This is a genomic window from Roseibium sp. R5 (assembly GCF_055755305.1).
In genome coordinates this window covers 1938358-1995142 of record NZ_CM146910.1, presented here as the reverse complement: position 1 = coordinate 1995142, position 56785 = coordinate 1938358, and the positions used below count along the sequence as shown (strand labels likewise).

Sequence of the window (56785 nt, the reverse complement as noted above, 5' to 3'; positions counted from 1 at the left end):
CTTCGGTCAATGAAGACACCGAGGGCCCGGCGATCTGGGACGTCGTTGAAAACCACATCACCAAAAATCCGACCGTGAAGCTTCCGGACAATGAGTCCGTGAAGGTGATCGGTGTCTAAATTTGTTTAAGACCTGAGGACAGAAACATGACTGAGACAAAGGACAAGGGCACTCCCTCCCTCTCTCGGCGGTCCCTTCTCAAGGCCGGCCTCGCGAGCGGTGTTGCCGCAGGTGCCGCCGGAGCTGCAGGTGCAGCACGCGCAGCAGGTGACCCATTGATCACGGAGATTCAGGACTGGAACCGGTATCTCGGCGATGGCGTCGATGCAGCACCGTACGGTCTGCCATCAGAATTTGAATCGGAAGTGGTCCGGCGCAACGTGCCCTGGCTGACCGCTGATGCCGTCGCCTCAATCAATTTTACACCACTCCATGAACTGGACGGGATCATCACTCCGAACGGGCTGTGTTTTGAGCGCCACCATGGTGGTGTCGCGCAGATTCGGCCGCAGGATCACCGCCTGATGATCAACGGCCTGGTCGACACACCTCTGGTCTTCACTATGGAAGACCTGAAGCGCTTCCCCCGCGAAAACCACGTCTACTTCCTAGAATGCGCGGCCAATGGCGGTATGGAGTGGCGCGGATCTCAGCTGAACGGCTGCCAGTTCACCCATGGCATGGTGCACAACGTGATGTACACCGGCGTGAAACTGAAAACCCTTCTGGAAGAAGCCGGCGTCAAGACCAACGGCAAATGGGTGCTTCCCGAAGGCGCAGACGCTGCCCACATGACGCGCTCCATCCCGATGGAAAAGGCGCTGGATGACTGCCTGGTTGCCTGGAAAATGAACGGCGAAGCGCTGCGCGCTGAACAGGGATATCCGTTGCGTCTCGTCGTTCCGGGATGGGAAGGCAACATGTGGGTCAAATGGCTGCGCCGGCTAGAAGTTGGCGATCAGCCGTGGCACCACCGTGAGGAGACATCCAAATACACCGACCTTCTGGATACAGGAAAAGCTCGACGCTTTACCTGGGTGATGGATCCGAAATCCGTCATCACCAGCCCAAGCCCGCAAATGCCGGTTTCTCACGGCAAGGGACCAATGGTGATTTCAGGGCTAGCCTGGTCGGGCAACGGCCGCATCACCCGTGTAGACGTATCTCTGGACGGCGGCCGGAATTGGAAGACGGCGCGGATTGACGGGCCAAGCCTGTCGAAATCTCTGCACCGCTTCTACCTCGACATTGATTGGGACGGGTCGGAAATGCTGATCCAGTCCCGCGCAATGGATGAACACGGGTTCTACCAGCCAACCAAAAACGAGCTGCGGGCCGCCCGAGGCGAAAACTCCATCTACCACAACAACGGCATTCAGACCTGGTATGTCCAAAAGAACGGGGCGGTTGAAAATGTTGAAGTCTCTTAAAGCGCTTTCGCTCGGCACCGTACTCGTCGCGCTTGCCTCCACCGCCACTGCGGGTGATGCGGCCAAGGGCGAGAAAGTCTTCAAGAAATGCCAAGCTTGCCATGCCGTCGGTGATGGGGCCAAGAACAAGGTTGGTCCGCATCTCAACGACCTGTTTGGGCGCACAGCTGGTGAGATCGATGGCTACAAGTACTCCAACGCCATGGTCAAGGCGGGAGAGGATGGATTGGTGTGGGACATGGAAACGACCCGCACCTATCTCGCCAAACCGAAAGCCATGATCAAAGGCACCAAGATGGCCTTTGCGGGGCTCCGCAAGGATGCGGATCTCGACAACATTTTGGCATATCTTGCGACTTACTCGGAAGATGCAGACAACGGTTCAGAACAAACCGAAGCACCTTCACAAGATAGCGGAACTGAAGTCGCCGCCGCTTCTGCCTCAACAGAACCCGTTACCGCCGCGACCTCAAACACACGAGACGGTGGAGTCTTCGGCCTTGGCCGTGTTGCCTTGGCTGAAGAAGTGGCTGCCTGGGACATCGACATCCGTCCAGATGGGCAGGGACTTCCTGAAGGATCGGGAACTGTTGCCGACGGAGAAGTTCTTTACACAGACAACTGCGCCATGTGTCACGGTGATTTTGGCGAGGCAGTAGACCGCTGGCCGGTTCTCGCAGGTGGCCATGACACCCTGACCGACGATCGCCCGGAAAAAACAATCGGTTCCTACTGGCCCTACTTGTCGACAGTCTATGACTATGTCCGCCGGGCAATGCCTTTTGGCAATGCCAGGTCTTTGTCCGACGATGAGGTCTACGCCATCACCGCGTATCTCCTTTACCTGAACGATCTGGTGGACGATGAGGAGTTTGAACTCTCCAAGGACAACTTCCTTGATATCCGCCTGCCCAATGAGGAGAACTTCATTGCAGACGACCGGGCCGAAGAAGCGCATTACGCTGAAAAGAGCGAACCATGCATGACCGACTGCAAGCCCGGTCCCGTGGAGATTACCATGCGCGCGCGCATCCTGGATGTGACGCCCGACGACGGCGGCGATGACAACGCCGGTGTCGGCGCGGTAGACTGATCCATACCGGGTCACGGGAGGAACCGGTATGGACCAGAAGCAGGACAAGGCTGAACGGCCTTATGCCGACTTTCCGAGATGGAGACATGCGGCATGGGCCCGAGCGAGGCTATGGATCGCAGGCGCAACGTTATTACTGGCGGCGCCGGCCATGGCATCGGACGGCGATCCAATTAAAGGCGAAAAGCTCTTTAAAGCCTGCAAAGCATGCCACCAGGTTGGAGCCAACGCGCGAAATGGCGTTGGCCCACATCTCGATGGCCTTTTTGAACGCCCGGCCGGGACCCTGGAAGGGTTCAAGTATTCCAGTGCGATGAAAAAACTCGGCAGTGAAGGCATGGTCTGGAACGAGTTTTCATTGGACCTTTATCTCGAAAAGCCGCGGGAATATGTGCCTGGAACCCGAATGTCCTATCGCGGCATGCCAGACCGTCAGGATCGCACCCACATCATCGCCTACTTGAGAGAACTTTCCAAATCCGAACCGGCGTCAGAACCGGAGGCGGAAACTGTGACGCCGGAAATGGGTGCCGTTGCCATGCAGATCGACGGCGACATGGCCTATGGCGAGTATCTTTCGAGTGAATGTGTCACCTGTCATCAGGTCTCCGGCCGGGCCGATGGCATCCCATCCATTATCGGCTGGCCAAAGAAACCGTTCATCCGGGCGCTCTTTGAGTACAAGACAAATGTCCGCAGTCATCAGGTCATGCAGAACATGACAGTCAACCTCGGCAACGAGGAAATCGCAGCCTTGGCCGCCTATTTCGGGTCCATCGATCCGCAATGAGGTTTTGTCAATTGCAGAGGCCAAACTGCATACTTGGGAGGAAATGACATGCCAAATCTCACACGCCGTAGTTTTGGGCTTCTGGTTGGCGCCGGGGCGACATCCCTGGCCCTGCCGTACTACGCCCGGGCGCAGGGGAAACCAAAAGTCGTCGTCATCGGCGGCGGCGCTGGAGGCGCGACAGCCGCCCGGTATATGGCCAAGGATGCTGGTGAGGATCTTGACGTCACTCTGATCGAAGCCAACCCTGCCTACACTACCTGCTTCTTTTCCAACCTATACCTCGGCGGGTTCCGCGATTTCGATTCCATCACACACGGCTACGATACGCTGTCTTCGAACTACGGCATCACCGTTGTAAACGGCATGGCAGATGCCGTTGATCGGGACGCCAAAATGGTTGTCATGGCGGACGGTTCCAAAGTGCCTTACGACCGTCTGGTCGTGTCCCCGGGCATTGATCTCATCTACGATAGTGTGCCCGGCTACTCAGAAGAAGCGGCTGAAATCATGCCGCATTCCTGGAAGGCGGGTCCTCAGACCCAGCTTCTGAAAGCCAAACTGAATGCTGTCGAAAACGGCCAGCAAATCGTTATGGTGGCACCGCCGAACCCATATCGGTGCCCTCCGGGACCGTACGAGCGTGTGTCAATGATGGCGCATATTCTCAAATCCAAGGGACTGAACGACAGCAAGATCGTCATCATTGATCCCAAGCCGAAGTTCTCCAAACAGGCCCTGTTCCAGGAAGGCTGGGACAAGCACTATCCGGGCATGATCGAGTGGTATGGACCGGATGTGCATGGCGGTATCGTCAAGGTCGATGCGTCGACCGGGGAGGTCGAAACGGACCTGGATACCTTCCAGGGCGACTTGGTGAACGTCATCCCAGCGCAGAAGGCGGGCATGATCGCCTCCAAAGCCGCACTTACCAATGACAGCGGGTTCTGCGCCATTGATCCGGCTTCAATGCGCTCCAAGGAAGACAACTCCATCTTTGTCATCGGAGATGCCTGCATCGCCGGCGACATGCCGAAGTCCGGCTTCTCGGCGAACAGCCAGGCCAAGGTGGCAGCGATGACCATTCGCGGAGACCTCACCGGATCCCGTGTTTTCCCGGCAAAATACTCCAACACCTGCTGGAGCCTGATCGAGACCAACGATGGCGTAAAAGTCGGCGCACAATACGCCCCGACAGATGAAAAAATCGCGTCCACGTCGAAATTCATCAGCCAGACCGGTGAAGACGCAGGTCTCCGTCAGGCCACCTATGAAGAGTCGATCGGCTGGTACAAAGGCATCACCACCGACATGTTCGGCGCCTAACTCCTCCCCCACCTTGCTTGCGGTAGCACCGCCTACCGCAAGCCTCTTTTTCACCAGAACTTCTGTCCATACTTCACATCACTCTCCTTTAGTGCGAAGACAGCGTCCCCCTCCATCGACATTCTGAAACAGTGTTGCTTGGAAAAACGCAGTCAAATGGAGACGCAATGACCTGGACCGCATCGCCCGACCGTTACACCAGCATGGACTACCGCCGCTGTGGCAGGTCCGGATTGAAACTGCCGCTCATTTCTCTGGGTCTTTGGCACAATTTCGGCGATGACACCCCGCACCAGCGTAAGCAGGAAATTGCGCGGACCGCTTTTGATCTCGGCATCACCCACTTCGATCTTGCCAACAATTATGGTCCGGCAAAGGGCTCCGCAGAGAGCGCATTCGGCGAACTCCTGCGCACCGACTTTGCACCGTATCGGGACGAGATGATCATTTCGTCCAAGGCCGGTTACGATATGTGGCCCGGCCCTTATGGCGAGTGGGGTAGCCGCAAATACCTTATCGCGTCCTGCGACCAATCGCTGAAGCGTATGGGTCTCGACTATGTCGACATCTTCTATTCACACAGGTTCGACCCGGACACGCCGTTGGAAGAAACCATGATGGCGCTGGACCACATCGTCCGCTCCGGACGGGCCCTATACGTCGGTATTTCCTCTTACAATACAAAGAGAACCCGAGAAGCAGCAGCAATCCTGAAGGAGCTCGGCACTCCCTGTCTGATCCATCAGCCGAGCTATTCCATGATCAACCGTTGGGTGGAAGAAGACGGCCTTCTCGACACCTTGGACGATCTCGGCATTGGTTCCATCGCCTTTTCCCCACTCGCCCAAGGCATGCTGACAAACAAGTATCTGAAAGACATTCCGGAAGGTAGTCGGGCAACACAGGGCAAATCCCTGCAGGACCAATTCCTCAGCGACGAGAACCTTGCAACCATCCGGGCACTCAACGCCATTGCCGAGCGGCGCGGGCAAACACTGGCGCAGATGGCACTTGCCTGGGTCTTGAGAGGCGGCCGCGTGACGACGGCTCTCATTGGGGCAAGCCGATCAGCCCAAGTGATTGACTGTGTCGGCGCGCTCAACAATCTCGAGTTCACTGAAGCCGAGCTTCAGGAAATCGATGCGACAGCTAAGGACGCCAACATCAATCTTTGGGCGGCCTCGTCTGAGCGCGAAGGCCCTGCCCGCAAGAAATAGATCCGGACACCGGGCGGTTTTGGCCGCCCGGCTATTCTTAAGAACTTTAATAAAGCCAGCGCGGAAGCCAAGTTGCAATAATCGGGAACATCCACAGGATCGCGACGGCAGCGATTTGCAGCCCGATGAAGGGAACCACACCACGATAGATCTGTCCGGTGGTGATTTCCTTAGGTGCAGCGCCGCGCAGATAGAACAGCGAAAATCCGAACGGCGGCGTCAGAAACGATGTCTGAAGATTGATTGCGATCAGGACTGTGAGCCAGATCGGATCAATACCCATCAGGATGAGCGGCGGGATCAAAACAGGCAGCAGAATCACCGAGATCTCGACAAAGTCGAGGAAGAAGCCCAACACGAAGACGAACAGCATCGCGAAGATCAGCGCTCCCGTGGCGCCGCCCGGCATTTCCTTCAAAAGCTCATGAACACGGTCTTCCCCACCCAGGCCGACAAACACCAGACTGAAAAAACTCGCCATCAGGATGGTTGCGAAGATCATTGAGGTTACGGTCAGGGTCGACAGCAATGACGACTTCAAAAGCCCATCGGCAAAAGCTGCACGTAAAATTTTGAGGACGACTCCAAGCGCAAAAAGAGCAAGCCCAGCGTAGATTGCAGCAAGCACATAGCCACCAATCGTCACATCTGACCTTTGAAGGCGAACGGGAAAGACCGCAGCCGACACTGCAAGTACAAGCAAGGCTATGGTCGCCAGAATGATGAGTTTGACCGGCACGCCCAACCGTCGGCCAGCCAGCAAGATAGCTCCAACGGCGCCCACAGAAGCCGCTTCATTCGGAGATGCCACACCGCCAAGGATCGAGCCTAAAACGGCGATGATCAGCAGGATCGGCGGAACGATTGCAGACGCAATTTCAACGCCGCTTGGTGGCTCAACACTCTCCTTCATTGCCGGAGCGTCACCAGGAAAAAGTTTCGCGCGGCCGATGATGTAGACGCAATAGACGGCGACCAGGAGAAGTCCCGGCACCATCGCGGCCGCAAAAGTCTGCCCAACCGAGATCGTTTCGATCGTGAATTTGCCTTGCGCATATTGCGCCTGCTGAAACGCATTCGACATGACATCGGCAAGGATGATCAGAAGGGTCGATGGCGGAATGATCTGACCAAGTGTACCGGCTGTACAAACCATGCCGGAGGCCAATTTCGGATCATACCCATTGCGCAACATGGTCGGCAGGGCAATCAGGCCCATCGCAACGACCGTTGCGCCAACAATACCGGTCGAGGCAGCCAAAAGGGCGCCCACCAGAACGACGGAAACACCAAGGCCGCCATTCATCTTGCCGAACAGCCGGCCCATCGTTTCAAGAAGGTCCTCGGCAATTCGGCTTTTTTCCAGAATCACGCCCATCAAAACGAACAATGGAATGGCGGTGAGAACAGGGTTGGTTAGAACTCCAAAGAACCGCTGGCCCATGGCGCCCATAAGCTGAATGTTAAAGTCCCCAAGCATCCAGCCAAGAAGAGCGAAGCCGGTTGCAACGCCTGCAATCGTGAAGGCCACCGGATAGCCCAGAAGAATAAAGGCGATCAGCGCCCCGAACATCATCAAGTCAAGAGGAAGGCTCATGCAGCGGTGGCTTTCAGACGGGAGATATCACGGATCAGGGCAGCTGCGCCTTGAACGAGCAAAAGAATGCAATAGGCCGGGATAAGGGTTTTCAGAAGAAAAGATGCCGGGATCCCGCCAACCGAAATCGGCCCCTCAAGGATTGCCCAGCTGCTGCGCACAGTCGGCCAGGAGAACCACAACAGAATAAGCAACGCTGGCGTCAGCAGGAACAGATGGCCAAAGATGTCGATCCAAGCCTGTGTGCGCTCACTTGCCTTGGCATAGAAAATATCGACGCGTACATGGGCATTGACCAGGAACGTGTACCCTGCCCCCAGCATGAAGATGGCTGCATGGAAATACAAAACGCCTTCATCGAGGAAGATGAAGCTGTAGCCGAAAACATAACGCAGAAGCACAATCACGAACTGCAACATCAGCATGCCCAGCGCTGCCCAGCACAAGGTGTTGCCTATTACCGAATTGACGCGCTCCAGCACACCCGCAAGCTTTTCCATCGCGGTCGGTTCCTGTTTTTGTCTCACAAGGTCACGCCCCCATCGTGAGGAGTTGGACCAGATGGTCAAGTCAAGCAGTGGCGACCGGAGAAGCGTTTCGACTTCTCCGATCGCCAAAGGCAGGCTGTGCCTTATATTACCGACGATCAGTCGTACTTGTAGTCGAGCAGACGCGCGTTCATCTGGCCATTGTCAGCGTAAGGCATGTATTCGCGCATCAGTTTGCGGTAGCCGAGGAAGCTCTCCGTGATCTGCTTGACCAGATCATCGCTGTCTGCACGCAGGTCAGCGATCACTTCACCAGCTGCGTTGCCCATCGCCACGATCACATCGTCCGGGAGCTTACGCACCATCACGCCATGATCGTTTACGAGACCCGTCAAAGCCTGGGCATGCTTGGTGTTGTACTCTGTCAGGACATCGTTGTAGAGACTGGCACATGCTTGCGTGACGACCTCTTTGAGATCATCCGGCAGTTCGTTGTAAGCATCCAGATTAACCGCGCATTCTTCAGCGGAAGACGGTTCACCGACACCCGGCCAATAGTAGTTCTTGGCGATCTGGTAGTAGCCGAGCGCACTGTCCGTCCACGGTCCGATGAACTCACCGGCATCAAGGGCGCCAGACTGAAGTGCCTGGAACATTGCCGGGCCGCTCATGGCCTGGACTGCCATGCCGAGTTTGGAGCACATTTCGGATGCCAAGCCAGTGGAACGGAACTTCAAGCCTTTGAGATCGTCAACACTGTTGATCTCGTTGCGGAACCAGCCAGCCCATTGCGGACCGGAGTTGCCGCACAAGAACGGCTTCAGATTGAAGCGGCCATACATCTCGTCATACAGCGCCTGACCGCCACCGTGGATCAACCAGCCCGCTTGTTCAGGAGCCGTCAGTCCAAACGGCTGGGACCCAAACAACAGGATGCCCTTGGACTTTGAGCCCCAGTAGGCCGGTACTGCATGATAAAGCTCAGCAGTGCCCTGCCCGACGGCATCGAAAACACCATTGCCCGGAACGATTTCCCCGGCTGCAAACAGCTTAACCTCGATGCGCCCGCCCGACAGGGTCGTGATACGATCCGCGAGCATCTGCGCGGCAACACCAGGTCCTGGCAGGTTCTTCGGCCAGGCCGTAACCATGCGCCACTGGCGGACATCTTGAGCAATGGCAGGTGCTGCAAGCGTTGTTGCTGCTGCGCCTGTTGCGCCGATTGCACCGGCTTTCAGAAAATCACGTCTTTTCATCTTGTCCTCTTTGTCAAAGGTGATTGGAGGGCTGTCCGCCGTTGTTTTTATCTCCCAAGGATACCCGGCAGGTTCAATCCCTGTTCTTTTGCGCAATCCAGCGCAATTTCGTAACCCGCATCGGCGTGCCGCATCACACCGGTTGCAGGGTCGTTCCAGAGCACACGCTCAATCCGGCGCGCGGCATCATCTGTTCCGTCACAGCAAATAACCATGCCCGAATGCTGCGAGAACCCCATACCGACGCCGCCACCATGGTGCAAAGACACCCAGGTTGCGCCAGATGCGGTGTTCAACAGTGCGTTCAAAAGCGGCCAATCTGACACTGCGTCCGAGCCATCTTTCATGGATTCCGTTTCCCGGTTCGGAGACGCCACGGACCCGCTGTCCAGATGATCGCGGCCAATGACGACCGGGGCCTTCAGCTCACCGTTGCGGACCATTTCGTTAAAGGCAAGACCCAACCGGTGCCGTTGACCAAGACCAACCCAGCAAATCCGGGCTGGCAGTCCCTGGAACGAAATCCGTTCCTTGGCCATGTCGAGCCAATTGTGCAGATGCTCATCATCCGGAATGAGTTCCTTCACCTTGGCGTCGGTCTTGTAGATATCTTCCGGATCGCCGGAAAGCGCGCACCAACGGAAGGGCCCGATCCCGCGGCAGAAGAGCGGCCGGATATAGGCAGGCACAAAGCCCGGGAACGCGAAAGCGTTTTCAAATCCCTCTTCCAAAGCCACCTGGCGGATGTTGTTGCCGTAATCCAGCGTTGGAACACCGGCATTCCAGAAATCAACCATTGCCTGCACGTGGACTTTCATCGAAGCCCGCGCGGCTTTCTCAACCGCTTTCGGATCTGTCTCAGCCTTTGAACGCCATTCGGCGACGGTCCAGCCTTGCGGCAGATACCCATTCACCGGGTCATGTGCTGACGTCTGATCGGTAACAATATCCGGTTTGACACCGCGTTTGACGAGTTCAGCGAAAACATCGGCAGCGTTGCCGATCAGGGCGACGGATTTCGCGTCCCCTGCCTTCGTCCAGCGATCGATCATCTCAAGCGCTTCGTCGAGAGAATGCGTCTTTTCATCGACGTATTTTGTACGCAGGCGGAAGTCGGCACTCTTTTCATCACACTCGACCGCGAGACAGCAGGCTCCGGCCATGACGGCAGCAAGCGGTTGCGCACCGCCCATACCACCAAGTCCACCGGTCAGAATCCAGCGGCCTTTCAGGTTGCCCTCATAATGCTGGCGGCCGGCTTCCATGAACGTCTCGTAGGTTCCCTGAACGATGCCCTGCGTGCCGATGTAGATCCAGGAGCCCGCAGTCATCTGGCCATACATCGCCAAACCCTTTTTATCGAGTTCGTGGAAATGGTCCCAGTTCGCCCAGTTCGGCACCAAATTGGAATTCGCGATCAGAACCCGCGGCGCATCCTTATGGGTCTTGAACACACCAACCGGTTTGCCCGATTGAACCATCAATGTTTCATCGTCTTCCAGTGACTTCAAACTCGCAACGATTTGGTCGAAATCATCCCAGGTGCGCGCAGCACGGCCGATGCCGCCATAAACAACCAGCTCGTGGGGGTTTTCAGCAACATCTGGATGCAGGTTGTTCATCAGCATCCGCAACGGAGCTTCCGTCAACCAAGACTTGGTATTGAGCTCTGTTCCCGTCGGCGGGAAAACGTCACGTGCATTGTGGCGGCGGTCAACCATGGTTGGCTCCCTCGGAATTTTTGGTGTGTTGGACGAGCGCAGGCGCGAGATCAGCCAATGCGCTGAGAATTTCTTTCAGATGGACCTGCAAACGCGCGGCTTTCACTTCGTCATAAGCAAAAGGCGTGTCTTCGTTCACAAGATGCGTGGACTGAGCCAGCTCCATCTGTATGGCATGGAAGCCGCCTGCTGGCTGGCCGTAGTGGCGGGTGGTCCAGCCGCCCCTGAAGCGGCCGTTCAGGATCGACGTGTAGCCCTCAGCTTTTGCTGTGAGGTCGACAACGGCCTTCTCGATTTCGGGTGCGCATGTAGCGCCGCCATTGGTTCCGGTGTTGAAATCCGGCAGCGTGCCCTCAAACAGGTAGGGCACGACGGAACGGATCGAGTGGCAATCGTAGAGAATTGCGATGCCGTGTTTTGCGTGGACACGCTCCAGTTCGGCCTTGAGCGCAGCGTGATAAGGCGCATGCCAAGCCAGCCGCCGCTTTTCGATCTCTTCTGGATCCGGCTCGCTGCCGTTCAGATAGATCGGGCGTCCGTCAAAGTCCGTTGTTGGACAGAGCGTAGTCGTGTTCTGGCCAGGATAAAGACTGACGCCTTCCGGGTCGCGGTTGGCATCGATGACATAACGGTGAAAATTTGCCTTCACCATCGTCGCGCCCGACAAGAGCTCAGAATAGAGTTGGTCAACGTGCCAATCGGTATCGGCAAGCTTTTGGCCCACTTCATTCAGGCAAGACCAAATCTCAGGCGGCACGTACGTTCCGGCATGCGGCACCCCAAGCACCACCGGCCCGTCTCCGTAAAAGACCTCAACCGGCTGCATGCGCACCTCCAAGGACCAAGGCGGCATTGTCATCAAGAAACGCAACCAAGCTTCGGGACTTGATCAACTCTGCAGCGGTCTCCAGATCCGGTGCCAGGTACCGGTCCTTCTCCAGTGCGGGGACTTGTTGCCGGAGCCGTTCCAAAGCATTTTGAAGCGGCGCACTCGTCTTGAGCGGTGCGCGATGTTCGATCCCTTCGGCAGCACAAAGCAGTTCAACACCCAGGATATGAGCCAAGTTCGCATTCATGCGTGCCAATCGGCGCGCGCCATGCGCGGCCATCGACACATGATCTTCCTGATTGGCGCTGGTCGGCGTGGAATCTGTTGAGCATGGATTTGCGAGATGTTTGTTTTCGCTCATCAATGCAGCAGTGGTCACTTCAGCAATCATAAGCCCGGAATTCAACCCCGGATCGCGCGCAAGAAACGGAGGCAAATCGAAAGACAAGGCCGGATCCACCATCAAGGCGATACGCCGCTGGGCAATCGCCCCGAGCTCGGCAATCGCGAGCGCAATCTGGTCGGCGGCAAAAGCAACAGGTTCCGCGTGAAAGTTACCACCAGAAACAATCCGGTCTTCTTCGATCAGCACCAGAGGGTTGTCGGTTGCCGCATTCGCCTCAATCTCAAGGGTGCTGGCGGCCATGCGTAGAAGGTCAATGCAGGCACCCGTAACTTGCGGTTGGCAGCGGATACAGTAGGGATCCTGAACACGGGTGTCGCCTTCCCGGTGGCTCTCACGGATTTCAGACCCCGCCATGACTGCGCGCATTGCGGCAGCCACTTCGATCTGACCACGATGGCCACGCAGTGCATGGATCTCCGGAAGAAGCGGCGCGGTTGAGCCCATGATGGCGTCGGTCGACATGCTTGCGGTCAATACCGTTGCTTCGGCCAGACGCCAGGCTTCGAAGAGACCAACAAGCGCGCACGCCGTCGAAAACTGTGTCCCGTTGATAAGGCCGAGGCCTTCCTTGGGCCCTAAAACGACGGGCTCCAATCCGGCCCTTTCGAGCGCGGCCCCACCTGACATCCGCTCGCCGCCGAATTCCGCTTCGCCTTCGCCGATGAGGACAGCGGCCATGTGGGCCAAGGGTGCCAAATCACCGGACGCTCCAACAGAACCTTGAGATGGCGTGATCGGCGTAACACCTTTTTCCAGGCAAGCCTCGATCAGCTCCAGCACTTCAAGACGAACTCCGGACGCCCCGCGCCCAAGAGAGAGGAGTTTGAGGACCATCATCAAACGGGTTGTAGCCGTGTCGAGCGGCTCACCAACACCGCAGCAATGCGACAGAATCAGGTTTCGTTGAAGTGTTTCTGTGTCCTCGGCGGCAATCTTTACACTCGCCAGCTTGCCGAACCCTGTGTTGACACCATAAACGGCTTCTTCACCGCGTGCGGCTTTCCCGACCCGCTCCGCAGCCAACCGGATTGCAGCTTCTGCAGCCCGGTCCACCCGAACCGTTAGGTTTTCACGGTAGACGCGCTCCAGATCGGCAAGGCGAACAGCGCCCGGAGACACAACAAGAGCGCTCATTCGGCTCCTCCAAAAATACGTTTTTCTAGGGCGTTAAAGCCGATGCGATAGCTAAGTTCTGCCGGGTGCCGAACGTTCCAGATGGCAAGATCAGCGCGTTTTCCGGCCTCCAGCGTCCCGCGGTCCGTTAAACTAAGTGCCTTGGCCGCCTCGCGGGTCACACCGGCAAGTGCTTCTTCCGGTGTCATGCGGAATAAAGTGCAGCCCATGTTCATTGTGAGAAGGAGAGAAGCGAGCGGCGAAGACCCTGGATTGCAATCTGTCGCAAGCGCCAGGGGCACATTATGTCGGCGCAAAAGGTCGACCGGCGGGGCTTGGGTTTCGCGCAAGGTGTAGAATGCTCCGGGCAGGATGACGGCAACCGTACCACTGGCACTCATGGCCTTGACGCCAGCTTCATCCAGATATTCCAGGTGATCTGCGGACAATGCGCCATAAGAGGCCGCAAGGGCAGTTCCGCCTAGGTTCGACAATTGCTCGGCGTGGAGTTTGACCGGCAAGCCAAGTTCCTTCGCCTTGTCGAACACTGTTGCGATTTGTTTTGGCGAAAAGGCAATGCCTTCACAGAAGCCGTCGACCGCATCGACAAGACCCTCGGCATGGGCAGCTTCCAACGTGGGCAGGCAAACCTCAGAGAGGTAAGCGTCCGCTTGGTCTTTATAGTCTGCCGGAACAGCGTGCGCACCGAGGAATGTCGTGCTTACTGAGATTGAGCGCAGGCTGCCGACCTTGCGGGCAACTCTCAGCATTTTGAGTTCGGTTTCCTTATCGAGGCCATAACCCGACTTGATCTCGATCCCCGTGACACCTTCGGCAATCAGCGCATCCACGCGGGATAGCGCACCTTCAAGCAATTCGTCTTCACTGGCTAACCGCGTTGCCTTGACGGTCGAGACAATGCCCCCACCTGCGCGTGCAACCTCTTCGTAGGACGCGCCTTCGAGCCGCATTTCGAATTCGCGAGCCCGGTCACCGCCAAAGACAACATGGGTGTGGCAATCGATAAGCCCCGGCGTCACCAGCCGCCCGTTCAAGTTCTCATTCGGATAGTCCGAGAATGCTTCCGGCAGATCCGCTGCCGGCCCAGCATAGCCAATCGTCTCGCCATCAATGGCGAGCACACCGTCTTCAATCAAGCCGTACGGATCTCCCGTCTCGGTGAGTGTTACCAATTTGGCATTTGTCAGCAGGCGCTGTGGCACCGGACATCTCCCGCTTGATTAGATTGCGATAAAAGATAATATGCATGCACATATTAACGTGTCAACGAGGGAAAGAGACCGGCATGCCTACGGCGCAAGACAGCACCATTTTCGCAGACAAGGCGCTGCTTCCCACTGGCTGGGCGGAAAACGTCCGCGTTGACTTCTCGGCTAACGGCGAGATTTCTGCGGTCGAAAGGGACGCTCTGTCACCAGCTGGAGAGACACACCGGGTCGGAATCCTTTTGCCTGCGCCGTCCAACCTCCACAGTCATGCCTTTCAGCGCGCGATGGCCGGAATGAGCGAACGCCGGGGTCAGAAAAGCCGCGACAGCTTTTGGACGTGGCGGCAGATCATGTTCCGGTTTCTCGACACACTCACCCCAAATGATGTCGAAGCGATTGCCGCCTTCGTCCAGATGGAAATGCTTGAGGCCGGGTATGCGGCTGTCGGGGAATTCCATTACCTGCATCATCAGCCTGGCGGCGCGCCATATGGCAATCTCGGCGAAATGTCGGAGCGGATTGTGGCAGCTGCGAGCAAGACCGGTATTGGGTTGACCTTGTTGCCGGTGCTTTACACCCACGGCGGCTGCGACAAGCGCCCGCTGGCACCGGGACAAATCCGTTTCGGCAATGATTTCGACCGGTTCCAAAGACTCCATGAACAGGCGGGTCACGCCCTACAGCCCCTCGATAAAGATTGTGTTTTGGGCGTCGCGCCCCACTCGTTGCGCGCAGTCGACTCGGACGCGTTGAACAACGCTGTCGTACTCGCGGGGCCGATGCCTTTGCACATGCACCTGGCAGAACAAGTCGCCGAAGTCGAAGAAGTTCTGGATGCGACGGGTAAGCGGCCAGTCGGCTGGCTTTTGGACAACCATGATGTATCGAAAAACTGGTGCCTGATTCACTGCACACAAATGACGCCCGAAGAGACCGCTGGACTGGCGCGGACCGGCGCGGTTGCCGGGCTTTGTCCGATCACCGAATCGAGCCTCGGAGACGGGATCTTCGACGGCGTCCGATTTCTGGATGCCGGCGGGCGGGTCGGAATTGGCTCCGACTCCAACATCCGGATTTCTTTGTCAGAAGAGTTGCGCACACTGGAATACTCGCAGCGCCTACGCGACAAATGCAGGGCGTCGGTGGCGAATCCGGAAAATTCGACAGGTCGTGTGTTGTTTGATGGAGCGGTTTCCGGAAGCGTACAAGCGTGTGGACGTAGTGCTGGGCAGATCGCTGCCGGTCACCTTGCCGACATGGTCGCCCTGGACGCAAATGCCATCGACCTTGAAGACCGCGAGGGCGACGAGATCCTGGATGCCTACATCTTCGCGGGCGATGACAGAATGGTCCAGGATGTCTGGTCGGCAGGCCGCCATGTTGTTACCGGTGGAATCCATGTAAAAGGCGAGGAAATCCGCGCGCGCTACCGGGCGACAATGAAGGCGTTGCGCGGCCGAATCTGAACAAGGAACTGATCACCTGTGGCCCTGACCGATACGAACTCCTGGACTGGCATTCGCGAAGAGCTTCTTCGCCGGATCCATGACCGCGTCTGGGAACCGGGCGCGCAGATCCCGCACGAAGCGGATCTGGCAGAAGAATTCGGTTGCGCGCGCACGACAGTCAATAGAGCGCTAAGGGACCTGGCCGAAAGCGGGCTGGTAATCCGCAAACGCCGTGCGGGCACGCGTGTTGCACTTAATCCGCCGCAGCGTGCCACGCTCACGATTCCGATCATCCGGGAAGAGGTGGAAGCGCTCGGCAAGACCTATCGGCACAGTCTACTGGAACGAGCCTACCAACCGGTTCCACCAATGCTGCACGGGGTATTTTACGCATCTCTCGGTGATGACGTGCTCTATCTGAAAACGCTCCACTTTGCGGACGACCGTCCTTATGCGTTTGAAGAGCGTTACATCAATCTTGATACCGTGCCCGAAGCGCGCCAGCGTAAGTTCGAGGTCTCCAGCGCCAACGAATGGCTGGTCCACAATGCCCCCTACAGCCGGGGGCATCTGTCGTTTTCTGCGCTCAACGCCAACGAAGACACCGCCCGGATCCTTGATTGCACACTGGGAACAGCACTGTTTGCAATGGAGCGCATCACTTGGACCGGCGATGCGCCCATCACACATGTGAAACTCATCTTTGCTCCAGGTTACCGAATGCGCAGCCGCATCTAAGTTGCTGGATGTATTATCCGGGACAACGGGCGCTTCTTTCTGACGGGAAAAGTCTGTGCAAGAAGCAAGTCACGGTTTATTGACTGAACCCTCCAGAACCACTTTTGAAAGACGCAAATTCAAGATGGTGACCTCCTTCGACATCGGTGGCAGCTTCATTCGATATACGTATCCCGATGCGCATGGTCCGGTGCAAGAGGCTGGGCGGGTTCCAACACCGTTGCACTCGTGGTCTGAGTTTGTCGAAGCACTCCGCAAGTGTCTTCCGGAGACATGCGGTCCGGCTGCTATCTCGCTCGCAGGGGCCTTCGATGCACAAACCGGCATCGCAGACGTCGCCAACATTCCCTGCCTGAACGACCGCCCGATCGCTTCGGATCTGACGACGGAACTCGGCACCCCGGTCGCGATCATCAATGATGCAGATGCCTTTGCACTGGCAGAAGCTGTCGAGGGTGCCGGTGCTGGCAAAGAGACTGTCTTTGCCATCATTCTTGGCTCGGGAGTCGGCGGTGGCTTGGTTCACAACGGCAGTCTTGTCTCAGGACGTGGTGGGATCGCCGGAGAGTGGGGGCACGGTCCGGTTGTCGATCCAACCGCGGGTGGGACGGTTTCAGGCATTCCGCATTTTCTATGCGGGTGCGGTCAAATCGGTTGCCTGGATGCTTACGGTTCGGCGCGAGGTCTGGAAAAAATACACGCCGCTCTTCACAACACATCATACTCAAGCATTGAAGTAACGACCGCTTGGCGCACCGGAGAGCCGCAAGCGTCAAGAACCATCGACGCCTTTACAACCATTCTGGCTCGATCGCTCAGTATGGTGATCAATCTGCTTGGTCCGGATGTAATCCCGGTGAGTGGTGGCTTGAGCGCCGACGACCGGCTTCTGGCAGAAATTGATCGCAAGACCCGCGCAATAACACTTGCGAATTACACCGAACCACTTGTGGTGCGTGGCGTGTTCTCCAAGACCGGCGGCTTGCAAGGGGCGAGTATTCACGCCCGACGCGCGTTTCCAAAAGAATTTACGAATTGATTTTCTGCATTCACGGCCCAGGAAATGTCACGCGCCAGCGTTTCAAGAAAGTTTCCCGGGTCAGCTGATCCCGCGCAACCATGAGCGCCGGAGACAAACCGATCGGGCGAAGTGCTGTCGAACTTAAAGTCTCTCCTTCGGCCCCCTCTTCCGTCTCAAGCAGCGGGCTGATTAGCAATGCTTGACGCAAGACCCTGCGCCCCTCGGGCGACAACAAAAAGTCCAGAAAATCAGTGGCTGCAGCACCGTTGTCTGCCCCATTCGGGATCATCAGCGCACGGGACAGCACCAATGTGTAATCGGTTGGCAAAACGATCCCGATCCGGTCATCTTGCTGCTGATATCCTTGGGCGTAAGATCCCAGCACATTGTAGGCGATCAGGTAGCGGCCATCGGCCACGCTCCGGATGATATCGGAGGAGCAGCACGACCGGACGGCTTGGGTGCGCACAAAGGCTTCCTGCAATGCGCCAAAGGTCGATGCCTCTTGTGCGTCGACAAAAGCAAAAAGATACCCGAGGCCGGAGCCCTCGATGTCATAGGTGGCAACGCGTCCGGCGTAAGGGGTGTTGCCAGGCCGGAGCAAATCCAGAAGATCAAACCGCGACTTTGGCACCTCAGCTGGCGGCACCAAGTCCTGATTATAGATTACGACAGCAGGCTCCCTGGAAATGCCCCACAATTCATCGCGCCATCGCAGCGCAGCTGGCAACTGCTCAGTCTCCCGCGACACATGGCTTTGGGCACAGGCTTCGTTGACCAGCTTGACCATTTGGTGGACGCCGGAACTGATCACGACATCGGCAACCGGTGCCCCTTCCCTGCATTCCGTGCGGGATTGGGTGTAGAGATCGTTCGATCCCCACTGCTCATAGATGAGTGTCAGATCGGACCGTGTTTCCAAAAAAGCCTCGACAACGGGCGCAAAAACCGAGATGTCGGCAGTCGAGCGCACTATGAGGGTCTGCTCGGCAGCAGCAGCCCCATATTGTTCGACCAACTCAGGTTCGGCCGCCATTGCAGGGACACTGAAGGTTGCCAACATCCAGAGACCAAAAGCAATTGACTTGCACAGAATACCCTTCATGCAGCCTCCGCCTTGATTTCCGGAAAACACAGAGCTGCGCGAAAAGTCCTGTCGCCGTGTGTTTCCAAAACCAATTGTCCTTCAAAAGACCGGGCAACAGCATGCGCAATGGCAAGTCCTAAACCGGAACTATTCTGACGGGACAAACCAGATTGATTGAAGCGTGTTCCCAAGGCGGAAAGGATTTCCGGATCGGGCCCACCGCCATCATCTTCCACCCAGATAGAGGCAACACCGTTTTCCGTGGTTGCACCGATGCGCACCGGTGCCCGTCCATATTTCAAGGCATTGCTCAGAAGATTCTTGACAGCTTCTTGAAGGGACGTCGTATCCGCAAGCACGTGAACCGGTTGGTCTGCCAATTGCGGAACGACTGAAATATCCGGCCGCAGAATAGCATGATCACCCTCCTCGAAAACGTCCAGCACAACATCCCGGAGATCGATTTTTGCCCGTCGAACGCTGTCACCGCGATGAATCACCAACGCCTGGCTCAACATTTGATCAAGTAGCCGGCCGAGACTTGCGGACCGGGTCTGAATACGCTCAACAATGCGATCCTTGCGCTCAGGGTCCTCCTCATCGGAAAAGAGATCTGCTTGTGCTCTGAGCGCGGCGACGGGTGTCCTCAATTGGTGAGCCGTATCCGAGATCAGATGCCGCATGGAATCCATCTGCCGATCCAGCCGCCCCATAAAGGCATTCAACGCCTGAATCATCATGGCGGTTTCCCGCGGCACATCTGTATCGAGGGGTGTCAGATCATGAGGATCACGTTCAGCCAATCCACCGGCAATCCGCTTCAGTGGATTGAAAACAGCACGCACCACCAGAACCGCCAACAGCATCATCGCCAATCCGGATGCTGCCAACACATAAAGCGCCTTGCGCGTAATATCCACGGCCATGGCGTTTCGCGCCTTCAGGGTCTGCCCCACAACAACCCGGATGGTCCCGCTCCAAGTACGCTCGGCAAATCTCCGGGACACAACAACATATCGGGCTGTTTCTCCAAAAAACACACCGTCGAAGAAGACGTCGTTGTACCCTGTCAGCCCGGCAGGCAGGGCAATTTCATCGTAACCGGTCAGGGTTTGGCCATTTGGCCCAACGATCCGGTACCCGATCCGGTCATCAGGCGCGAGCGCCAGAAGCTCAAATGCAGAATGCGGCAACTCAAGGACCGGATTGCCATCCACCACGGTGATTGCCGAGGCAATGTCATTGGCCGCCCCTACCAGCAAGCGGTCATAAGCCGAGCGCGCAGCTTCGCGGCCATATGCAAAGGCTGCGATCGAGACGATAATCCCACCAAAGGTCAAAAGAAACGTCACGCCCAAAGCCACACGCGCTGTGAGAGATGTCGCACCAAACCGGCTGAGCAAGCTAGTCATGGACCTCAAGCTTGTATCCAAGCCCTCTTTGCGTCTCGATCACAACAGAACTTCCGGAGAGTTTTTTACGCAGGCGCGCAACATAAAGCTCCAGCGCATTCATGCTGACGTCAGTGTCCTGAAAGCTGAATATGCCTTCAAAAAGCCGTTCCTTGCTCAGAACCTTTCCCCGATTGCGAATGAACAACTCCAGAAGTGAGAATTCCCGCCGGGTCAGGTTGACCGGCGCCTCCTTCAAACGGACAACGCGGGCCGTCGCATTAAAGGTCAGGTCCCCGATCGCCAGTTCTTCCGCTTTGTCTCCTTGCTCACGTCTGTAGAGCGCCTGTATGCGCGCTTCCAGCTCGCGATGATCAAAGGGCTTCACCAGATAATCGTCAGCACCGGAGTTGAGCGTCGATACGCGATCATCCACGGAGAACTCTGCGGTCAGCACCAAAACCGGCGTGCGATCGGATTTTTGCCGTAACTCTTTCAAGAGGTCGGTTCCAAGCCCGTCCGGTAAATTCAAGTCCAGAACAATGACATCATACCGCTGAACATCCAGAAGAGAGCGTGCTTCCTCCAGTGTTTTGGCAAGGTCACAGGCTATACCGCTCCGATCCAGCCGGATCATGATGGCTTCAGCCATGTCAAAGGTGTCTTCAACGAGCAATAGCCGCAATTCTTGGTCCTCCTGCCCTCACTCTTGCCTGCCCTCATCACTTCTTGCAAGCGCATAGACAGCCGGCGACAGGTTGGTGACAGGGTTTGCCGCTAGGTTGAATTCAAGCCCAAAGGGAGGCTCCGCAATGCGGACCTGAGGCTGAATAGGCTCATGCAATGAGCCAGTTTATGTGGAGGAAAACATGACACTCATGAAAATGACCCGCCGGGTCGTTCTGGCTGCGGCTGCAGCTTCTATGACATTCGCCAGCCCAGTGCTCGCGGACGGCCACAAGGTTGTCGATTCAATTCACTTTCTGATCCCGGGCGGTGCTGGCGGTGGCTGGGACGGCACGGCACGCGGCACTGGCGAAGCGCTCACCAAAGCAGGGTTGGTTGGCACTGCATCTTACGAAAACATGTCCGGCGGCGGCGGCGGTAAGGCGATCGGTTACCTGATCGAAAATGCTGCGTCAAACCACGGCACGATTATGGTCAACTCGACCCCGATCGTGATCCGTTCCCTGACCGGCGTCTTTCCGCAAAACTTCCGTGACCTGACGCTCGTCGCAGGAACGATCGGCGACTATGCAGCCCTGGTGGTTGGCAAGGACAGCCCGATCAATTCCATGACCGACCTCATTGCAGCCTACAAGGCTGATCCGTCCGGCACCGCCATTGGTGGCGGCTCCGTTCCGGGCGGTATGGACCACCTGGTTGCAGCCATGGCAATGGAAGCTGCTGGCGAAGATCCGACCGCCTTCAAATACATCCCATATGATGCTGGCGGTAAAGCAATGGCCGCGCTGCTTTCCGGCGAAATTGCTGCACTGTCGACCGGCTTCTCCGAAGCTGTGGACCTTGCCAACGCCGGCGAAGTCAAGATCATCGGCGTGACGTCTGATGAGCGCGTTGATGCCTATAAAGACGCTCCGACCATGAAGGAACAGGGCATCGACACCACCTTCGTCAACTGGCGCGGTTTCTTTGCAGCACCGGGCCTGCCGGAAGAGCAGCTGGTTGCTTACCAGACTGCACTGACCAAAATGTACGATACCCCGGAGTGGGAAGAAGTTCGTGCCCGCAACGGCTGGGTCAACATTCACAACAATGGTGATGACTTCCGCGCCTTCCTGGAAAACCAGGAGCAGGTTATCGGCGATCTGATGAAGAAGCTGGGCTTCCTCTAATCTGAACGGCATGACGGCGCAGACCCAGTCTGCGCCGTCTTTGCATATGAAGATGATCTCAACCGCCGCACGAGCGGACATCTAACGAAACAAACAAAGACTTGGGGAGGAGGCCATGGCGCTCGATCGATGGATCGCCATGATCATTTTGTTGATCTGTCTCGCATATGGCTATGCGGCATTCTTTACGATGGATGAGGCGCTCGCGCCTTTCATGCGGCGCAATCCGATCTGGCCGTCGACCTTTCCCAAAATCCTCTCGGTCATGGCGATCATATGCTCTTTGCTGATCCTGCTTGGATTTGAGAAGAGCAGTGGCGAACCGAAGCCGAGCGAAATCAACTATCGGCGATTGACCGATTACAAACTCGGACAGGCCATCGCCTTGCTGGGGTTGATGGTTGCTTATGCTCTGCTCCTACGGCCGGCAGGTTTCCTGCTTTCCACGTTCGGCTTCTTGTTCATAGGGTCGTTCATCCTCGGCGAGCGCAAGTACATTGTCATGGCGCTCGCATCCGCAATCGCGGCAAGTGTCGTCTGGTATCTGGTCGATCGGGTCCTCGGGATCTTCCTGAGCCCGATGCCCGTCTTCATGGCTAACGGAGGCTGACATGCTCGAAGGAATCCTGATCGGGCTGAGCACAGCCTTTTCTGTCACCAATTTGCTGATGGTTGTCGGCGGCTGTTTGATCGGCACATTCATTGGCATGCTCCCGGGCCTAGGGCCGATGTCGATCATTGCCATCATGATCCCCGTTGCCATTTCAATCGGCGATCCATCTGCCGCCCTCATTCTGCTTGCCGGTGTTTACTACGGGGCGATTTTCGGCGGCTCGACGTCTTCCATCCTCATCAATGCGCCCGGCGTGGCCTCGACCGTTGCGACGAGTTTCGACGGCTATCCCCTTGCACGACAGGGCAAGGCCGGCAAGGCATTGACCGTTGCAGCCATCTCGTCATTTGCAGGCGGCTCCATCGGTGCGGTTCTTCTGATGATCTTCGCTCCGGCTCTTGCAACCGTCGCACTTCTATTCCATTCAGCCGAATATTTCGCGCTGATGGTCGTCGGTCTTTCTGCGATCGCAGCCTTTGCCGGAACTGGCCAGGTTATCAAGGCACTTTTGATGACCATCCTTGGGGTCATCATGGCGACGGTCGGTGAAGGTGCGCTCTTTAACATGCCGCGCTTCACCATGGGTTTGATGGATCTGCAATCCGGCTTCGGCTTCATCACGCTCGCGATGGCAATGTTTGCGCTACCTGAAGCCCTCTACCTCGTTCTCGATCCGAACCGCTCTAAAACCGAGAGCGGTAACAACGAGATCAAGGACCTCAGGATCACCAAAGAAGAAGCCAAGGCCATCACTCCGGTTATTGGACGCCAGTCCATCCAGGGGTTCCTGATCGGCGTCCTGCCAGGTGCTGGGGCAACGATCGCATCCTTCCTTGGCTACGCGGTGGAGCGCAACATCGCAACGAAGGAAGAACAAGAGCAGTTCGGCAAAGGCTCCGTCAAAGGTCTGGCAGCGCCGGAAAGTGCCAACAACGCCGCCTGCACAGGCTCCTTCGTTCCGCTCCTGACCCTTGGCATTCCCGGATCCGGCACAACGGCCATTTTGCTTGGTGCACTGATCGCCCTCAACGTATCTCCAGGCCCACGTTTGATGGTCGATCAGCCGGAGATCTTCTGGGCGGTGATTATCTCCATGTATCTCGGCAACGTGATCCTTCTGATCCTGAACCTGCCGTTGATTCCGTATATTGCGAAGATCCTCGCGGTCCCGCGCAACTTTCTGATCCCATTCATTTTGTTCTTTACCTTGATGGGCGCCTACATCGGGCAGAACAATTCGACCGAACTTCTGATCCTGGTGGGCTTCGGGATATGCGCGACCGTCCTCCGCTTCGCCGACTACCCGCTGGCGCCGCTGCTGATCGGTTTCATCTTGGGCCGGATGCTGGAGGACAACTTCTCCCGTTCCATGCAGCTTTATGACGGGATCGGCTTCATCCTTGAGCGGCCAATGACGATGGGTCTCTTGGTCCTGGCCGTCATCCTCGTCGTCCTGCCGAGCTATCGTGCCCGCCGGGCGCGTGCGCGGGCAGAAGGCGTGGCCGACGGCGATTGAGACGAAACGAGGACCCGGATATGACAAAACCCCTTGATGGAATCCGGGTTCTTGACCTGACGAATGTGCTTGCTGGGCCTTTCGCCTGCCACCAGTTGGCTCATCTCGGTGCAGAAGTCATCAAGGTTGAAGCCGTTGGGCGGGGCGATCTTGCGCGCAATCTCGGCGCAGATCCAGACCTCTCGGCAAAGGGCATGGGCATCAGCTTCCTTGCCCAGAATGCCGGCAAGAAATCCCTCACCCTCAATCTCAAGGACCCGCGCGGCAAAGACGTTTTGAAGCGTCTTGTTGCCGGCGCGGACGTGCTCGTGGAGAACTTTCGCCCAGGGGTCATGGATCGTCTGGGGCTCGGTTATGAAGTTCTGAAAGCGGAGGCTCCGCATCTTATCTACTGTGCAATCTCCGGGTTTGGGCAAGATGGGCCCTGGGCTCATCGCCCGGCCTATGATCAGATTGTCCAAGGGGCTTCGGGTGTCATGTCTATCACCGGCGATGCTGACAGTGCACCTCTGCGCGTCGGGTATCCGCTGGCAGATACAGTGGGCGGTCTGACGGCAGCGATGGCGATCTGCGCATCCCTCAATGCCGAAAAGCGCGGCGCCTTCGTTGACGTGTCCATGTTGGAGTCGGTTCTTGCCACCATGGGCTGGGTCGTCTCAAATCATCTGATCGGCGGCGTTGCCCCAACACCCAATGGCAATGAAAATCCAACGTCTGCGCCATCCGGTGCGTTTCAATGCTCGGACGGCTTGATTAACATTGCGGCCAATAAGGACGAGCAATGGGAGCTTCTGGCCAAACACCTTGGCCGGGAAGACCTTGTCGGACACGCAAATTTTGCCTCCCGGGAAGACCGGAAACGCAACAGGCTGCGGCTGAAGGCAGAATTGGAAACCGTTCTCACCACAAAGCCTGCACGGGAATGGGCACGCGACCTCAACAAGCTGGGCGTACCAGCCGGCGCTGTCCTAAGCGTGCCTGAAGTTCTTGACCATCCCCAAATCAGAAACCGAGATTTTCTGGCGCGCTTCGACGAAACGCCGGGGGTTGGAAAACCCGTCGATCTCTTGCGGATTGGCGCCATGATTGACGGCACACGCCCATCTGTGAACACCCCGCCTCCGGCCCTCGGTGCGGACACCGACCGTATTTTGACGGCACTTGGATACGCTGCAGAAGACATTGAGACCTTGCGCAAGGAGAACGTGGTGTGAGCGAGAACACGGATGTCGCCGATTGGTGGCGCACCTCGATCATTGACATGGAACCCGGCCGCATCGCTCTTCGCGGACACCCGGTCGAAGAGCTGATCGGCAACCGGGGTTTTGCCCAGATGATTTGGCTTATGGTCACCGGGAAGGAAATATCCGGGCAACGAGCCAGCCTTTTTGAAGCGGCGCTCGTTGCCGCCGTTGATCATGGACCTCAAGCCCCGTCTATCGCGGCAGCACGGATGGCGACGACCTGTGGCATCGGTTTGCAATCGGCCATGGCGACCGGTCTCAATATGCTCGGCGACGTTCACGGTGGCGCGGGCGAACAGGCGGTGGAGCTTTACCGGGCAATAGAGACCGCCGGACTTGATGAACTCGGCACAACGCTTGATACCTGGCGGCAAGCTAACGGGCGTTTCATTCCAGGCTTTGGACATCGCTTCCACAAACCTGTCGACCCAAGGGCACCGCGCCTGCTCGGGCTGGTCGATGAAGCCGCAGCCGCTGGTGAGGTCTCCGGGGTATACGCTCAGATCGGTCGAGCCATCGAGGCGCATCTGGCTACTGAACGCGGCAAGCCGGTACCGATGAACATCGATGGCGCGACCGCAGTGATTTATGCCGAACTTGGCTGTCCATCTCCCCTTGCTCGCGGTTTCTTCGGATTGTCCCGATCTGTCGGCATTCTAGCGCACGCGTGGGAACAGTCTGAACAAGGCGGACGCAACAAAGGTCCGACCCCACCACATTACCGCTGGACTTACGACGAAGGCGCCGGATCCGATTGAAAGGCATCCCTTTGGCCGGACCGCTTTACCTACTCCGGCCACCCTTAGAGCCCTGCTTTGTCCGAAGCAGGGCTCTTTTTTGGCAAACGCGGCATTGAATGGCCGTCGCGCTCCGACCGGCAACAATTTCGAACTATGCGCTTTTATGTTTTTTGTGTTATTTTCTCCGAAACGCTGGGAGGAAAAGCGCATATGGACAGTTCCTGGAACGTGCTGGCAAGTGCCATTGGCCTTGTTTTCGCGTTTGATCCAGACCTCATGGAGATTGTTGGCCTGTCAATGCAGGTCACCTTGAGTGCTGTCGCAATCGCATGCCTGATCGGCTTTCCACTCGGTGCAATCGCAGGCGCCTTCCGATTCCCCGGCCGAACCTTATTGTCGATTGTCCTCAATGCCTTGATGGGACTACCACCTGTCGTCGTCGGGCTTTTGGTGTACCTCATGCTGTCGGCCTCTGGCCCGCTCGGACCACTGGGACTCCTCTACACCCCAACTGCCATGATCATCGCCCAGACGGTTCTGGTGACCCCAATCGTTGCGGCATTGACCAAGCAGGTGGTGGAAGACCTCTACCAGGAATATGGCGAGCAGTTTACTTCGCTCGGCGTCGGACCACTCGACCGCGTCATGGCACTGCTTTGGGATGCCCGTTACAGCCTGCTCACCGTTGCGTTAGCCGGGTTTGGCCGTGCAGTCGCTGAAGTTGGCGCAGTGATCATTGTCGGCGGCAACATCAACCATGTCACTCGAGTCATGACCACAACGATTGCTCTGGAAACTTCCAAGGGCAATCTTGAGCTTGCTTTGGCGCTTGGGGTGATCCTTCTGGCGATTGCATTTGCGGTCAATGCTCTTGTCATGACCTTGCGCGCGTCCGCTGTGAGAGCTGCTTATGCGTAATCTTGTGCAAGACACCCCGTCCGCTCCATCCATAACAGCAATGCCCGATGCGCGGGAGGTTCTTCTTGAGACCCGCGGACTCGGATTTGAAACCAATGGGCACCGGTTGCTCACTGATATTGACCTTCAGATACGGCGTGGTTCGCGCAACGTGATAATGGGGCCGAACGGCGCCGGTAAAAGCCTGCTTCTGCGGCTGATGCACGGCCTGATTTCGCCGACACACGGTGACGTTCTATGGCGCAGACACGCGCTGGACAAAGCCACCCGGAAGAACCAGGCCATGGTCTTCCAGCGGCCCGTCCTGCTCCGGCGATCTGCAAAGGCGAACCTGAATTTCGCGCTTGGGGTTCGCGGCGAGAAGGGCGAAAAGCGCTATGGCTTGATCCAAAAAGCATTGGCGGCGGCCGGGCTAAGCCATCTTGCGAACCGTCCTGCCCGCGTCCTGTCAGGCGGCGAACAGCAGCGCCTTGCCACCGTCCGCGCGCTCGCTTGCCAACCGGAAATTCTGTTTCTGGATGAGCCGACCGCAAGCCTCGATCCGGCCTCCACCGCCGCGATTGAGCAGCTCATCCTGGAAGCGAATGCAAACGGTATCACCATCGTACTTGTGACCCACGATGCAGGACAGGCGAGCCGCCTGGGGCAGGAATTGATTTTCCTGCAAGATGGAGAAATCGCTGAAACCGGCCCTGCGCAACGGGTGTTAAAGATCCCACAAAGCGCGCCCGCACGTGCTCTTCGGGACGGACAGCTTTTCGTAAAGAGTTAAAACAAAAGCACTTTTGGAGGAAAACATGATCAGACGAGCTTTTTTGAAAATCATTGCTGCCGCGTTTCTCACAACCGGCCTCCTTCAATCCGCTCAGGCGGAAAACCCGTTTATCATCGTTCAATCAACCACCTCGACCCAGAACTCCGGCCTGTTCGATGACTTGCTACCGAAGTTCACCGCCAAGACAGGCATTGACGTCCGCGTGGTTGCAGTCGGGACCGGACAGGCCATCCGCAACGCAGCAAACGGCGACGGCGATGTTCTGTTTGTGCACTCCAAACCATCGGAAGAAAAATTCGTTTCAGACGGATTGGGCGTCTCCCGTGCTGATGTCATGTACAACGATTTTGTGATTGTTGGGCCGGCCAACGATCCGGCCGGCGTCGCGGGAACCAAGAACGTTGCAGAAGCTCTCACCAAAATCGCCTCAAGCAAATCGATCTTCGCGTCCCGCGGGGATGACAGCGGCACCCACAAAGCAGAGCTCCGGCTTTGGAAGAGCGCAGGGATCGTTCCGTCAGAAGCTTCCGGAACCTGGTATCGCGAAACCGGCTCCGGGATGGGGGCAACCCTTAATACAGGAACCGGTATGGGCGCTTACGTGATGACCGACCGAGCAACCTGGATCGCCTTCGGCAACAAAGGCACGCATCAAATCGTTGTTGAGGGAGATGCCAAGATGTTCAACCAGTATGGTGTCATTCTGGTGAACCCCGAAGCACATCCGCACGTCAAGGCTGACATGGCACAAAAGTTTATCGACTGGCTTCTCTCGCCAGAAGGCCAGGCGGCAATCGCAGACTATCAGGTGGACGGGCAGCAACTGTTCTTCCCGAATGCCGGATCCGGTCCAAGCTAAGCCGTAAAGATGCGCAAAATTGCACCGCAGCCCTGAAGAGATCCGAAACCATAGTCCCTACGCAGAATTGACATGATCTTCCGCTTCCGGGCAGCTTGACTGCAGAAACTTGGGATAGGAGACAGACCGTGGAAGCCCGGGGTCCAGAGACGAAAGGCTCTACGAACCCAATTGAGCCGAACGGGGACGTGAGAGCGAAACGAATACTGTTGTTTGGCGCGACCGGAACCATCGGACGCGCCACGCTGACCGAGTTGCTGAGCCAAGGTCATAACGTCGTTTGTTTCGTCCGGCCACAGACAGCTGCAAAGATGCAGCGTGTCGCGCCAGAGACAGTTGTTCGAACTGGTTATATCACCAATCCAAAGTCGATCCGCCAGGATGCTTTCCGGGGCGATCAGTTCGATGCTGTGATTTCCTGCCTATCCTCCCGAACGGGTGTTCCCGACGACGCCTGGAAAATCGATCATCAGGCGAACAGCGATATCCTTCAAATCGCGAGAGAAACGGGGAAGCCGCATTTCATATTACTATCGGCAATATGCGTACAAAAACCGAGACTTGCATTTCAGCACGCCAAACTGGCATTCGAAGCAGAGCTCCAAGCCTCAGGGCTGCCCTATTCGATCATTCGGCCGACTGCTTTCTTCAAATCGCTATCCGGGCAAGTGGAACGTGTGAAAGCAGGCAAACCGTTCCTCATCTTTGGGGATGGAACGCTAACGTCCTGCAAGCCGATCAGCGATCATGATGTCGCGGCCTTCTTTGCCGAATGCTTGGAGAACCCGGCGATGAAAAACAAGGTCCTGCCGATTGGCGGCCCGGGTGAGGCGATCACGCCCCGGGCACAGGGAACGTACTTGTTTCAAAGCTTTGGGCTGGAACCGCGGTTCCGGAAGGTGCCTGTTGCACTGATGGACTTGATTATCAGAGCACTTGAGTTTGCCGGCCGGTTTGGGCCGAAATACCGGGACAAGGCGGAGCTGGCCCGCATCGGCCGTTATTATGCAACTGAATCCATGCTGGTAATCAATCCGAAGACCGGACAGTATGACGCCGACGCTACGCCTTCGTTCGGAAAAGACACGCTTTTCGGGTTTTATAAAAAGCTTGCGAACGGAGACGAAACCCCGTCCCTGGGCGAGCACGCGGTTTTCGACCGGAAGTCACGCGTCTGAAACCGGCCTTTAGGTGCCCCTCGCCTCAGTCTCCAAGACGGACTGACGAGCTGCTGCCCTGCTCGGCGCTTGAGAACCCTGCCCGATCCAATACCTGGCTTGCTCCGATGGTCAGCACAATAAGGGCCGCAAAGGCCGTCAGCATGGCTTTCATTGTTGTCCTCCCTCCGCTTCTTCTGGCGCGGTTGCCACCTTTAAATAGTCAACTAGATCTTTCCGGTCCTCCGGCAAGGCAATGACCTGCATCGGCATTTTGGAGCCAGGAATATAATGGTCCGGACCGTCCAGAAACAATTGGTCGATCGTCTCTTCTGACCAGATGATATCAGATCCGTCCAGGGTTGCAGAATAGCTGTAATCCGGCAGAGCGCCGGCCTTTCGCCCAAACACCTTGTAGAGCGTCGGCCCTGCCCGCCGTACACCATCATCGGTCACCGAATGGCAAATGGAGCACTTGCGCGCGAACTGCCGCTCACCGTTGGACATTTCTTCTGGTTTGCGCAAGAACTCGGGTGTTTCCGTTGCCATTGGTTCAAAACTGGAAAGGTCGGCAACCGGCCAAGAATACACAATATTCTCAATGCCGGCAGCATGCAGAACCGACCCGTCATTTGAGAAAGCCAAGGCCCAGATGGGACCTTTGAGCGCGGCCCGAAAATCGGTCTCTATCCCCCAAGACCCCGTCTCGAACACCGTTATGTAACCCTGACCGTCCCCTGTCGCGAGCCGTGTACCGTCGGGGCTGACATCAAGCCCTAAAATCGGCCGGCGTTCGAGGTAAAACTCGTACAGCCGGTCTCCTGTTTCAAGATCGAGAATCCGGGTCACGCCATCTTGTGCGCCGTAGGCAAGCCATGTCTCGGGTCCGTCTGCCGGACCACCAAGCTTCAGAACATTGATGCCGAACCCATTGCGATCGACAACCCGCTTTTCAGTGCGTTCTTCAACATCCCAGAGAATGATCGAACCATCCATAGAGGCCGAATAAAGAGATTTGCCGTCTTTAGTAAAAGCTACCGTATTCACGCCCGCATTGTGCCCGCTCAGGAAAATCGGCTCCCCTCCATCAACCGGCCAGAGCCCGACCCGGGCGTCCCAGCTCGCGCTGGCGATCAGACTTTTGTCCGGCGACACAGCAAGCCCCTGAACTTTGGCGGTATGGCCTTCCAGTCTTTGTTGCGTTCCTGCAACACGGTCCCAGAGGATCAGATCATTGTCGTCGCCCGCTGACACAAGCCGATCGGTATCTATGAATTGGACAACCTTCACAGCTGCTTCATGCCCGTCGAGCCAAGTCGGGTCTCGCCCTGACCAAAGCCCGACAGAATTGTCGAAACTGGCGGTTGCGACAGCACCGGTCTCGGGTTCCACCGCAATATCCATAACCGGGCCACCGTGCCCTTTAAGGGTCTGAAACTCGGTCGCCAAAGATGGAGAAACAGGCCATACGGAACAGCACACGTAAATCGCAACTGCCACGACGGTTTTTTTCCCAACCGCCGCGAATGACCTTTGGATGAGGGACGCGCACATCGAACTGATTGCCTGAACGACTATTCAGCAGGGACAGCGTTTTTGGCTTCCCGGTCTTTTTCGGCGGCTTCGACTTCCGCAACCCAAAGTCCGTGGTGCTCCTTCGCCCACTGCAGCTCGACCTCTCCCGAGCCCATGGCGTCGTAGGCACCTTCCATACCAACTGAACCGATATAGATGTGAGCCAGAATGATCGCCATCATCAGGAATGCGACAATGGAGTGCCAAAGCTGGGCGTACTGCATTTCCTCATGCGGCGCGAGCTGGGTCGGCAACTCTCCAAATCCAATGAGTTGTGGCAATCCCGTCGAGTTCAGGACATTAAATGTCGCCGCAAACATTGGATATTCAAACGGGAAGAGCAGTGAAATACCGGACGCGGAAATAGACGCACCCAGAACAATGACGCTCCAGAAAATCATCTTCTGACCGAAATTGAATTTCTTGGCCGGTGGGTGCACGCCTTTTTTGAGGAGCCCGCCCCCAACTGCAATCCATTTCAGATCAGTCTTGTTGGGGATGTTGTGGACCACCCACATCACAAAAACCATCACCAAGGCGATCATGAACGCCCAGGACACGTTGTTGTGGATCCATTTCGAGGCCTGCGCGATCGGGGCAAATGCGTCGTGGCCGATCAGCGGGATAATGGCCATCCGGCCGAACAAGGTGATCAGACCGGTGATGCCGAGCAGGATGAACGAGCCGGCGAGTAGCCAATGGCCAAAACGTTCGACCGCCCTGAACCGGGTGATTGTCCGGCCGGTTTTCTCACCATCGATGCGGATCCGGCCGCGAAGCAAATAAAACAGAGCCAGGAACCCGAGAGTTCCGAGCAAAAGATAACCGCCATAGGTGGCGAGCGGCCCCTGGCGGAACAACAGCCACCGCATACCGCCATCTTGCATGAGAACGGATGCCACTTGCCCGCCAGATGAAACGGTTACATCGGCAGACCCATAACGCAGCGCCCGCCAAAGCTCCGGGTCGGATGCCCCACCGAGTGTCCCGAGTTGAGAACTCATGCTTGCAGCTGAATCCGGATCGCCGGTCGCGTTCCTGCGGAAGTCATAATCGACCTTTTCACCGCGCTGGCGTTTCAGGATGTCTTCCAGAGTTTGTGCGCCGCCTGTCGCAGAGCGATCGACGTCAGCGCTTGGTGCCCCCGTGTCTTGCGCAAAGGCCTGCATCATGAAAGCAAACAGTACGGCAAATGCCAGCACGAAGCGGTTCATCTCTGGTTCCTCACCCAATTGTTCCCGTAGAGACAGGTGAGGCGGCAAACAGCCGCCCCACTCTTTTTTCTTTTGTCAGAAGGGCGTTTGATCGGCCGGCCCAGAGCGCCTCTGAGCCGGCGATGACCAACGTATCCTTAGCCGCCGTTTTGGCCGTATGCAGAGCCCCAGCCCCAGGCGCCGGAGCCGAAGCCGCGGGCAACCACACGCTCACGGTAGATGTTGGCGACAACGTCGCCATCACCTGCGAGCAAGGCTTTGGTCGAACACATTTCCGCGCAGATCGGCAGCTTGCCTTCCGCAATACGGTTGCGGCCGTATTTCGCGAATTCCGCTGTGGAATGGTTCTCTTCAGGGCCACCAGCACAGAAGGTACACTTGTCCATCTTGCCGCGCGATCCGAAGTTGCCCGCTTGCGGGAACTGCGGTGCGCCGAACGGACAGGCATAGAAGCAATAGCCGCAGCCAATGCAGAGGTCTTTCGAGTGAAGGACCACACCTTCTTCGTTCTGGTAGAAGCAGTCGACCGGGCACACCGCCATACATGGTGCGTCCGAACAGTGCATGCAGGCAACGGAGATCGACCGTTCCCCCGGCTTACCATCATTGATGGTCACAACCCGGCGGCGGTTGATGCCCCACGGCACCTCATGCTCGTTTTTACAGGCGGTCACACAGGCATTGCATTCAATGCAACGCTCAGCGTCACAGAGGAACTTAGCCCTCGCTTGTCCACCAAGTGCCATTGCGTTTCCTCCTTACGCTGCCGAGATCTTGCAGAGAGTGGCTTTGGTCTCCTGCATCTGGGTAACGGAGTCGTAGCCGTAGGTTTGAGCCGTATTCGTGCTCTCGCCGAGAACATACGGGTCGGCCCCTTTTGGATATTTCGACCGCTGGTCTTCACCTTGATAATGACCACCGAAGTGGAACGGCATGAAGGCAACGCCTTCACCGACCCGCTCGGTCACCATTGCCATGACCTTGACCTTGCCGCCTTCCGGACCTTCGACCCAGACCTGCGCGCCGTCCCGAATACCAATGTTGTTGGCATCACGTGGATTGATTTCGACGAACATGTCCTGCTGAAGTTCGGCAAGCCACGGGTTCGACCGTGTCTCATCACCACCACCTTCATACTCGACCAGACGACCAGAGGTCAGGATGATCGGGTAATCGCGGGAGAAGTCCTGCTTCTGGATCGACGCATAAAGTGTCGGCAGACGGTAGAACTTGCGGTCTTCGTAGGTCGGGTAATCCGCCACGAGATCCCGGCGATTGGTGTAGAGCGGCTCGCGGTGAAGCGGAACCGGGTCCGGGAAGGTCCATACAACAGCGCGAGCCTTCGCGTTACCGAATGGTGAGCAGCCATGCTTGATGGCCACCCGCTGGATGCCGCCGGAAAGGTCGGTCTTCCAGTTGGTTTTCGGTCCGGCGACAGCATCAATCGCTGCACGCTCTTCATTGGTCAGGTCCCCGTCCCATCCAAGATCCATCAGCATCTGCATGGTGAATTCCGGATAGCCGTCCTGAATTTCCGCACCCGGATTGGAGACACCTTCGGCCAGAAGGTTCTGACCATCACGCTCGACACCGAAACGTGCCCGGAAGCTCAAGCCCCCTTCGGCCACGGGCTTGGACATGTCGTAAAGGTTCGGTGTGCCCGGGTGTTTCATTTCTGCAGTACCCCAGCACGGCCACGGCATACCGTAGTAGTCGCCATCCGCGGGACCGCCATTTGCCTGCAGCGTCGTCCTGTCGAACGTGTGCTGGTTGGCCATGTGCAGCTTGATCCGCTCTGGTGACTGACCAGTGTATCCGACCGTCCACATACCACGGTTAAACTCGCGGGTTGTGTCCTCGATGTTCGGCGTGATGCCGTCATCCTCAAGGGCAATGTTGCGGAAGATCCGGTCATGGAAACCGAACTTCTTGGCAAACAGGCCAATGATTTCGTGGTCGGTCTTGGATTCGAACAACGGCTCGATCACCTGGTCGCGCCACTGGATGGAGCGGTTTGAGGCGGTGACAGATCCATAGGTTTCGAACTGGGTTGTTGCCGGGAGTAGATAGACACCATCCGTCCGGTCATGAAGTACGGCAGAGACGGTCGGGAACGGGTCAATGACGACCAGCGTATCCAGTTTCTCCATCGCGGTTTTCATTTCCGTCATACGGGTCTGGGAGTTTGGAGCGTGGCCCCAAAGCACCATGGCCCGAACTTCGGCCGGCTGATCGGTGTTCGCCGGATCTTCCAGAACCCCGTCGATCCAGCGGCTGACTGGAATACCGGTGAGGTTCATGAGGTTCTTTTCTTTACCGTCAGCGCCGGTCGTCTTAGCGAACTGCCCTTTCAGCCAATCAAGATCCTCGCCCCAGACACGGGACCAGTGCCCCCAAGCACCCGCGCTCAGGCCATAGTAGCCAGGCAAGGTGTGTGACAGAACGCCAAGGTCGGTTGCACCCTGGACGTTGTCGTGACCGCGGAAGATGTTGGTGCCGCCACCGGTTGTGCCCATGTTGCCAAGAGCCAACTGCAGCACGCAGTAAGCGCGTGTGTTGTTGTTACCGTTGGTGTGCTGTGTTCCACCCATGCACCAGATCACGGTGCCTGGACGGTTGTTTGCAAGCGTCCGCGCCACGCGTTTCAGCTGGCTGCCCGGAGTGCCGGTGACACGCTCAACTTCGTCCGGCGTCCACCTGGCGACCTCTTCCTTGATCTGGTCCATGCCCCAGACACGGGTCCGGATGAACTCTTTGTCCTCCCAGCCATTGTCGAAGATATGCCAGAGGATGCCCCAGATGAGCGCTACGTCCGAACCTGGACGGAAACGGACATACTCGTCTGCATGAGCAGCGGTACGGGTGAAGCGTGGATCACAAACGATCAGCGGTGCGTTGTTCTGCTCCTTGGCGCGCAAGACGTGCAGCAAAGAAACAGGGTGTGCCTCAGCCGGGTTACCGCCAATGATGAAAATCGCACGGGAATTGTGGATGTCGTTGTAGCTGTTTGTCATGGCGCCGTAGCCCCATGTGTTTGCTACGCCGGCAACCGTGGTCGAGTGACAAATACGCGCCTGGTGGTCAACATTGTTGGTTCCCCAGTAGGCCGCGAATTTCCGGAACAGATAAGCCTGCTCATTGTTGTGCTTGGCCGAACCGAGCCAATACACGCTGTCCGGGCCGCTTTCTTCGCGGATTTGCATCATCTGGTCGCCGATCTCATTGATCGCCTGCTCCCAGCTGATTTTCTTCCACTCGCCGCCTTCCTTTTTCATCGGATATTTCAGGCGGCGTTCGCCGTGCGCATGCTCACGAACGGCAGCACCCTTGGCGCAGTGCGCACCGAGGTTGAATGGGCTGTCCCAACCCGGTTCCTGGCCGACCCAGACCCCGTTGGAAACTTCAGCCACAACCGTACAACCGACCGAACAGTGTGTGCAGACCGTTTTCACGTTCTTCACGGCACCGGCGCCAGCTTGTGCTTTGGCTTGTGTAACAGAACCGCCCATGGCGGAAATGGCGGCCAATCCGCCAGCTGCGACACCGGAACCCTTAAGGAATGTCCGGCGGTCTACAGATTTATGTGCAGTGTCTCTAAGGATACTTGCACCTTGGGGGCGTCGCGCAACCCCATTGGTCTTTTTCCTAAGCATTTTGCCCTACCTTGCTGATACCCCATTTGGGTACGGCTGGGTGTGTCAGTGAACCGGCCATCGGGCGTCACGCAACCATCGGCCGGTGTGTTCACAGGGTCCAGTTAGAACCGGGCGCTGTCGTAATAGGCGCGGGTGTGCACGGTGTCTTGCATCTTCTCAGAAGCAAGATCCGGCTCAGCGGCTTGCGCAGCTGTTCCCGTCGCGACCACAGCAGCTGCGGCCGGGGCCGAAATGGCCGCCAGTTTCAGGAAGTCACGGCGTCCGGCCTCAAGGCCTGCGCCCGACTGTTCGGGTCGTTTCATCGTTGCAATCCTCCTCTCATTCCAGGCGGCGGCGCCGCCTTAATTGCCAACGTGAATGTTAGATTTCCCGGCATCGCGTCATGCCGAAAGATCTAATTGGGCAGCATCTCGAATGCTTCTGCTTCGATCTCCATAAACTGCCGCCCGAGCGACCCGACGGCCGAATAAAGGACCGACGTCCTTGAGGCCTCCAAGTCACTGAAGAAGTGCACGGCCCAAGGGCCAACATGTGCGTTGAAAAAGGACTTCTGGTCTGCGACCGAAGTGACCTTACCGAAGCGTCCAACGATCAGCCCGCCCATGATTTCCATGAGCGATGCGATGTTGTCCTCTGGCTCTTTTTTGCCCTCTGCGCGCTGGATACCGCGCTCAGCCATCTCTTGCCGCAGGTTTGCAAGAGGCTTTTCGTTCAAAAATCCTGTCAGGTAATGGCTCGCGTAGGGCAAGAGCTCGCCGCGTCCAAGGCCGATGAACAACGCGTTGAATTCGCGCTCGGCATCCTGTTCCGATGTCACCGAAGCAAGTTTTGCAAGGGTTTTGAGGGTCGTGCCCAGCGGGGTGTCGTCGCCCGAAAGCGCAGCAATTTGCCTAAGGAGGTCGTTGTCCGCCGGCTTTGCCAGCAATACCCCCAAAAAATTATACAAGTCTGCTCTCGCCTGGTCTTCCGGGTCGATCACATATTCCGTAACAACAGCGGCCATGCGCCGTCACCTCCCTCAAACGCAAAGAGTTTAGCTCCCACAAGTCGGGTTCGATATTCACGAATAGTCGAACCTCATTCGGCGAGGGCGTTGAGGCGGCTCTGCCTCGACATTGTTTGTATCACCCGCCGAAGACTCAAACTCGTCACGTATTGGCATATCTTGCAACAACGCTTCTCCTTGCGTCAATTGCACAAGTGCTTCTTCATTTTCGCCACAATTATGCTGCTCTGCAGTATTTTCATCATCTTGCACTGCAGCAATTCTTTGATTTGCTTCGTCTGGCTCGACGATCGCTTCTGCCACCTCTTCGGCGATCTCGTCTTCCTCGCCTTCTACAAACCGTTCCACCATCCCTTTCCCGACCTGATAGACGGTCTGGAGGTTAGAGACGACTGTTGCGGCATCAGTGAAGTCATCTGCGTAATCAACCAAGCCATCCAGGTTGGCGAGAACCGGATTGAGGCCCCAGAGCCTGCGCAGCGCACGCCGCTTAAGCCGCTCAGGAACCGCAGCTGACAAAAATTGGCTAAAGTCATCTTTTTCGGTGAGCGTATCGGGGTCCGGAAGGTTGAGTTCTTCGAGGATCTCAGCATCGCTTTTGGTTTCAAGCTCGGCCCGTTCCTTTGCGACTTCCGCTTCTTCTACCTGAACACGTTCCAGCTCTTCGGACCGCTGCACTGCCGCTTTTCGCCGCGACCAGAAATCCATCCCCGCTTTTTCATCGCCGGTCATTGCAAAGTGTCCTTTGGCTTGCGCCGCGGAGAGCGGTAGACATCGGTCATCTGGCGAATACGGGGGTCGCCAATTCCTTCTTCTTGCAGATCGACCCGCTTTTTATCCCGACGGCGCTTGATAAAGATTTCGTCCTCATGATGGGTCTCGGCAAACTCTCGCACCCATGCGATCAGGCCCGGCGGCATCGGAACCTTTTCAACGAGAACGTCGCTCGTATCCGCATAGTCTTGCCCTTCGTAAGCTGAAGCAGTGATCAGCATCACCTCCATGGGGACGTCCCGGTCCAGCTCTTCGGCGGGCCGCATCACGACATAAAGCGAGGGCGTTTTGTCAGAGAGCGCAGTGAGATAGGCCTCGGTTTCGGCGCGGTGCAGCTCAAGTGGAAGGGTGGCCGCATGGTACTCGACTGCGTCTCCTTCCTTGCGCAGCACTTGCCAGTCTGCATCACCTGCGCCTGGCAAAAGCGATACAGCACGCCACGACCATTTCTGCCAGCGCGTCACGCCGGGCAAGCGGCGCACGACAACGCCAACCGGCATCGAACGGCTTCTTTCCGTATTCACAGGCGCGCATCCTCCAGATATCCGGTCCGGCCGGAAATTTTATTTTTGCCCATGCTGACGCAACATCTGTAAATTTCAAGTCCTTACAAAGGCCACTTGACGGAAAGACACCTTCGCCCTTGATTAGAAACTGATGAGCCAATTTCCTGCGCGGGAGACGCTGAAATGGCATCATGGGGGAGAGGACGCGCGCTCGATGACAGAAGCGAAGCTGCTGCTGTGCGACTGCTTGAAAAGCCAGTCGATTAACGCAGAAGAGATTGAAAAATATACTGGGCTGGCTTGCTCGAAAGTCCACACAGCCCTGTGTCACACGGAAGCTGCAGTGGCCGAATCAGAGTTGCAGAGCGGCGACGTCGTCATTGCCTGCGCTCAAGAACGAACGTTCTTCGAAGAGCTCGCGCAAGAGCTTGAAGTTAATGACCCGCATTTTATCGACATCCGCGATCGTGCGGGGTGGACCTCGAGCGATGTTGAACCAACGGCAAAAGTGGCGGCGCTCATTGCTGAGGCCATGTTGCCGGACCCAGGTGAGCGCGTCGTTGACGTTTCGTCCGAAGGAACTTGCTTGCTGCTTGGTGAACCGGACATCGCGTTTGATGCGGCCAAGCTTCTTTGTGACACACTGAGTGTGACTGTTCTGGTCACCCCCGATGTCGAGCTACCGGTTACTGACGATCGCCGCTTTGATGTCGTGCGCGGTCACATCAAATCGGCAACCGGTGCCCTCGGCGGATTTCAAGTCGCTTTCGATGCTCTGCAGGAACGCATTCCAGGTGGCCGGGGCGCATTCAACTGGACAGAACCGAAAGGCGGCGGCCAGAGCACGTGTGACATCATCGTAGACCTGCGCAGGGACGCACCGCTGTTTCCCGCCGCTGATAAGCGCGAGGGGTATCTTCGCGCGGATCCCGGCAACAAGGATGCTTATTCGAAGGTTATCCTGGAAGCATCTCAACTCATCGGGACGTTTGAAAAACCAATCTACGTAAAGGTCAACGAAGACCTTTGTGCGCACTCCAGAGCACAGAAAACCGGCTGCAACCGCTGTCTGAATCTTTGCCCAACCGGTGCGATCACTCCCGCTGGAGATCACATCACTATCGACCCGATGGTTTGCGCAGGATGCGGGATGTGCTCAGCGGTGTGTCCGTCTGGCGCTGTTTCCTATGACGCTCCGACACCGCAACACGTCTTCAAGCGGATTGAGACGCTTTCAACGACCTGGCGAAAGGCGTCAAACGAGCCTCCACGCCTGCTGGTTCATGATGCGGCCTACGGTCTCGAAATAATCCAACTGTCGGCCCGATACGGCAAAGGCCTGCCGATTGACGTTATTCCGCTGGAAGTATCGGCATTGGCCGCTTTCGGCCACGCAGAGGCTCTTGCAGCCCTGGGGTGTGGATTTTCAGCAGTCGACATCCTAGTGTCACCCCAGACAGAACAGGACGGTCTCCCCTTCCAGGTCGATCTCGCAAACTCCATTTCCGGAAACAACCAGATTCGATTGCTCGAACCAACGGATCCGGATGATTTGGAAGCCGCGCTCTATGAAGAGGCGGAACGGACAGCAAACGAGGCCCCAATCCTTCCGCTTGGATCCCGCCGGCAGGTGACGCGCCTTGCCGCGAAGACCTTGAATGCACCGGACGCCGTGCTGGAACTTCCTGCCGGAGCCCCTTACGGCGCCGTTGCCATAAACGAAGACGCTTGCACATTGTGCCTTTCGTGCGTGTCCTTGTGCCCCTCTGGTGCCCTTAAGGAAAACCCTGATCAACCGCAACTTCGCTTCCAAGAAGACGCCTGCTTGCAATGCGGCATTTGCACAAACATCTGCCCGGAAAGCGCTCTTTCCCTGGTTCCGCAGTTGAATTTGAGCGATGCGGCTTTGACACCGATTGTGCTGAAAGAGGAAGAACCGTTTGAGTGCATCGAATGCGGCAAACCGTTTGGGGTTCGCTCAACAGTCGAACGGATTATGGGGCAGCTCGCCGGCAAGCATTCCATGTTTAAAGATGGCGGGGCCGCCCGGATGATCCAGATGTGTGACGATTGCCGGGTCAATGCGGCTTACCACAGCGAGAACAATCCGTTTGAATCCAACGAACGCCCGCGGGTTCGAACCACCGACGATTATATCAGGCGCGACCATTGACCGTGCCTGATCAGGATCACTGGTACTGGAGCGGTGCGCCTAAATCGGCCGGCGGGATGCGTGAGACAAAGGCGAGGATGGCATCCAGATCGTCCAGCGTCATTTCGACCGGGACGATGGGCGGCGGCCGTGTTTCATCGAACGGCTCCGTTACGTCTTCGATCAGCGTAAAAGACGGATGCGGATTGAGCGCGAAAAACGCCTCGAATCGCGGCCTCCAGTCGGCGAGCGTTCGAAGAATCGCAAAAGACGGAGTAGAGCCGATGCCCGCCATGCGCGTTGCGGCATTAACCCGGTGGCACCGCCCGCAATGCACCACCGCAAGCTGCTCACCCTTACCCGCATCTCCGGCGATCAGTCCGTCGTCAACTTCCTTTGCGACAGGGGCTGCAGCGGTAAACTCAACGCCATCCTTAGCCGGAAAACCATCAATGGTCCGCCGGCCGACATCGCCAGTAAGCCACTCCATAAATCTTTTGGTACCGCCCGTTTCCTGTTCGACAGATGCGTACCATGTGCGGTCCAATCCTTCGAATACTGGTGTTCCGCCTTCCTCATCCAATAGCCGCACTTCGGCTGGATCCTTAGGCGAAACCAGTTCGATCCGCGTATTCGTTTTCAAGGAAAATCGGGGCAGCAGGTATTTCAGGAAACCGCTGTCGTTGAGATCTTGCGGCACGCTGAGCCGAAACGGCTCCGCAGAACGCACAGCATTAACAGACGCGCTCATCCAGATGCACGCAAACACGAATATCAATAGTTTTCGGCAGGCCACGCGCTCCTCCTTCACGCAGCTGACATCAGGCTATAAGCGTAGAAGCGAAAATGCCGATACGTCAATGCATGTCAAAACAACGGGGAGGTCCAAATGAACGACGACTTTAACATGTCCATGCGCAAATTCCTGAAACAGGTTGGTGTCACATCGCAACAAGCCATTGAAAATGCAGTTCGCGAAGCTGGCGCACCGGAAGGTAAAAGCTTCAACGTAAAGGCCGTGATCGTGATCGAGGAACTCGGCCTTGAGCATGTCGTTGAAGGCGAAATCAAGGGGTAAGGCAGACGTGTCCCTTTCACGCGAAACTGTTATTGAAACACTCAAGGCGATCGTGGATCCGGTAACCGGGGAAGACCTCCCGGCAACAGGCATGATCCGCGGCCTCAAGGTTGCTGATGGGACTGTGCGGTTCGTCCTTCAGATCGATCAAACCCGTGTAGATGAGATGGAACGGCTCCGGGAAGATGCCGTCCAACGGCTTGAAGCCCTACCAGACTGCTCGTCTGCGCAGGTAATCCTGACATCGCACTCTGACCAACCCACCGCGCCAGCACCGGCAACACCTGCTGCCTCAATCCCGCAGGCGGGTCCTGGAGAGCTGAAGCCGATCAAACCGATCCCGGCAGCACCTGGCACTTCCGGACCGCAGCATGTGCCGGGTATCAAGAAGATCATCGCGATTGCGTCCGGCAAGGGCGGCGTTGGAAAGTCGACTGTTGCCTCTAACCTTGCCTGTGCTCTGGCTGCACAAGGCTTGAAGGTCGGTCTTCTGGATGCGGACGTTTACGGTCCGTCACAACCTGAAATGCTCGGCATAAAAGGACGACCGTCTTCACCGGATGGCCAGACCATTTTGCCACTTCGGAACCACGGCGTGACATTGATGTCGATCGGCCTGATGACATCTGGTGACAAGGCTGTTGTCTGGCGGGGGCCCATGCTGATGGGCGCTTTGCAACAGATGATGACCCAGGTTCAATGGGGTGCCCTGGATGTCCTGATTGTCGATCTGCCACCTGGAACCGGCGACGTCCAAATGACATTGTCGCAGAAGTTCATTGTCGACGGCGCAGTGATTGTCTCCACTCCGCAGGACATTGCCTTGCTGGATGCGCGCAAGGGCATCGACATGTTCCAGGAAATGAAAGTGCCGATCCTTGGCATGGTGGAGAACATGTCGACGCATATCTGTTCGAAATGCGGAAACGAGGAGCATATCTTCGGTCATGGCGGCGTCGCCAAGGAGGCCGCAAACCTGCGGGTTCCAGTACTTGCGGAGATACCCTTGCACCTCAACATCCGCACTGCGGCAGATGGCGATACACCAGCTGTGATCAAGGCGCCGAATGCGCCGGAATCGGCAGCCTTCAAGAAGCTGGCGACAGCAGTGACAGAACAGCTTGCCGCTCAGGAGAGCTCGGCGTGAACGATCTCCAATTCCCCCCGCTCTTCCAGGGAGAAGCGGTCACCGGTACGGCTGACCCATTCGACCGGGCAATAGCCCTTGCTGTTGCGGGTACAGACCCCGGAACTGTTGTTTATAACCTTGGAGGTGGCACGTTAAGGGCAAGCCTGATCTTCGCTCCGGAAGTTCCGCTGGAAGAAGCGATGAGCATGCTGCCGGTCTGCGGCCTAGGATTTCAGGCAGCTCTCGGCGCCCTCGCCCCGCCCGAGGTCGCGGTTCATTTGAATTGGGCCGGCGGCATTCGCGTAAACGGCGCCACTTGTGGACGTTTTCGCGCACGCGCGTCTGGAACGGACCCGGCCGAAACACCAGACTGGCTGATCATTGGCCTGGAGCTCAATGTCCAAACCCTTGAGGGAAATCCAGGCAACGATCCAGAGCGGACATCCTTGATGGAAGAGGGCTGCGGCGAAGTTGAACCCGAACGCCTTCTGGAAAGCTGGGTTCGCCACACGCTTTACTGGATCAACCGATGGCAGGAAGACGGTCCTCGTCCGGTGCATGCAGAATGGCGCGGCCTTGCAAAGAACCTCGGCGAGGACATCGATTTCAACGGTGAAACCGGGACATTTGTTGGCGTTGATGAGTTTTTCGGTATGTTGATGCGGACGAATGGTGAAACAAAGCTTATTCCGCTGTCCACCCAACTTGAGGGATCAAAATGAAGCTTGCTCGCGCGATCCATCTCGATGAGAGCGATCAGAACGTTTATTTCTCTCCTGCAAGAACTGGCGAGTGGTGCCTATCCGGCGGTTTTGAGTTCTCGGACTGGACGGAGGCGGAGCTGACCGGCAAGGCCAGGCAGGCCTTTGTCAACGGCTGGCTCGGGTTGGAAACCTTCGGCCGGGTGACCTTTGTGGCAGTTACTCCGATTGAGGAGCCAGAATTCAATCAACTGGTGGACCGGCTGGCACAACACTTTGTCGACATCTATGGCGCCCCATCCGTTGAGGCTGCAAGAGGAGTCGCATCTGAAGAGCTGTCTTACATGGCTTCCATGTGCGCCGAGCACGACGATAACACGCTCCTCGCCGTCCAGCGTGAACTCTCGGACGAAGGCCTCCGGGAGGGCTTCTCGGCAATCAAGCCCCAGGCCGCAGAGCTCGACATGGTCGCCGTGCATGGAGACATGGGCGGGCACTAAGTTCTCTACCGTTCAAACATAGAAAAGGGCGCCGGTCGGCGCCCTTTGCGTGCTGATCGTTCGCTTTGGTTGAGATCACATAATCTCTTCGAAAAGCGCCCGCGTGTTTTTTTCCGTCATCTCGATCGGGTTGCCACCAGTGCTCGGATCACGAAGAGCCGCCGCGGTCAGTTCCTCGATATTCGGATCCTTGACACCGAGCTCGGTCAAGGTCTTCGGAATGTTCATCGAAGCGTTGAACTCATCCACGAACGCGCAGAAGCCGTCAAATCCGCCTGAAATACCGAGATAGCCTGCCACCTTGTCAAACCGATCGGCAATTGCGGACTTGTTGAACTGAAGAACGGCCGGCATGCACACAGCGTTTGTTGTGCCGTGGTGCGTGTGGTGAACCGCGCCAATCGGATGGCTGAGAGCGTGAATGGCACCGAGGCCCTTCTGGAACGCTGTTGCGCCCATGGCAGCCGCCGACATCATGTGTCCGCGTGCTTCCAGATCCGTACCATCGGCGTAGACCCGAGGCAGGTAGTCGACAACCAGACGCATGCCTTCCAGCGCAATGCCCTGGCTCATCGGATGGTAGTGTGGGCTGGAATAGGCTTCCACACAGTGGGCAAAGGCATCAAGGCCGGTACCTGCCGTGAGGAACTTAGGCATTCCAACGGTCAGTTCCGGATCGCAGATCACCACGGACGGCAGCATCTTCGGATGAAAGATGATTTTCTTTTCCGCCGTATCGACCTTGGTGATGATGCTGGCCCGGCCAACTTCGGATCCGGTCCCTGCGGTTGTCGGAACCGCAACGATTGGCGCGATCGCATCGGCGTTTGCGCGTGTCCACCAGTCGCCGATGTCCTCAAAGTCCCAAAGCGGACGGGTCTGCCCCGCCATGAAGGCAATGACCTTGGCAAGATCCAGCCCGGACCCGCCACCAAAGGCCACAACGCCGTCATAACCGCCATCCTGGTAAACCTTCACGCCTTCTGCGGCGTTCAGATCCGTCGGGTTCGGGTCGACTTCGGAAAACAAGCCCCGGCCCAGACCGGCTGCATCCAGTAGGTCCAGGGTCTTGGTGGTAATGTCCATACTTGCCAGACCTTTGTCCGTGACAAGCAGCGGCTTGGAGATACCGGACGCCTTACAGGCATCGGCGATTTCCGAAATACGTCCCGCGCCGAAGCGCATGGCGGTTGGATATGACCAATTGGCAGTCAGCACCATCTTATTGAGCTTTCTTGAGGTGATAGGATTTCGGACGTGTCAGATTGTGATAGCCGATAATGGACAGACCGCCGCCGCGGCCGGTGTCCTTGCAACCTGTCCAGCACAGCGCCGGATCCAGATAATCTGCACGATTTAGGAAGACGGTTCCGGTCTCGATCTGATCGCCGATGGCTTCCGCGCGGGCAACATCCCGGGTCCAGAGCGATGCTGTCAGACCGAAATTGCTGTCGTTCATCAGACGGATGGCTTCCGCATCGTCTTTGACCTTCATGATGCCGACAACGGGGCCGAAGCTCTCATCGCGCATAACACGCATCGAATGATCCACATCGACGAGGATTTGCGGCATCAAGTAGGCGCCGCCATCATCTTCCGGGAACTTTGCAGGATCGATCAGGGCCTTGGCCCCATCTGCAATAGCTTCTTGCGTCTGGGCACGGACTTCTGCCGCGAAACGGGCATGCGCCATCGGACCAAGCGTCGTTTCCGGGTCAAGCGGATTGCCGAGCTTGTAGCCTTCGACAATCTTTACCGCCTTTTCGACAAAGGCGTCATAGAGGCTCTCCACCACATAGATCCGCTCAATGCCGCAACAACATTGACCGGCATTGAACATGGCCCCATCGATCAGTGTATCGACCGCTGCATCGAGATCCGCGTCTTCCATGACGTAGCCGGGGTCTTTGCCGCCGAGCTCAAGGCCAACGCCGGTGAACGTTCCAGCTGCGGCCTTTTCCATCGCCTGACCGCCCCCTACTGAGCCCGTGAAATTCACGAAACCAAAGGACTTTTCAGCAATCAGCGCAGAGGTTGTCGCGTGATCCAGAAATACATTCTGGAATACGTCTTCCGGAACGCCTGCTTCGTGGAAAGCCTTCGCCATGCGCTCGCCAACCAACAGCGTTTGAGAGGCATGTTTCAGAACAACAGAGTTCCCTGCGATCAACGCGGGTGCGACCGTATTGATCGCGGTCATGTAAGGGTAATTCCAAGGAGCTACGACAAGCACCACGCCATGGGGCACGCGCTTGATCATCCGCTTGAATGCCGCATCATCGGCAACTTCGATCGGCGCCAGTGCCTCGCCAGCAATCTCTGCCATGTAAGAGGCACGCTCTGTAAAGCCGCCAAACTCACCACCGTAGCGGACGGGACGGCCCATCTGATGGGCGAGTTCGGGAACGATCTCGTCGTTCATCTCACCGACCTTGGCAACTCCGGCGAGAACAAGAGAGATCCGGTCTTCCAGCGGACGTGCTTGCCAGGCGATCTGAGCGGATTTTGCCCGCGCGACAGCCTCGCGGGCGTCGTCGGCGGACAAGACAGGGCGCTCCGCATAGACCGAACCATCAATCGGAGAAATACAGGTTACTTTGCTTGTCATGTTTAGGCTCTTTCAAAACCCCGGGCGATTTCATAATCGGTGACAGCCCGGTCGAACTCTTCGATTTCCCATTCCGCTGCGCGGGCATAGTGGTCAATGACCGCGTCGGAGAAAGCTTCCCGCAGGAATTTTGATTTGCGCAGTGTTTCGCGCGCATCCCGCAAGGTGTGCGGGATTTCCTTGGCTTTTTTTGCTTCATAGACGTCGCCGGATGTCGGCTTATCGAGCGGCAGTTCATCCTCAATTCCCTTGAGGCCGGCTGCGATCTGGACTGCAAGCGCCAAATATGGGTTCAGATCCGAACCGCCGATGCGGCACTCGATGCGCAGCGCTTTGGTCCCCTCGCCACACAGGCGGAACCCGGCGGTGCGGTTGTCGACAGACCAGACCATCTTGGTCGGCGCGAAAGTCCCTTTTTGGAAGCGTTTGTAGCTGTTGATGTAAGGCGCCAGGAAGTAGGTGTAGTCGGGCGCATATTTGATAAGGCCCGCCAGATAATGCTGCATCACCTCCGACATTCCGTATTCGCCGTCGGGATCGCAAAACACGTTGTTGCCGTCTTTGTCGAACAGCGACTGGTGTACGTGAGACGAGGACCCAACCTTGTCACTTGCCCACTTCGGCAGAAAGGTTACTGCCCGTCCCTTTGCCCAGGCAATTTCCTTAACGGCGTGCTTTGAGATCGTATGATACTCTGCCGTATCGAGAGCCGGGGCATACTTTATGTTGAGTTCTTCCTGACCGGCTTCGGCTTCACCCTTGGTGTTCTCGACCGGCACGCCTGCGGCATAGAGACCGTTGCGGATCGGCCGCATCACGTCCTCTTCCTTCGTTGTTTGAAGGATGTGGTAGTCTTCGTTGTAGCCGGAGATCGGCTCCATATCCCGGTAACCGCTCTTGCGCAGCTCATCGAAGCTCTTCTCGAACAGGAAGAACTCAAGTTCGGTTGCCATGATCGGTGTCAGGCCCAGGGCGTTCATGCGCGCAACCTGGGTCTTGAGCATCGCGCGCGGCGAGTGCGGAACTTCCTTGTGAGTGTGGTGATCAAGAACATCACAGATCACCATGGCCGTGCCGTCGAGCCACGGAATGCGGCGGATCGTGGAGAGATCCGGTTTCATGACGTAGTCGCCATAGCCGCCCGACCAACTGGTCGCGGCATACCCCTCCACGGTGTGCATCTCCAGGTCCGTTGCCAGCAGGTAATTGCAGCAATGGGTTTCTTCGTAAGCGCTGTCCACGAAATGCTGGGCCAGAAAGCGTTTACCCATCAACCGCCCCTGCATATCGACGATGCAGGCAAGTACTGTGTCGATCTCACCCGATGTCACGAGTGATTTCAGGGCATCAAAGGTCAGATTTCCCGGCATGTTGTCTGGTCCCTATTTGGCGGTTTACGAGCGCTCTTATTCAAAAAATTCCCGGTCCGGAGGGTTCTAATTTTCCGGACCGGTAGTTGCAAGAACCGGCCACCCCGAAGGGTGAGATGGCCGGTTCCTGGGCTTGCATTAGGTGTAGCGGTAAGGACGTCCAGCTTTCTGCATGTCCTGATTGTACTTCTTGAAGATCTCGACAACTTTCGCCTTTGTCGGAGACTCTGCAGCGATCTCATCCCAGAAGACCATGGCAGCAGCTTCGACCGTTGCCCACTCTTCATCCGGAATAGATGTCAGTTCCATCTTGGTGCCGTTGACGCGCAGGTTCGCTTCCCCGCCCCAATACCACCATTGACGGTAGTAGTGTGATGCATCCATGGCGAGCTGCAGCATCGTTTTCAGGTGATCCGGCAGCTCATTCCAACGTTCCTGATTTGCGAAGAACGAGCCCGCCCAAGCGCCAGAGATGTTATTGGTCAGGAAGTAATTGGTCACGTCAGCCCAACCGACCGTGTAGTCTTCGGTGATGCCGGACCAGGCAATACCGTCGAGCTCACCGGTCTGAACCGCAACTTCAATGTCTTCCCAAGGCAGAGTTACCGGAACAACACCGAACTGTGCCATGAAGCGGCCGGCCGTCGGGAAGGTAAAGACGCGCTTGCCCTTGAGGTCTTCCAGCGAGCGGATCGGGTCTTTGGTGGCGAAGTGGCACGGGTCCCAGGCGCCAGCAGAGATGTGCTTCACGCCAACCTTGGCGTATTCTTCTTCCCAGATCTCCTTCAGGCCGTACTGGTTGAAGAGCACGGGCACATCAAGGGAATAGCGGGACGCAAACGGGAAGTAACCGCCGAAGACAGTGACTTCGGTCGGAGATGCCATGGAGTCATCGTCAGACTGCACCGCATCGATTGTTCCCTGTTGCATGGCACGGAAGAGCTCGCCCGTCGGGACCAGCTGATCAGCGGTGTAGAGCTCGATCTCCATTTCACCGTTTGCTGCCTTGTTGAAGGCATCGATATGCGGCTTGATCACGTGCTCTGCCAGTGCCGGGCCTGCATAGGTCTGAAGGCGCCACTTGATTGGCGTCTGGCCGTGAACGGCCGGTGCGGCCAGCGTTACGGCACCCGCGGCTACAACAGTACCGGTCCCGGCTTTTTTGAGAAAATCACGTCTGTTCGTCATTACTGTTCCCCTAATTTACGGTTCCAAGTTCAAGCGGTCCGTCCGTTTGCCGGATCTCATTTAACCGCACATTCTAATCCGTTTCCTCCGGATATATTGTTTTTGTCCCGCTCCGCGCGTCATCGGCTGTAAACCAGTTCAGGCAGCCAAAGAGCGATTTGCGGGAAAGCCATGACAAGAGCCAGCGCAAGAGCCATCACCAGGACAAACGGCGTAATCGATCCGTAAATGTCCCGCATGGTGATGTCCTTGGGCGCCATTGCCCGCATCAGGAAGAGATTGTAACCAAACGGTGGCGTCATGTAGGCGATCTGGGTCGTGATCGTGTAGAGCACTCCGTACCAGATCAGCACTTGTCCAACCGGCATGCCGAGATCCAGCGTTGCCACCAGGGGCACATAAAGCGGTGCCACGATCACCAGCATTGCCGTGTCGTCCAGAAACGTTCCCATGACCAGAAACGACAACTGCATCAGGATTAGGATCATCCAGGGAGACAGGCCAAGCTGTTCCGTGAAGAGGTTCTCGATCGCTTTCACAGCGCCAAGCCCGTCAAAAACGGCACCAAAGCCGAGAGCCGCCAGAATGATCCACATGAACATGCAAGAGATGCCGAGCGTGTTTCGCAGGCAGAGGATCAGGATGTCCATGGTCATGCGGCGTTTGATGATCGATGCAAGCAAGGCTGCCAGAGCACCGATCGCAGAGCTTTCGACAAGGCTGGTCCAGCCATTGACGAACGGCACCATCATCACCGCGAAAATGATCAGCGGAAGCAGTCCGGCCAGCAGAAGCCGATACTTTTCTTCCTTGGACGCTTCCCGCTCTTCTATCGTGAGGGCTGGACCAAGATTGGGCTGAAGCTTACAGCGGACTGCGATGTAGACGATGAACATGGCCGCCATCATCAGGCCCGGGATGATACCGGCAAGCCAGAGCTGTCCGACAGGTGCCCGCGCGATCATCGCATAAAGCACGAGGACAACGGAGGGCGGCACCAGAATGCCCAAAGATGACCCTGCCTGGATCACCCCCGTGACCATGCGCTTGTCATACCCGCGTTTCAAAAGCTCCGGCAGCGCGATCGTCGCACCGATCGCCATTCCGGCAACCGACAAACCGTTCATGGCTGAAATCAGAACCATGAGCAGGATCGTTCCGATGGCCAGCCCGCCGTTGAGCGGGCCCATCCAAACATGGAACATCTTGTAAAGATCGTCGGCGATCTTGGTTTCGGACAGGACGTAGCCCATAAAAATGAACATCGGCAGCGTGAGCAGCGGATACCATTTCATGAGCTTCATCGCCGCGGAAAACGGAATATCCTGGCCGCCGACACCCCACAGGCTGATGGCTGCAATGGCTGCAATACCGCCGATGGCTCCAAACACCCGCTGCCCGGTGAGCAGCATGAGCATCATCGACGAGAACATCAAAAGGGCGATCATCTCGTAAGACATCAGATGGTCTCTCCCCGGATGGTCGCAATGTCCTTGATCAGCTCAGAAATGGTCTGCAGAAGCATCAGGAAAAAGCCGATACACATGGTCACCTTGATAGGCCAGAGAACCGGCCGCCACGCCGTCGGACTGCGCTCGATGTAACCCATGACCTCTCCGGCGGCGGCAGGCCCGCCTGTAAAGAAGGCGACGATCAGCTCCCAGTAGAACTCCGGAAACTCCCGGCCAAAATAACCGAGGGAATAGGCTGTAGACCCAAGCGCCCCATAGAGGAGAACGCCAAGATAGAAGATCAGAAGAAGCACGGTGAAGGCATCGAACCAGGCCTTTTTCTTGATGCTCCACTCGGCATAAAATAGGTCCATACGGACATTCGACCCAAGCTGAACAGAATAGGGTCCGCCCAGAACGTAGTAGGCGACCATTGCAAACTGCGCCACTTCCAGGGTCCAAAGCGACGGATTGAAAAACGTCTTGGAGATCGAGGACCACAACAGGATCCCCGCCATGACAAAGACACCCCACATGATGACTTTGCCCAGACCGCGATTGAAACCGTCAACCGCGTGAACATACCAATGGGCGATCCTAGGCATGATCCGCAACCTCCTTCCGCAACACCGTTTTGGCAGCGGATTTCAACAAAGGTCCCAAGATGTCCGCCCAGTGCAACTCCTCATTTGGCGTGCGCACTTCGTCATTCCGGATTTCGATCATCAGGCACGGCAGCGACTTGTCTTCACCATGCCGCCTGACGGTGTAATAGACCCCATCTGAGGGCGCATAAGGCTCATTGTCGCCAATGGTCAGATCGCCACGTGCCTTCAACCCCGCCAACACAGGATTGGCGAGGCGGCGGTCGTTTTCGGATATCAAACCGATTTCCCAGGGCCGAGATTTGCCTTTGTAAACCGGTGTATAGGTGTGGATGGACACCACTGCAGACGGCAGCCCCTTGTCCGCCCGAAGCGCAAGCACTTTGTCGATCGCATCATGAAAGGGGCGATGAACCAGATTGATCCGGAATGTCCGCTCTTCATCGGATAAATTCTTGTTTCCGGAGATCTCTGTCAGCTCACTCAAGCACGGCGTCAGATCTTCGCGTGTCTCTTCGCGATTGCAGTCGATGACCAGACGGGAAACCGTCGTATAGATCAAAGGGGCATCAAGCGCCTTCGACAACGCCATCGCGACGCCGAGTGCACCGGGGTCCCATGAAATGTGCGCGGATTTCTCTTCATCCGACACACCAAGGCACTGATCATAGGGAGGAGGAAAATGATTCGAAGCATGATCACACAAAAGGACCAGCTCACCGGCACCTTCTGCATTTACAACCTCTACAGCACGGGACATTCCGCCGTTTTGGTGGTTTGATCCCATTCATCCCCCCGGAAAAGCGCCTGCTTGCTTCTGTAATGTTTGTTACAGTATTGCCGACAAATTCAAACTCTGTAATATCTGATACACGAAATGCGGTTCTGTCAAACAGTTTTGATAGCTCCGCCAAAAATTGAGGCAGCAGCCCATGGAACGCCCACTTTTGGACGACATACGTGATCGGCTCGACGAGTTTACCGCGACCGAAAAGAAGGCGGCGCATGCCCTGATGGCAAATTATCCGGTGCAGGGATTGGGGACTGTTGCAGAGTTTGCAAAAGCCGCCGGGGTGAGCGCTCCGACCATTCTCAGGTTTGTGGCCCGGCTGGGGTTTCCAGGCTTCGCGGAATTCCAGAAAAAGCTGCGCAGCGAACTCGCCAATCAGCTGAACTCCCCGCTCGCACGCAGCGCCAGTCTTGCAAAGGATACAACGGGCGACCCGCATGTCGGGCAACTGATCGAGAACATCCGTGAGACATTCGACCATCTGCCAAAAGGCGAGCTTGACGGTCTTGTCAAATTATTGGCCGACGACCGCAAGACCGTTCACCTGATCGGCGGGCGGTTCACTGACGGCCTTGCAAGGTACATGGCAGCGCACTTGCGTATCGTGCGGCCGAACGTCGTTCATGTGGCCGGGCAGCACGGGAACTGGCTCGACCAGTTGCTTGGGATTGGCCCAAAAGATGTTGTGCTGGTCTTCGACATCCGCCGGTACCAGGCAGAGATCATTCAGTTTGCAGAAGCTGCGGCCAAACAAGGAGCGACTGTTGCGCTGGTCACAGACAGCTGGATGTCCCCCATTGGCCGAATAGCTTCCTATGTGCTACCAGCCCGTGTCGCAGTTCCCTCGCCCTGGGATTCATCCTTGGCGCTAATGGCTATTGCCGAAGTGTTGATTGCCGGGGTTACGAGGGAAAATCAGGACAAAGCAGAAGAACGGATGCGCGCCCTTGAGGCACTTCGCAACTCCCATGACCCTGCGACTGAGAGCAGGACCGATTCACCGGACATCTAAAGCCTTAGGGGTAGACAGCTTTCCGGCCCAATCCAGGAAAAATGCCTGTGCCTTCGCGAGGTTGGCGGCAGCCTGATCTGAAAGGCCTTCCTTCACCTCACCATATTCCACACCGGTTATCCCAAGGACAAAGGCGGTCGGCGCCGCGCCATAAAGGGTTTCGCACAAGGACAGGACGGTTGCAGGAACCAGACTGTGGCTGCCCAGAACTTCCGGCGCACCAGATTTGATCTCGCGGAACGAAAAGGGCTCCGAGCTCCCAATCTCTGCGTCTGCAAACACGACAAGCTCATGTCCAGAGACATCAAAGGCGTGCTCTGCGACGAGCTGGTAATCGGTATCGATGGTCCAGGACGGTAGTTCACGAGCTGCCATGCTTTCAGAAAATGCAGGCCCCAGGCCATCGTCTCCCCGACCCGGATTGCCGTACCCAATCAACAGCATCCCAGCGCCCTCATACCGACTGCGCCTTGCTGTCGACCAACTCCCCTTCGGCGTTGAAAAGCTCCACCTTTAGTGGCATCTGCCCCAGCGCATGGGTGGCACAGGAGAGGCATGGATCATAAGCCCGGATTGCCACCTCGACATGGTTGAGCATGCCCTCTGTGATCTGGTCATGACCACTTAAATGTTTGACGGCGACGTCCTTGACTGCCCGGTTCATGCCTTCGTTGTTGTGGGTCGTTGAAACAATCAGATTACAGTAGGTGACCTGGTCGTTCTCATCGACCTGATAGTGATGGATGAGGTTTCCACGCGGGGCTTCGATGACGCCAATTCCCTCGCCGCGCCGGTCCCCGGTCACAACCAACTCGTCTCCTTGCAGATCTGGGTCGTTCAGCAGTTCGCGGATCTTCTCAACGCAATGCACGACCTCGATCATCCGGGCCCAGTGATTTGCGAGCGTCGAATTGTTTGGACGGCCATCCGTGACGGTTTTAAGCTCGTCCAGTGCCGCGTTGGCAATTGGCGTATCTATGAAGCTCGCCGTATTCATACGCGCCAGCGGCCCAACCCGGTACCATCCAACCTCTGGTCCAAGCTCCTTGATGAAGGGAAACTTCATATAGGACCAGGACCGCACATCCTCGATCAGACGCTCATGATATTGCGTATAGGGCAGTTGATCGAAGATCTCGTCCCCGGTCGAATTCAATGCGCGGAGGTTGCCATGATAGAGATCAAGTGCGCCATCTTCCTCTCGTACGAGAGACATGTAGTTCGACGGAAATGATCCGAACTCGGCGACCAGATCCTCATGTTCAAGCGTGTAGTCTCTGGCAAGCCTAACCGCGTCCTGTGCCCATTCGAGCATCTCATCAATCGTGCTCAGGAAGTGATCGCGTCTTTCGATCGGAAGATTGCGGTTGATGCCCCCAGGGATAGCGCCGGTTCCATGGATCTTCTTACCGGCCGTCGCCTCGATGATCTCCTGACCGTATTTGCGCATCAGGACGGCGCGTTTGCCGAGCTCTGGCTGTTCCCTGATCACTTCGAAGATATTGCGTTTCTCGGCAGGTGCCCCAAACCCGAACAACAGGTCTGGTGCCGCCAAATGGAAGAAATGCAGGACGTGGCTCTGCATGACCTGCCCGTAGTGCATCAACCGCCGCATTTTCTCAGCGGTCGGCGTCAACTGATCGACGCCAACGATCATGTCCATGGCCTTGGCGGCTGCCAGATGGTGGCTGACCGGGCAAATGCCGCACAGGCGCTGCACGATGACCGGAACTTCCCACATGAGGCGCCCGCGAATGAACCGTTCGAAGCCACGGAATTCGACAATATGCAGCCGGGCCTCATCCACCTCGTTTTCCGAATTGAGGTGAATGGTGACCTTCCCATGCCCTTCGACACGGGTAACCGGCGAGATTTCAATCAGTCTGGGTTCGCCCATATACTCGCCCCTGGTTAGTCGAACTTGATCATTTGGTGTTCAAAGCCCCGGAATTTCCCGGTGAGCAGCTTTGAGAGCGTGTCAAAAATAATGTCCCCTTCAGGCGCGCAACCGGGAATCTGATAGTCGATCTCCACCACCTGCGCGCACGGATACACCTCATCGAGCAGCAGCGGCAAAGCCGGATCATTGGGCACATTGTGGGTCGTGTTTCGGATGTAGCGGCCGGTGATGTAGGCCTCATCCAGGCATTCGCGCAAGGGTTCATCGGAGTGCATGATTGCGTTGCGCATGGCTGGAAGTCCGCCCATGATCGCGCACTGCCCCAGCGCAATCAGCACATCGCAGTTGCGCCGAAAATCCTGCAGGACATGCACGTTTTCCTCGTTGCAGCAACCGCCTTCTATGATGCCTATGTCGCAGCGCTGGGTGAAGCGCTTCTTGTCGGTCAAGGGAGACCGGTCGATCTCGACGAGTTTCATCAGATCGATCAGGCGTTCATCAACATCGAGGATTGCCATGTGACAGCCGAAACAACCGGCCAGTGATGCCGTCGCGATCCGGGCCTTGGGAAGCTCTGCCTGAGATCTCTCACTCATTTGCGCTTCTCCTCAATGTCATGACCGATCAGCCCTTTGTCGAACTCCCGCTCGCCAATCGGAGTTACAAAACCGACCCGTTTGCGGATGATGCAGCCGACCGGACAGACTTCCGCCGAGATTGCATTGTCGGTTACAGCTGCATCTGTGTGGGCAAGGTTCTCGCCGTTCACAGCGACACGCCGGTGAATTCCCCGGCCGACATAACCAAACACGCCTTTGCCATCGACATCCTGAGACGCCCGGATGCACCGGCCGCAACTGATGCAGCGGTTGGTATCAAGCGCAATGTCAGGGTGAGAGGCATCAAGAGCCCGGCAAGGTTCCAGATACGGAAATTTTGTCGCCTCAGTCATGTCGAGCCGGTAAGCCATTGCCTGAAGCTCGCAATTGCCGCTAGCCTCACAGATCGGGCACAAGTGATTGCCCTCGTGAAACAGCATTTCCACGAGATCACGGCGCATCTTGTTGAGATGTGGCGTTTCGTTTTCGACCGCTTGGCCGGGAGCAGCTGGCTGGGTGCAGGCGGATACGCTCCGGCCGCCCGCTTTCACGGTACAAACCCGACAGCTGCCCTGGTGGCGCAGCCCTTCATGATCGCACAAACGCGGGATGTAGACACCGGCCTCATCGGCAGCTTCCATGATGGTTTGTCCGGCATAGGCCGTGACCTCGACACCATCGATTGTGAAACTGAACCCGGTTTCCTTCTTTGTGCCGCTCATTGTGTGAAATCCCTGTCGAAGATATAGGAACGGCGCTTGGCGATCTTCCGCGCCCCCTCAATCGCCGACTGAATATCGAAGGTGTCGCGAATCCCGTCCTTGCTCGGCTTGGTCATGGCTGAATAGACAAGCGGGAAGTTCGCCAAGGTCGACAACACCGGATTGGGTGATGTCATGCCAAGGCCGCAGCGGCTGGTCTCAATGATCGTGCCGGAGAGATCCTTGAGGTAGTCGATGTCCTCTGGATTGGCGAGCCCTTTGCGGAACTTCTGGATTGCCTTTTGCAAGAAGACATTGCCGACCCGGCAAGGCGTGCAATAGCCGCAGCTTTCATGCACGAAGAACGACATGTAGTAGTCAACGATTTCAAGAATGTTCCGCTGGCCGTTGA

Annotated in this window: 56 protein-coding genes (2 of these 56 running past the window's edge); 24 read left to right on the top strand and 32 right to left on the bottom strand. The window is 56.9% G+C overall.

The window, feature by feature from the left end; genetic code table 11:
• From soxB to mgrA, 6 genes are all read left to right on the top strand, one after another.
• Window positions 1-119 carry the 3' portion of a thiosulfohydrolase SoxB gene (gene soxB, locus AC0J4F_RS09260; RefSeq protein WP_473026037.1) on the top strand. 1579 nt of this gene lie to the left of the window's left edge, so only the last 119 of its 1698 coding nucleotides appear in the window; the start codon falls outside the window, past its left edge; the stop codon is at window positions 117-119.
• Between the two features lie 27 nt (window positions 120-146).
• Complete coding sequence (gene soxC / locus AC0J4F_RS09255; protein WP_133951731.1) at window positions 147-1430, top strand: sulfite dehydrogenase; 1284 nt, start codon at window positions 147-149, stop codon at window positions 1428-1430.
• Window positions 1414-2523, top strand: a complete 1110-nt coding sequence (locus tag AC0J4F_RS09250) for a c-type cytochrome (RefSeq protein WP_166672800.1) — start codon at window positions 1414-1416, stop codon at window positions 2521-2523. The genes soxC and AC0J4F_RS09250 overlap by 17 nt, the downstream gene beginning before the upstream one ends.
• A 28-nt stretch (window positions 2524-2551) precedes the next feature.
• Window positions 2552-3313 carry a c-type cytochrome gene (locus AC0J4F_RS09245; RefSeq protein ID WP_133951727.1) on the top strand — a complete coding sequence of 254 codons (762 nt, stop codon included), beginning with the start codon at window positions 2552-2554 and terminating at the stop codon, window positions 3311-3313.
• Window positions 3314-3361: 48 nt separating this feature from the next.
• Entirely contained in the window at window positions 3362-4639 is a 1278-nt protein-coding gene (locus AC0J4F_RS09240; protein ID WP_133951725.1) for an NAD(P)/FAD-dependent oxidoreductase, read from the top strand.
• Between the two features lie 167 nt (window positions 4640-4806).
• Window positions 4807-5856: an L-glyceraldehyde 3-phosphate reductase gene (gene mgrA, locus AC0J4F_RS09235; RefSeq protein WP_473026036.1), complete on the top strand. Its 1050-nt coding sequence runs from the start codon at window positions 4807-4809 to the stop codon at window positions 5854-5856.
• Window positions 5857-5902: 46 nt separating this feature from the next.
• On the opposite strand, the gene AC0J4F_RS09230 is transcribed toward mgrA, so the two are convergent.
• From AC0J4F_RS09230 to hutI, 7 genes are all read right to left on the bottom strand, one after another.
• Window positions 5903-7453 carry a TRAP transporter large permease subunit gene (locus AC0J4F_RS09230; RefSeq protein WP_133951721.1) on the bottom strand — a complete coding sequence of 517 codons (1551 nt, stop codon included), beginning with the start codon at window positions 7451-7453 and terminating at the stop codon, window positions 5903-5905.
• Window positions 7450-7953, bottom strand: coding sequence for a TRAP transporter small permease subunit (locus tag AC0J4F_RS09225; RefSeq protein WP_133951719.1), 504 nt, complete (start codon window positions 7951-7953; stop codon window positions 7450-7452). Before AC0J4F_RS09225 ends, AC0J4F_RS09230 begins: the two co-directional genes overlap by 4 nt.
• A gap of 146 nt (window positions 7954-8099) precedes the next feature.
• Window positions 8100-9197: a TRAP transporter substrate-binding protein gene (locus AC0J4F_RS09220; protein ID WP_133951717.1), complete on the bottom strand. Its 1098-nt coding sequence runs from the start codon at window positions 9195-9197 to the stop codon at window positions 8100-8102.
• A gap of 47 nt (window positions 9198-9244) precedes the next feature.
• A complete protein-coding gene (gene hutU, locus AC0J4F_RS09215) occupies window positions 9245-10918 on the bottom strand; it encodes a urocanate hydratase (RefSeq protein ID WP_473026035.1) in 1674 nt (557 codons plus the stop codon).
• On the bottom strand, window positions 10911-11744 hold the full coding sequence (gene hutG / locus AC0J4F_RS09210; protein ID WP_473026034.1) for an N-formylglutamate deformylase: 834 nt from the start codon (window positions 11742-11744) through the stop codon (window positions 10911-10913). Before hutG ends, hutU begins: the two co-directional genes overlap by 8 nt.
• Window positions 11731-13287, bottom strand: coding sequence for a histidine ammonia-lyase (hutH, locus tag AC0J4F_RS09205; protein ID WP_473026033.1), 1557 nt, complete (start codon window positions 13285-13287; stop codon window positions 11731-11733). The genes hutG and hutH overlap by 14 nt, the downstream gene beginning before the upstream one ends.
• Window positions 13284-14489: an imidazolonepropionase gene (gene hutI, locus AC0J4F_RS09200; RefSeq protein ID WP_473026032.1), complete on the bottom strand. Its 1206-nt coding sequence runs from the start codon at window positions 14487-14489 to the stop codon at window positions 13284-13286. The genes hutH and hutI overlap by 4 nt, the downstream gene beginning before the upstream one ends.
• Window positions 14490-14572: 83 nt before the next feature.
• Between hutI and AC0J4F_RS09195 the strand changes: the two genes are divergently transcribed.
• The 3 genes from AC0J4F_RS09195 to AC0J4F_RS09185 all read left to right on the top strand — a co-directional run bounded on the left by AC0J4F_RS09195 (window position 14573) and on the right by AC0J4F_RS09185 (window position 17720).
• Window positions 14573-15961, top strand: a complete 1389-nt coding sequence (locus AC0J4F_RS09195) for a formimidoylglutamate deiminase (protein ID WP_473026031.1) — start codon at window positions 14573-14575, stop codon at window positions 15959-15961.
• An 18-nt stretch (window positions 15962-15979) separates the two neighbouring features.
• A complete protein-coding gene (locus AC0J4F_RS09190) occupies window positions 15980-16681 on the top strand; it encodes a UTRA domain-containing protein (RefSeq protein ID WP_473026030.1) in 702 nt (233 codons plus the stop codon).
• 124 nt (window positions 16682-16805) lie between these two features.
• On the top strand, window positions 16806-17720 hold the full coding sequence (locus tag AC0J4F_RS09185; RefSeq protein ID WP_473026029.1) for an ROK family protein: 915 nt from the start codon (window positions 16806-16808) through the stop codon (window positions 17718-17720).
• A 10-nt stretch (window positions 17721-17730) separates the two neighbouring features.
• Here the strand turns inward: AC0J4F_RS09185 and AC0J4F_RS09180 are convergent, their stop codons facing one another.
• Genes AC0J4F_RS09180 through AC0J4F_RS09170 form a run of 3 tightly spaced genes read right to left on the bottom strand, consistent with a single transcriptional unit; the run spans window position 17731 to window position 20856 of the window.
• Entirely contained in the window at window positions 17731-18807 is a 1077-nt protein-coding gene (locus AC0J4F_RS09180; RefSeq protein ID WP_473026028.1) for an ABC transporter substrate-binding protein, read from the bottom strand.
• Entirely contained in the window at window positions 18804-20201 is a 1398-nt protein-coding gene (locus AC0J4F_RS09175) for a sensor histidine kinase (protein WP_473026027.1), read from the bottom strand. Before AC0J4F_RS09175 ends, AC0J4F_RS09180 begins: the two co-directional genes overlap by 4 nt.
• Window positions 20194-20856 (bottom strand): response regulator, encoded by a 663-nt coding sequence (locus AC0J4F_RS09170; protein WP_409694555.1) that lies wholly within the window; start codon window positions 20854-20856, stop codon window positions 20194-20196. Before AC0J4F_RS09170 ends, AC0J4F_RS09175 begins: the two co-directional genes overlap by 8 nt.
• A gap of 193 nt (window positions 20857-21049) precedes the next feature.
• Between AC0J4F_RS09170 and AC0J4F_RS09165 the strand changes: the two genes are divergently transcribed.
• The 9 genes from AC0J4F_RS09165 to AC0J4F_RS09125 all read left to right on the top strand — a co-directional run bounded on the left by AC0J4F_RS09165 (window position 21050) and on the right by AC0J4F_RS09125 (window position 29879).
• Complete coding sequence (locus AC0J4F_RS09165; RefSeq protein WP_133951702.1) at window positions 21050-22036, top strand: tripartite tricarboxylate transporter substrate binding protein; 987 nt, start codon at window positions 21050-21052, stop codon at window positions 22034-22036.
• 115 nt (window positions 22037-22151) lie between these two features.
• Entirely contained in the window at window positions 22152-22646 is a 495-nt protein-coding gene (locus AC0J4F_RS09160; RefSeq protein WP_473026026.1) for a tripartite tricarboxylate transporter TctB family protein, read from the top strand.
• Between the two features lies 1 nt (window position 22647).
• Window positions 22648-24165 (top strand): tripartite tricarboxylate transporter permease, encoded by a 1518-nt coding sequence (locus tag AC0J4F_RS09155; protein ID WP_209174684.1) that lies wholly within the window; start codon window positions 22648-22650, stop codon window positions 24163-24165.
• Window positions 24166-24185: 20 nt separating this feature from the next.
• Window positions 24186-25379, top strand: a complete 1194-nt coding sequence (locus AC0J4F_RS09150) for a CaiB/BaiF CoA transferase family protein (protein WP_473026025.1) — start codon at window positions 24186-24188, stop codon at window positions 25377-25379.
• Window positions 25376-26167, top strand: a complete 792-nt coding sequence (locus AC0J4F_RS09145) for a citryl-CoA lyase (protein ID WP_473026024.1) — start codon at window positions 25376-25378, stop codon at window positions 26165-26167. The genes AC0J4F_RS09150 and AC0J4F_RS09145 overlap by 4 nt, the downstream gene beginning before the upstream one ends.
• Window positions 26168-26359: 192 nt before the next feature.
• Window positions 26360-27067 carry an ABC transporter permease gene (locus AC0J4F_RS09140; protein ID WP_133951692.1) on the top strand — a complete coding sequence of 236 codons (708 nt, stop codon included), beginning with the start codon at window positions 26360-26362 and terminating at the stop codon, window positions 27065-27067.
• Window positions 27060-27839, top strand: coding sequence for an ATP-binding cassette domain-containing protein (locus AC0J4F_RS09135; RefSeq protein WP_473026023.1), 780 nt, complete (start codon window positions 27060-27062; stop codon window positions 27837-27839). The genes AC0J4F_RS09140 and AC0J4F_RS09135 overlap by 8 nt, the downstream gene beginning before the upstream one ends.
• A gap of 25 nt (window positions 27840-27864) precedes the next feature.
• Complete coding sequence (locus AC0J4F_RS09130; RefSeq protein WP_473026022.1) at window positions 27865-28701, top strand: ABC transporter substrate-binding protein; 837 nt, start codon at window positions 27865-27867, stop codon at window positions 28699-28701.
• A 209-nt stretch (window positions 28702-28910) separates the two neighbouring features.
• Entirely contained in the window at window positions 28911-29879 is a 969-nt protein-coding gene (locus AC0J4F_RS09125; RefSeq protein WP_473026417.1) for an NAD(P)H-binding protein, read from the top strand.
• Between the two features lie 25 nt (window positions 29880-29904).
• Here AC0J4F_RS09125 and AC0J4F_RS09120 read toward each other — a convergent pair whose 3' ends face one another.
• The 9 genes from AC0J4F_RS09120 to AC0J4F_RS09080 all read right to left on the bottom strand — a co-directional run bounded on the left by AC0J4F_RS09120 (window position 29905) and on the right by AC0J4F_RS09080 (window position 38583).
• A complete protein-coding gene (locus AC0J4F_RS09120) occupies window positions 29905-30033 on the bottom strand; it encodes a hypothetical protein (protein WP_008194840.1) in 129 nt (42 codons plus the stop codon).
• The gene (locus tag AC0J4F_RS09115; RefSeq protein WP_473026021.1) at window positions 30030-31262 is read right to left on the bottom strand and encodes a c-type cytochrome; all 1233 of its coding nucleotides are present in this window, start codon (window positions 31260-31262) and stop codon (window positions 30030-30032) included. Before AC0J4F_RS09115 ends, AC0J4F_RS09120 begins: the two co-directional genes overlap by 4 nt.
• A gap of 170 nt (window positions 31263-31432) precedes the next feature.
• Window positions 31433-32647 (bottom strand): formate dehydrogenase subunit gamma, encoded by a 1215-nt coding sequence (locus tag AC0J4F_RS09110; protein ID WP_133951688.1) that lies wholly within the window; start codon window positions 32645-32647, stop codon window positions 31433-31435.
• 137 nt (window positions 32648-32784) lie between these two features.
• The gene (gene fdh3B, locus AC0J4F_RS09105) at window positions 32785-33393 is read right to left on the bottom strand and encodes a formate dehydrogenase FDH3 subunit beta (RefSeq protein WP_040450988.1); all 609 of its coding nucleotides are present in this window, start codon (window positions 33391-33393) and stop codon (window positions 32785-32787) included.
• Window positions 33394-33405: 12 nt separating this feature from the next.
• A complete protein-coding gene (locus AC0J4F_RS09100) occupies window positions 33406-36300 on the bottom strand; it encodes a molybdopterin-dependent oxidoreductase (RefSeq protein ID WP_473026020.1) in 2895 nt (964 codons plus the stop codon).
• A gap of 104 nt (window positions 36301-36404) precedes the next feature.
• The gene (locus tag AC0J4F_RS09095) at window positions 36405-36605 is read right to left on the bottom strand and encodes a hypothetical protein (protein WP_008190930.1); all 201 of its coding nucleotides are present in this window, start codon (window positions 36603-36605) and stop codon (window positions 36405-36407) included.
• 92 nt (window positions 36606-36697) lie between these two features.
• Window positions 36698-37306, bottom strand: a complete 609-nt coding sequence (locus AC0J4F_RS09090; RefSeq protein WP_133951684.1) for a TorD/DmsD family molecular chaperone — start codon at window positions 37304-37306, stop codon at window positions 36698-36700.
• Between the two features lie 57 nt (window positions 37307-37363).
• The gene (locus AC0J4F_RS09085) at window positions 37364-38041 is read right to left on the bottom strand and encodes a DUF3306 domain-containing protein (RefSeq protein ID WP_209002523.1); all 678 of its coding nucleotides are present in this window, start codon (window positions 38039-38041) and stop codon (window positions 37364-37366) included.
• On the bottom strand, window positions 38038-38583 hold the full coding sequence (locus AC0J4F_RS09080) for a DUF3305 domain-containing protein (protein WP_133951682.1): 546 nt from the start codon (window positions 38581-38583) through the stop codon (window positions 38038-38040). Before AC0J4F_RS09080 ends, AC0J4F_RS09085 begins: the two co-directional genes overlap by 4 nt.
• A gap of 220 nt (window positions 38584-38803) precedes the next feature.
• Between AC0J4F_RS09080 and AC0J4F_RS09075 the strand changes: the two genes are divergently transcribed.
• Window positions 38804-40762 (top strand): 4Fe-4S binding protein, encoded by a 1959-nt coding sequence (locus tag AC0J4F_RS09075; protein ID WP_133951680.1) that lies wholly within the window; start codon window positions 38804-38806, stop codon window positions 40760-40762.
• 16 nt (window positions 40763-40778) lie between these two features.
• Here AC0J4F_RS09075 and AC0J4F_RS09070 read toward each other — a convergent pair whose 3' ends face one another.
• Window positions 40779-41492 carry a c-type cytochrome gene (locus AC0J4F_RS09070; protein ID WP_473026019.1) on the bottom strand — a complete coding sequence of 238 codons (714 nt, stop codon included), beginning with the start codon at window positions 41490-41492 and terminating at the stop codon, window positions 40779-40781.
• 138 nt (window positions 41493-41630) lie between these two features.
• Between AC0J4F_RS09070 and AC0J4F_RS09065 the strand changes: the two genes are divergently transcribed.
• Genes AC0J4F_RS09065 through AC0J4F_RS09050 form a run of 4 tightly spaced genes read left to right on the top strand, consistent with a single transcriptional unit; the run spans window position 41631 to window position 44149 of the window.
• On the top strand, window positions 41631-41819 hold the full coding sequence (locus AC0J4F_RS09065; protein ID WP_008193496.1) for a DUF6494 family protein: 189 nt from the start codon (window positions 41631-41633) through the stop codon (window positions 41817-41819).
• 7 nt (window positions 41820-41826) lie between these two features.
• A complete protein-coding gene (locus AC0J4F_RS09060; RefSeq protein ID WP_133951676.1) occupies window positions 41827-42966 on the top strand; it encodes an Mrp/NBP35 family ATP-binding protein in 1140 nt (379 codons plus the stop codon).
• A complete protein-coding gene (locus AC0J4F_RS09055; protein ID WP_133951674.1) occupies window positions 42963-43670 on the top strand; it encodes a biotin/lipoate--protein ligase family protein in 708 nt (235 codons plus the stop codon). Before AC0J4F_RS09060 ends, AC0J4F_RS09055 begins: the two co-directional genes overlap by 4 nt.
• A complete protein-coding gene (locus AC0J4F_RS09050) occupies window positions 43667-44149 on the top strand; it encodes a DUF6505 family protein (protein ID WP_008193811.1) in 483 nt (160 codons plus the stop codon). Before AC0J4F_RS09055 ends, AC0J4F_RS09050 begins: the two co-directional genes overlap by 4 nt.
• A gap of 75 nt (window positions 44150-44224) precedes the next feature.
• Here the strand turns inward: AC0J4F_RS09050 and AC0J4F_RS09045 are convergent, their stop codons facing one another.
• The 7 genes from AC0J4F_RS09045 to AC0J4F_RS09015 all read right to left on the bottom strand — a co-directional run bounded on the left by AC0J4F_RS09045 (window position 44225) and on the right by AC0J4F_RS09015 (window position 52158).
• Entirely contained in the window at window positions 44225-45370 is a 1146-nt protein-coding gene (locus AC0J4F_RS09045; protein WP_473026018.1) for an iron-containing alcohol dehydrogenase, read from the bottom strand.
• A gap of 1 nt (window position 45371) precedes the next feature.
• The gene (locus tag AC0J4F_RS09040) at window positions 45372-46757 is read right to left on the bottom strand and encodes an aldehyde dehydrogenase family protein (protein WP_473026017.1); all 1386 of its coding nucleotides are present in this window, start codon (window positions 46755-46757) and stop codon (window positions 45372-45374) included.
• A gap of 2 nt (window positions 46758-46759) precedes the next feature.
• A complete protein-coding gene (locus AC0J4F_RS09035) occupies window positions 46760-48127 on the bottom strand; it encodes a glutamine synthetase family protein (protein WP_473026016.1) in 1368 nt (455 codons plus the stop codon).
• 138 nt (window positions 48128-48265) lie between these two features.
• Window positions 48266-49315: a TRAP transporter substrate-binding protein DctP gene (gene dctP, locus AC0J4F_RS09030; RefSeq protein ID WP_133951666.1), complete on the bottom strand. Its 1050-nt coding sequence runs from the start codon at window positions 49313-49315 to the stop codon at window positions 48266-48268.
• A gap of 119 nt (window positions 49316-49434) precedes the next feature.
• Entirely contained in the window at window positions 49435-50775 is a 1341-nt protein-coding gene (locus AC0J4F_RS09025) for a TRAP transporter large permease (protein ID WP_209174697.1), read from the bottom strand.
• Complete coding sequence (locus AC0J4F_RS09020) at window positions 50775-51371, bottom strand: TRAP transporter small permease subunit (protein WP_409694169.1); 597 nt, start codon at window positions 51369-51371, stop codon at window positions 50775-50777. Before AC0J4F_RS09020 ends, AC0J4F_RS09025 begins: the two co-directional genes overlap by 1 nt.
• Window positions 51364-52158: an N-formylglutamate amidohydrolase gene (locus AC0J4F_RS09015; RefSeq protein ID WP_473026015.1), complete on the bottom strand. Its 795-nt coding sequence runs from the start codon at window positions 52156-52158 to the stop codon at window positions 51364-51366. Before AC0J4F_RS09015 ends, AC0J4F_RS09020 begins: the two co-directional genes overlap by 8 nt.
• Window positions 52159-52303: 145 nt before the next feature.
• Here AC0J4F_RS09015 and AC0J4F_RS09010 point away from each other — a divergent pair, with 145 nt between their 5' ends.
• The gene (locus AC0J4F_RS09010) at window positions 52304-53173 is read left to right on the top strand and encodes a MurR/RpiR family transcriptional regulator (protein ID WP_473026014.1); all 870 of its coding nucleotides are present in this window, start codon (window positions 52304-52306) and stop codon (window positions 53171-53173) included.
• On the opposite strand, the gene AC0J4F_RS09005 is transcribed toward AC0J4F_RS09010, so the two are convergent.
• The 5 genes in view from AC0J4F_RS09005 to AC0J4F_RS08985 are tightly spaced (at most 14 nt apart) and all read right to left on the bottom strand, a layout consistent with a single transcriptional unit that may run on beyond the window.
• Window positions 53159-53617 carry a hydrogenase maturation protease gene (locus AC0J4F_RS09005; protein WP_473026013.1) on the bottom strand — a complete coding sequence of 153 codons (459 nt, stop codon included), beginning with the start codon at window positions 53615-53617 and terminating at the stop codon, window positions 53159-53161. The two genes, AC0J4F_RS09010 and AC0J4F_RS09005, sit on opposite strands and share 15 nt — an antisense overlap.
• Before the next feature lie 10 nt (window positions 53618-53627).
• The gene (locus AC0J4F_RS09000; protein ID WP_133951656.1) at window positions 53628-55070 is read right to left on the bottom strand and encodes a Ni/Fe hydrogenase subunit alpha; all 1443 of its coding nucleotides are present in this window, start codon (window positions 55068-55070) and stop codon (window positions 53628-53630) included.
• A gap of 14 nt (window positions 55071-55084) precedes the next feature.
• A complete protein-coding gene (locus tag AC0J4F_RS08995; protein ID WP_133951654.1) occupies window positions 55085-55669 on the bottom strand; it encodes an NADH-quinone oxidoreductase subunit B family protein in 585 nt (194 codons plus the stop codon).
• Window positions 55666-56394: a 2Fe-2S iron-sulfur cluster-binding protein gene (locus AC0J4F_RS08990; RefSeq protein WP_133951652.1), complete on the bottom strand. Its 729-nt coding sequence runs from the start codon at window positions 56392-56394 to the stop codon at window positions 55666-55668. Before AC0J4F_RS08990 ends, AC0J4F_RS08995 begins: the two co-directional genes overlap by 4 nt.
• On the bottom strand, window positions 56391-56785 hold the 3' end of the coding sequence (locus AC0J4F_RS08985) for an NAD(P)H-dependent oxidoreductase subunit E (RefSeq protein WP_473026012.1). 1435 nt of this gene lie beyond the right edge of the window; the window shows 395 of its 1830 coding nt (coding positions 1436-1830); its start codon lies beyond the right edge, outside the window; the stop codon is at window positions 56391-56393. The genes AC0J4F_RS08990 and AC0J4F_RS08985 overlap by 4 nt, the downstream gene beginning before the upstream one ends.

What these genes read in the sequence shown, in the direction of transcription:
- AC0J4F_RS08995 (WP_133951654.1), bottom strand. Translation starts at nt 55,669, where the DNA reads ATGAGTGAGAGATCTCAGGCAGAGCTTCCCAAGGCCCGGATCGCGACG.
- AC0J4F_RS08990 (WP_133951652.1), bottom strand. Translation starts at nt 56,394, where the DNA reads ATGAGCGGCACAAAGAAGGAAACCGGGTTCAGTTTCACAATCGATGGT.
- AC0J4F_RS09020 (WP_409694169.1), bottom strand. Translation starts at nt 51,371, where the DNA reads ATGCCTAGGATCGCCCATTGGTATGTTCACGCGGTTGACGGTTTCAAT.
- AC0J4F_RS09135 (WP_473026023.1), top strand. Translation starts at nt 27,060, where the DNA reads ATGCGTAATCTTGTGCAAGACACCCCGTCCGCTCCATCCATAACAGCA.
- AC0J4F_RS09240 (WP_133951725.1), top strand. Translation starts at nt 3,362, where the DNA reads ATGCCAAATCTCACACGCCGTAGTTTTGGGCTTCTGGTTGGCGCCGGG.
- AC0J4F_RS09070 (WP_473026019.1), bottom strand. Translation starts at nt 41,492, where the DNA reads ATGAGCGCGTCTGTTAATGCTGTGCGTTCTGCGGAGCCGTTTCGGCTC.
- AC0J4F_RS09185 (WP_473026029.1), top strand. Translation starts at nt 16,806, where the DNA reads ATGGTGACCTCCTTCGACATCGGTGGCAGCTTCATTCGATATACGTAT.
- soxC (WP_133951731.1), top strand. Translation starts at nt 147, where the DNA reads ATGACTGAGACAAAGGACAAGGGCACTCCCTCCCTCTCTCGGCGGTCC.
- AC0J4F_RS09225 (WP_133951719.1), bottom strand. Translation starts at nt 7,953, where the DNA reads ATGGAAAAGCTTGCGGGTGTGCTGGAGCGCGTCAATTCGGTAATAGGC.
- AC0J4F_RS09230 (WP_133951721.1), bottom strand. Translation starts at nt 7,453, where the DNA reads ATGAGCCTTCCTCTTGACTTGATGATGTTCGGGGCGCTGATCGCCTTT.
- AC0J4F_RS09220 (WP_133951717.1), bottom strand. Translation starts at nt 9,197, where the DNA reads ATGAAAAGACGTGATTTTCTGAAAGCCGGTGCAATCGGCGCAACAGGC.
- AC0J4F_RS09155 (WP_209174684.1), top strand. Translation starts at nt 22,648, where the DNA reads ATGCTCGAAGGAATCCTGATCGGGCTGAGCACAGCCTTTTCTGTCACC.
- fdh3B (WP_040450988.1), bottom strand. Translation starts at nt 33,393, where the DNA reads ATGGCACTTGGTGGACAAGCGAGGGCTAAGTTCCTCTGTGACGCTGAG.
- AC0J4F_RS09010 (WP_473026014.1), top strand. Translation starts at nt 52,304, where the DNA reads ATGGAACGCCCACTTTTGGACGACATACGTGATCGGCTCGACGAGTTT.
- AC0J4F_RS09100 (WP_473026020.1), bottom strand. Translation starts at nt 36,300, where the DNA reads ATGCTTAGGAAAAAGACCAATGGGGTTGCGCGACGCCCCCAAGGTGCA.
- AC0J4F_RS09015 (WP_473026015.1), bottom strand. Translation starts at nt 52,158, where the DNA reads ATGGGATCAAACCACCAAAACGGCGGAATGTCCCGTGCTGTAGAGGTT.
- AC0J4F_RS09095 (WP_008190930.1), bottom strand. Translation starts at nt 36,605, where the DNA reads ATGAAACGACCCGAACAGTCGGGCGCAGGCCTTGAGGCCGGACGCCGT.
- AC0J4F_RS09150 (WP_473026025.1), top strand. Translation starts at nt 24,186, where the DNA reads ATGACAAAACCCCTTGATGGAATCCGGGTTCTTGACCTGACGAATGTG.
- AC0J4F_RS09140 (WP_133951692.1), top strand. Translation starts at nt 26,360, where the DNA reads ATGGACAGTTCCTGGAACGTGCTGGCAAGTGCCATTGGCCTTGTTTTC.
- AC0J4F_RS09005 (WP_473026013.1), bottom strand. Translation starts at nt 53,617, where the DNA reads ATGCTGTTGATTGGGTACGGCAATCCGGGTCGGGGAGACGATGGCCTG.
- AC0J4F_RS09050 (WP_008193811.1), top strand. Translation starts at nt 43,667, where the DNA reads ATGAAGCTTGCTCGCGCGATCCATCTCGATGAGAGCGATCAGAACGTT.
- AC0J4F_RS09175 (WP_473026027.1), bottom strand. Translation starts at nt 20,201, where the DNA reads ATGACTAGCTTGCTCAGCCGGTTTGGTGCGACATCTCTCACAGCGCGT.
- AC0J4F_RS09000 (WP_133951656.1), bottom strand. Translation starts at nt 55,070, where the DNA reads ATGGGCGAACCCAGACTGATTGAAATCTCGCCGGTTACCCGTGTCGAA.
- AC0J4F_RS09075 (WP_133951680.1), top strand. Translation starts at nt 38,804, where the DNA reads ATGACAGAAGCGAAGCTGCTGCTGTGCGACTGCTTGAAAAGCCAGTCG.
- AC0J4F_RS09065 (WP_008193496.1), top strand. Translation starts at nt 41,631, where the DNA reads ATGAACGACGACTTTAACATGTCCATGCGCAAATTCCTGAAACAGGTT.
- AC0J4F_RS09130 (WP_473026022.1), top strand. Translation starts at nt 27,865, where the DNA reads ATGATCAGACGAGCTTTTTTGAAAATCATTGCTGCCGCGTTTCTCACA.
- AC0J4F_RS09085 (WP_209002523.1), bottom strand. Translation starts at nt 38,041, where the DNA reads ATGACCGGCGATGAAAAAGCGGGGATGGATTTCTGGTCGCGGCGAAAA.
- mgrA (WP_473026036.1), top strand. Translation starts at nt 4,807, where the DNA reads ATGACCTGGACCGCATCGCCCGACCGTTACACCAGCATGGACTACCGC.
- hutG (WP_473026034.1), bottom strand. Translation starts at nt 11,744, where the DNA reads ATGCAGCCGGTTGAGGTCTTTTACGGAGACGGGCCGGTGGTGCTTGGG.
- AC0J4F_RS09245 (WP_133951727.1), top strand. Translation starts at nt 2,552, where the DNA reads ATGGACCAGAAGCAGGACAAGGCTGAACGGCCTTATGCCGACTTTCCG.
- AC0J4F_RS09045 (WP_473026018.1), bottom strand. Translation starts at nt 45,370, where the DNA reads ATGGTGCTGACTGCCAATTGGTCATATCCAACCGCCATGCGCTTCGGC.
- AC0J4F_RS09090 (WP_133951684.1), bottom strand. Translation starts at nt 37,306, where the DNA reads ATGGCCGCTGTTGTTACGGAATATGTGATCGACCCGGAAGACCAGGCG.
- dctP (WP_133951666.1), bottom strand. Translation starts at nt 49,315, where the DNA reads ATGACGAACAGACGTGATTTTCTCAAAAAAGCCGGGACCGGTACTGTT.
- AC0J4F_RS09035 (WP_473026016.1), bottom strand. Translation starts at nt 48,127, where the DNA reads ATGCCGGGAAATCTGACCTTTGATGCCCTGAAATCACTCGTGACATCG.
- AC0J4F_RS09025 (WP_209174697.1), bottom strand. Translation starts at nt 50,775, where the DNA reads ATGTCTTACGAGATGATCGCCCTTTTGATGTTCTCGTCGATGATGCTC.
- AC0J4F_RS09250 (WP_166672800.1), top strand. Translation starts at nt 1,414, where the DNA reads ATGTTGAAGTCTCTTAAAGCGCTTTCGCTCGGCACCGTACTCGTCGCG.
- hutH (WP_473026033.1), bottom strand. Translation starts at nt 13,287, where the DNA reads ATGAGCGCTCTTGTTGTGTCTCCGGGCGCTGTTCGCCTTGCCGATCTG.
- AC0J4F_RS09120 (WP_008194840.1), bottom strand. Translation starts at nt 30,033, where the DNA reads ATGAAAGCCATGCTGACGGCCTTTGCGGCCCTTATTGTGCTGACCATC.
- AC0J4F_RS09195 (WP_473026031.1), top strand. Translation starts at nt 14,573, where the DNA reads ATGCCTACGGCGCAAGACAGCACCATTTTCGCAGACAAGGCGCTGCTT.
- AC0J4F_RS09165 (WP_133951702.1), top strand. Translation starts at nt 21,050, where the DNA reads ATGACACTCATGAAAATGACCCGCCGGGTCGTTCTGGCTGCGGCTGCA.
- hutU (WP_473026035.1), bottom strand. Translation starts at nt 10,918, where the DNA reads ATGGTTGACCGCCGCCACAATGCACGTGACGTTTTCCCGCCGACGGGA.
- AC0J4F_RS09180 (WP_473026028.1), bottom strand. Translation starts at nt 18,807, where the DNA reads ATGAAGGGTATTCTGTGCAAGTCAATTGCTTTTGGTCTCTGGATGTTG.
- AC0J4F_RS09040 (WP_473026017.1), bottom strand. Translation starts at nt 46,757, where the DNA reads ATGACAAGCAAAGTAACCTGTATTTCTCCGATTGATGGTTCGGTCTAT.
- AC0J4F_RS09160 (WP_473026026.1), top strand. Translation starts at nt 22,152, where the DNA reads ATGGCGCTCGATCGATGGATCGCCATGATCATTTTGTTGATCTGTCTC.
- AC0J4F_RS09080 (WP_133951682.1), bottom strand. Translation starts at nt 38,583, where the DNA reads ATGCCGGTTGGCGTTGTCGTGCGCCGCTTGCCCGGCGTGACGCGCTGG.
- AC0J4F_RS09115 (WP_473026021.1), bottom strand. Translation starts at nt 31,262, where the DNA reads ATGGATATTGCGGTGGAACCCGAGACCGGTGCTGTCGCAACCGCCAGT.
- AC0J4F_RS09110 (WP_133951688.1), bottom strand. Translation starts at nt 32,647, where the DNA reads ATGAACCGCTTCGTGCTGGCATTTGCCGTACTGTTTGCTTTCATGATG.